This is a genomic window from Pseudoalteromonas denitrificans DSM 6059 (assembly GCF_900112265.1).
In the GTDB taxonomy this organism is placed as follows: Bacteria; Pseudomonadota; Gammaproteobacteria; order Enterobacterales; family Alteromonadaceae; genus Pseudoalteromonas; species Pseudoalteromonas denitrificans.
This window is the reverse complement of record NZ_FOLO01000017.1, coordinates 25,305-82,975: the sequence shown is the minus strand read 5'-3', so window position 1 is coordinate 82,975 and position 57,671 is coordinate 25,305. Positions and strand designations below refer to the sequence as shown.

Annotated in this window: 53 protein-coding genes and 1 pseudogene (1 of these 54 only partly in view); 35 read left to right on the top strand and 19 right to left on the bottom strand. The window is 34.5% G+C overall.

From position 1 onward, the window contains the following. Nucleotides 1-600, bottom strand: partial view of a hybrid sensor histidine kinase/response regulator gene (locus BM088_RS12325; RefSeq protein ID WP_091984200.1) — the beginning only. It extends 2,046 nt beyond the left edge of the window; 600 of the gene's 2,646 nt are visible here — the first part of the coding sequence; the start codon lies at nucleotides 598-600; its stop codon lies off the left edge, out of view. A gap of 174 nt (nucleotides 601-774) precedes the next feature. On the opposite strand from BM088_RS12325, the gene BM088_RS12320 reads away from it, so the two are divergent. Beyond that, on the top strand, nucleotides 775-1,275 hold the full coding sequence (locus BM088_RS12320; protein WP_177208032.1) for a YfiR family protein: 501 nt from the start codon (nucleotides 775-777) through the stop codon (nucleotides 1,273-1,275). A gap of 17 nt (nucleotides 1,276-1,292) precedes the next feature. Here BM088_RS12320 and BM088_RS12315 read toward each other — a convergent pair whose 3' ends face one another. Next, nucleotides 1,293-3,578: a TonB-dependent receptor plug domain-containing protein gene (locus BM088_RS12315; RefSeq protein ID WP_091984194.1), complete on the bottom strand. Its 2,286-nt coding sequence runs from the start codon at nucleotides 3,576-3,578 to the stop codon at nucleotides 1,293-1,295. Between the two features lie 189 nt (nucleotides 3,579-3,767). On the opposite strand from BM088_RS12315, the gene prfC reads away from it, so the two are divergent. From prfC to BM088_RS12290, 5 genes are all read left to right on the top strand, one after another. Continuing rightward, nucleotides 3,768-5,351 carry a peptide chain release factor 3 gene (gene prfC, locus BM088_RS12310; RefSeq protein ID WP_091984192.1) on the top strand — a complete coding sequence of 528 codons (1,584 nt, stop codon included), beginning with the start codon at nucleotides 3,768-3,770 and terminating at the stop codon, nucleotides 5,349-5,351. 327 nt (nucleotides 5,352-5,678) lie between these two features. Continuing rightward, nucleotides 5,679-7,421, top strand: coding sequence for an arginine--tRNA ligase (gene argS, locus BM088_RS12305; RefSeq protein WP_091984190.1), 1,743 nt, complete (start codon nucleotides 5,679-5,681; stop codon nucleotides 7,419-7,421). 455 nt (nucleotides 7,422-7,876) lie between these two features. After that, nucleotides 7,877-8,293 (top strand): ExbD/TolR family protein, encoded by a 417-nt coding sequence (locus BM088_RS12300; RefSeq protein ID WP_091984187.1) that lies wholly within the window; start codon nucleotides 7,877-7,879, stop codon nucleotides 8,291-8,293. 134 nt (nucleotides 8,294-8,427) lie between these two features. Further along, nucleotides 8,428-9,066: a pyridoxamine 5'-phosphate oxidase gene (gene pdxH, locus BM088_RS12295; protein ID WP_091984184.1), complete on the top strand. Its 639-nt coding sequence runs from the start codon at nucleotides 8,428-8,430 to the stop codon at nucleotides 9,064-9,066. A gap of 12 nt (nucleotides 9,067-9,078) precedes the next feature. After that, nucleotides 9,079-9,858, top strand: a complete 780-nt coding sequence (locus BM088_RS12290) for a TatD family hydrolase (protein WP_091984182.1) — start codon at nucleotides 9,079-9,081, stop codon at nucleotides 9,856-9,858. A 31-nt stretch (nucleotides 9,859-9,889) separates the two neighbouring features. Here BM088_RS12290 and BM088_RS12285 read toward each other — a convergent pair whose 3' ends face one another. Then, on the bottom strand, nucleotides 9,890-10,510 hold the full coding sequence (locus BM088_RS12285; RefSeq protein WP_091984180.1) for an AhpA/YtjB family protein: 621 nt from the start codon (nucleotides 10,508-10,510) through the stop codon (nucleotides 9,890-9,892). Between the two features lie 92 nt (nucleotides 10,511-10,602). Here BM088_RS12285 and serB point away from each other — a divergent pair, with 92 nt between their 5' ends. Next, complete coding sequence (gene serB / locus BM088_RS12280; RefSeq protein WP_091984178.1) at nucleotides 10,603-11,616, top strand: phosphoserine phosphatase SerB; 1,014 nt, start codon at nucleotides 10,603-10,605, stop codon at nucleotides 11,614-11,616. 42 nt (nucleotides 11,617-11,658) lie between these two features. Here serB and BM088_RS12275 read toward each other — a convergent pair whose 3' ends face one another. The 11 genes from BM088_RS12275 to BM088_RS12225 form a co-directional block, all read right to left on the bottom strand. Next, nucleotides 11,659-14,169, bottom strand: a complete 2,511-nt coding sequence (locus tag BM088_RS12275; protein ID WP_091984176.1) for a PilZ domain-containing protein — start codon at nucleotides 14,167-14,169, stop codon at nucleotides 11,659-11,661. A gap of 460 nt (nucleotides 14,170-14,629) precedes the next feature. Then, nucleotides 14,630-14,995, bottom strand: coding sequence for a hypothetical protein (locus BM088_RS12270; RefSeq protein ID WP_091984173.1), 366 nt, complete (start codon nucleotides 14,993-14,995; stop codon nucleotides 14,630-14,632). A gap of 100 nt (nucleotides 14,996-15,095) precedes the next feature. Further along, nucleotides 15,096-16,325 (bottom strand): phosphoglycerate dehydrogenase, encoded by a 1,230-nt coding sequence (serA, locus tag BM088_RS12265; RefSeq protein ID WP_091984171.1) that lies wholly within the window; start codon nucleotides 16,323-16,325, stop codon nucleotides 15,096-15,098. Between the two features lie 21 nt (nucleotides 16,326-16,346). Further along, nucleotides 16,347-17,003, bottom strand: coding sequence for a ribose-5-phosphate isomerase RpiA (gene rpiA / locus BM088_RS12260; RefSeq protein WP_091984169.1), 657 nt, complete (start codon nucleotides 17,001-17,003; stop codon nucleotides 16,347-16,349). Between the two features lie 90 nt (nucleotides 17,004-17,093). Beyond that, nucleotides 17,094-17,675: a 5-formyltetrahydrofolate cyclo-ligase gene (locus tag BM088_RS12255; protein WP_091984166.1), complete on the bottom strand. Its 582-nt coding sequence runs from the start codon at nucleotides 17,673-17,675 to the stop codon at nucleotides 17,094-17,096. 22 nt (nucleotides 17,676-17,697) lie between these two features. Beyond that, nucleotides 17,698-18,261, bottom strand: a complete 564-nt coding sequence (locus BM088_RS12250; RefSeq protein WP_091984163.1) for a hypothetical protein — start codon at nucleotides 18,259-18,261, stop codon at nucleotides 17,698-17,700. A 134-nt stretch (nucleotides 18,262-18,395) separates the two neighbouring features. Next, complete coding sequence (locus tag BM088_RS12245; protein ID WP_091984160.1) at nucleotides 18,396-19,925, bottom strand: S10 family peptidase; 1,530 nt, start codon at nucleotides 19,923-19,925, stop codon at nucleotides 18,396-18,398. A 260-nt stretch (nucleotides 19,926-20,185) separates the two neighbouring features. Further along, entirely contained in the window at nucleotides 20,186-20,911 is a 726-nt protein-coding gene (locus BM088_RS12240) for a LytR/AlgR family response regulator transcription factor (RefSeq protein ID WP_091984158.1), read from the bottom strand. Between the two features lie 7 nt (nucleotides 20,912-20,918). Continuing rightward, nucleotides 20,919-21,470 (bottom strand): histidine kinase, encoded by a 552-nt coding sequence (locus BM088_RS12235; RefSeq protein ID WP_091984155.1) that lies wholly within the window; start codon nucleotides 21,468-21,470, stop codon nucleotides 20,919-20,921. A 133-nt stretch (nucleotides 21,471-21,603) separates the two neighbouring features. After that, nucleotides 21,604-22,665, bottom strand: coding sequence for a histidine kinase (locus BM088_RS12230; RefSeq protein WP_091984153.1), 1,062 nt, complete (start codon nucleotides 22,663-22,665; stop codon nucleotides 21,604-21,606). Between the two features lie 4 nt (nucleotides 22,666-22,669). Beyond that, complete coding sequence (locus tag BM088_RS12225) at nucleotides 22,670-23,749, bottom strand: sensor histidine kinase (protein ID WP_091984152.1); 1,080 nt, start codon at nucleotides 23,747-23,749, stop codon at nucleotides 22,670-22,672. A 358-nt stretch (nucleotides 23,750-24,107) separates the two neighbouring features. On the opposite strand from BM088_RS12225, the gene BM088_RS12220 reads away from it, so the two are divergent. From BM088_RS12220 to BM088_RS12200, 5 genes are all read left to right on the top strand, one after another. Continuing rightward, nucleotides 24,108-24,446 (top strand): P-II family nitrogen regulator, encoded by a 339-nt coding sequence (locus tag BM088_RS12220; RefSeq protein WP_091984149.1) that lies wholly within the window; start codon nucleotides 24,108-24,110, stop codon nucleotides 24,444-24,446. Nucleotides 24,447-24,457: 11 nt separating this feature from the next. After that, nucleotides 24,458-25,699 (top strand): ammonium transporter, encoded by a 1,242-nt coding sequence (locus BM088_RS12215; RefSeq protein WP_091984147.1) that lies wholly within the window; start codon nucleotides 24,458-24,460, stop codon nucleotides 25,697-25,699. A gap of 274 nt (nucleotides 25,700-25,973) precedes the next feature. Beyond that, nucleotides 25,974-27,503 (top strand): caspase family protein, encoded by a 1,530-nt coding sequence (locus BM088_RS12210; RefSeq protein WP_218156514.1) that lies wholly within the window; start codon nucleotides 25,974-25,976, stop codon nucleotides 27,501-27,503. A gap of 27 nt (nucleotides 27,504-27,530) precedes the next feature. Next, the gene (locus tag BM088_RS12205) at nucleotides 27,531-28,793 is read left to right on the top strand and encodes an autotransporter outer membrane beta-barrel domain-containing protein (RefSeq protein WP_091984142.1); all 1,263 of its coding nucleotides are present in this window, start codon (nucleotides 27,531-27,533) and stop codon (nucleotides 28,791-28,793) included. A 73-nt stretch (nucleotides 28,794-28,866) separates the two neighbouring features. Further along, entirely contained in the window at nucleotides 28,867-29,700 is an 834-nt protein-coding gene (locus tag BM088_RS12200; RefSeq protein WP_177208031.1) for a DUF4384 domain-containing protein, read from the top strand. Between the two features lie 27 nt (nucleotides 29,701-29,727). On the opposite strand, the gene BM088_RS12195 is transcribed toward BM088_RS12200, so the two are convergent. After that, on the bottom strand, nucleotides 29,728-30,042 hold the full coding sequence (locus tag BM088_RS12195) for an antibiotic biosynthesis monooxygenase family protein (RefSeq protein WP_091984136.1): 315 nt from the start codon (nucleotides 30,040-30,042) through the stop codon (nucleotides 29,728-29,730). A gap of 102 nt (nucleotides 30,043-30,144) precedes the next feature. Here BM088_RS12195 and BM088_RS12190 point away from each other — a divergent pair, with 102 nt between their 5' ends. From BM088_RS12190 to arsJ, 3 genes are all read left to right on the top strand, one after another. Next, a complete protein-coding gene (locus BM088_RS12190) occupies nucleotides 30,145-30,477 on the top strand; it encodes an ArsR/SmtB family transcription factor (RefSeq protein ID WP_091984133.1) in 333 nt (110 codons plus the stop codon). A gap of 9 nt (nucleotides 30,478-30,486) precedes the next feature. Then, the gene (locus BM088_RS12185) at nucleotides 30,487-31,491 is read left to right on the top strand and encodes an ArsJ-associated glyceraldehyde-3-phosphate dehydrogenase (RefSeq protein WP_091984131.1); all 1,005 of its coding nucleotides are present in this window, start codon (nucleotides 30,487-30,489) and stop codon (nucleotides 31,489-31,491) included. Nucleotides 31,492-31,700: 209 nt separating this feature from the next. Continuing rightward, on the top strand, nucleotides 31,701-32,888 hold the full coding sequence (gene arsJ, locus BM088_RS12180; protein ID WP_091984128.1) for an organoarsenical effux MFS transporter ArsJ: 1,188 nt from the start codon (nucleotides 31,701-31,703) through the stop codon (nucleotides 32,886-32,888). A 4-nt stretch (nucleotides 32,889-32,892) separates the two neighbouring features. Here the strand turns inward: arsJ and BM088_RS12175 are convergent, their stop codons facing one another. Continuing rightward, complete coding sequence (locus tag BM088_RS12175) at nucleotides 32,893-33,435, bottom strand: TetR/AcrR family transcriptional regulator (RefSeq protein WP_091984125.1); 543 nt, start codon at nucleotides 33,433-33,435, stop codon at nucleotides 32,893-32,895. Nucleotides 33,436-33,550: 115 nt separating this feature from the next. On the opposite strand from BM088_RS12175, the gene BM088_RS12170 reads away from it, so the two are divergent. Then, complete coding sequence (locus BM088_RS12170) at nucleotides 33,551-34,219, top strand: glutathione S-transferase family protein (protein WP_245763815.1); 669 nt, start codon at nucleotides 33,551-33,553, stop codon at nucleotides 34,217-34,219. Between the two features lie 128 nt (nucleotides 34,220-34,347). Here the strand turns inward: BM088_RS12170 and lepB are convergent, their stop codons facing one another. Continuing rightward, nucleotides 34,348-35,007: a signal peptidase I gene (gene lepB, locus BM088_RS12165; protein WP_091984122.1), complete on the bottom strand. Its 660-nt coding sequence runs from the start codon at nucleotides 35,005-35,007 to the stop codon at nucleotides 34,348-34,350. 187 nt (nucleotides 35,008-35,194) lie between these two features. Between lepB and hrpB the strand changes: the two genes are divergently transcribed. Next, complete coding sequence (gene hrpB, locus BM088_RS12160) at nucleotides 35,195-37,633, top strand: ATP-dependent helicase HrpB (RefSeq protein WP_091984119.1); 2,439 nt, start codon at nucleotides 35,195-35,197, stop codon at nucleotides 37,631-37,633. A gap of 1 nt (nucleotide 37,634) precedes the next feature. On the opposite strand, the gene BM088_RS12155 is transcribed toward hrpB, so the two are convergent. Next, on the bottom strand, nucleotides 37,635-38,465 hold the full coding sequence (locus BM088_RS12155) for a class I SAM-dependent methyltransferase (RefSeq protein WP_091984257.1): 831 nt from the start codon (nucleotides 38,463-38,465) through the stop codon (nucleotides 37,635-37,637). 268 nt (nucleotides 38,466-38,733) lie between these two features. Between BM088_RS12155 and BM088_RS12150 the strand changes: the two genes are divergently transcribed. Genes BM088_RS12150 through BM088_RS12065 form a run of 18 tightly spaced genes read left to right on the top strand, consistent with a single transcriptional unit; the run spans nucleotide 38,734 to nucleotide 53,746 of the window. Beyond that, entirely contained in the window at nucleotides 38,734-38,922 is a 189-nt protein-coding gene (locus BM088_RS12150; RefSeq protein WP_091984116.1) for a Flp family type IVb pilin, read from the top strand. 39 nt (nucleotides 38,923-38,961) lie between these two features. Next, nucleotides 38,962-39,435: an A24 family peptidase gene (locus BM088_RS12145; RefSeq protein WP_177208030.1), complete on the top strand. Its 474-nt coding sequence runs from the start codon at nucleotides 38,962-38,964 to the stop codon at nucleotides 39,433-39,435. 15 nt (nucleotides 39,436-39,450) lie between these two features. Further along, a complete protein-coding gene (gene cpaB, locus BM088_RS12140) occupies nucleotides 39,451-40,335 on the top strand; it encodes a Flp pilus assembly protein CpaB (RefSeq protein WP_091984111.1) in 885 nt (294 codons plus the stop codon). A gap of 1 nt (nucleotide 40,336) precedes the next feature. After that, nucleotides 40,337-41,713 carry a type II and III secretion system protein family protein gene (locus tag BM088_RS12135; RefSeq protein WP_091984108.1) on the top strand — a complete coding sequence of 459 codons (1,377 nt, stop codon included), beginning with the start codon at nucleotides 40,337-40,339 and terminating at the stop codon, nucleotides 41,711-41,713. A gap of 10 nt (nucleotides 41,714-41,723) precedes the next feature. Next, nucleotides 41,724-42,335, top strand: a complete 612-nt coding sequence (locus BM088_RS12130; RefSeq protein WP_177208028.1) for a CpaD family pilus assembly lipoprotein — start codon at nucleotides 41,724-41,726, stop codon at nucleotides 42,333-42,335. Beyond that, the gene (locus tag BM088_RS12125; RefSeq protein WP_091984103.1) at nucleotides 42,332-43,576 is read left to right on the top strand and encodes a CpaE/TadZ family protein; all 1,245 of its coding nucleotides are present in this window, start codon (nucleotides 42,332-42,334) and stop codon (nucleotides 43,574-43,576) included. Before BM088_RS12130 ends, BM088_RS12125 begins: the two co-directional genes overlap by 4 nt. Continuing rightward, entirely contained in the window at nucleotides 43,576-44,916 is a 1,341-nt protein-coding gene (locus tag BM088_RS12120) for a TadA family conjugal transfer-associated ATPase (protein WP_091984101.1), read from the top strand. The genes BM088_RS12125 and BM088_RS12120 overlap by 1 nt, the downstream gene beginning before the upstream one ends. Further along, nucleotides 44,913-45,845, top strand: a complete 933-nt coding sequence (locus BM088_RS12115) for a type II secretion system F family protein (RefSeq protein WP_091984098.1) — start codon at nucleotides 44,913-44,915, stop codon at nucleotides 45,843-45,845. Before BM088_RS12120 ends, BM088_RS12115 begins: the two co-directional genes overlap by 4 nt. A 13-nt stretch (nucleotides 45,846-45,858) precedes the next feature. After that, nucleotides 45,859-46,791, top strand: coding sequence for a type II secretion system F family protein (locus BM088_RS12110; protein ID WP_143085070.1), 933 nt, complete (start codon nucleotides 45,859-45,861; stop codon nucleotides 46,789-46,791). 2 nt (nucleotides 46,792-46,793) lie between these two features. Next, entirely contained in the window at nucleotides 46,794-47,618 is an 825-nt protein-coding gene (locus BM088_RS12105) for a tetratricopeptide repeat protein (RefSeq protein ID WP_091984094.1), read from the top strand. Continuing rightward, nucleotides 47,618-48,055, top strand: a complete 438-nt coding sequence (locus tag BM088_RS12100) for a TadE/TadG family type IV pilus assembly protein (RefSeq protein ID WP_091984091.1) — start codon at nucleotides 47,618-47,620, stop codon at nucleotides 48,053-48,055. Before BM088_RS12105 ends, BM088_RS12100 begins: the two co-directional genes overlap by 1 nt. Continuing rightward, nucleotides 48,045-48,608: a tight adherence pilus pseudopilin TadF gene (gene tadF, locus BM088_RS12095; RefSeq protein ID WP_091984088.1), complete on the top strand. Its 564-nt coding sequence runs from the start codon at nucleotides 48,045-48,047 to the stop codon at nucleotides 48,606-48,608. The genes BM088_RS12100 and tadF overlap by 11 nt, the downstream gene beginning before the upstream one ends. Nucleotides 48,609-48,611: 3 nt before the next feature. Further along, a complete protein-coding gene (locus tag BM088_RS12090; RefSeq protein WP_091984085.1) occupies nucleotides 48,612-49,841 on the top strand; it encodes a TadE/TadG family type IV pilus assembly protein in 1,230 nt (409 codons plus the stop codon). Nucleotides 49,842-49,852: 11 nt separating this feature from the next. Next, a complete protein-coding gene (locus BM088_RS12085) occupies nucleotides 49,853-50,329 on the top strand; it encodes a TlpA family protein disulfide reductase (RefSeq protein WP_091984082.1) in 477 nt (158 codons plus the stop codon). Further along, nucleotides 50,329-50,877, top strand: a complete 549-nt coding sequence (locus tag BM088_RS12080) for a DUF4266 domain-containing protein (RefSeq protein WP_091984080.1) — start codon at nucleotides 50,329-50,331, stop codon at nucleotides 50,875-50,877. The genes BM088_RS12085 and BM088_RS12080 overlap by 1 nt, the downstream gene beginning before the upstream one ends. Before the next feature lie 12 nt (nucleotides 50,878-50,889). Beyond that, the gene (locus tag BM088_RS12075) at nucleotides 50,890-52,098 is read left to right on the top strand and encodes a DUF3570 domain-containing protein (RefSeq protein WP_091984077.1); all 1,209 of its coding nucleotides are present in this window, start codon (nucleotides 50,890-50,892) and stop codon (nucleotides 52,096-52,098) included. Between the two features lie 49 nt (nucleotides 52,099-52,147). Continuing rightward, nucleotides 52,148-53,002 (top strand): FAD:protein FMN transferase, encoded by an 855-nt coding sequence (locus BM088_RS12070; RefSeq protein WP_091984075.1) that lies wholly within the window; start codon nucleotides 52,148-52,150, stop codon nucleotides 53,000-53,002. A 30-nt stretch (nucleotides 53,003-53,032) separates the two neighbouring features. Beyond that, nucleotides 53,033-53,746, top strand: a complete 714-nt coding sequence (locus tag BM088_RS12065; protein WP_091984073.1) for a hypothetical protein — start codon at nucleotides 53,033-53,035, stop codon at nucleotides 53,744-53,746. Nucleotides 53,747-53,879: 133 nt separating this feature from the next. Here the strand turns inward: BM088_RS12065 and BM088_RS12060 are convergent. Continuing rightward, nucleotides 53,880-57,671 (bottom strand): annotated as a pseudogene (locus BM088_RS12060) (DUF1566 domain-containing protein); the annotation flags it as partial.

Here is a 57,671-nt window from a genome sequence, read left to right as displayed (position 1 = left end):
AATGCTGGCATTTATCACTGAAGGATCTAGGTGCAATATTAAATATGCAAGTAATTTGGGACTTTCTAAATGAAATTGAGATTTAAAAATGGGTTTCACAAAATAAATAGAAGTAATCCCATTTTTAGATTGCTGCATAAATTGCATTCTACTGAAATTATTTTTTTTAAATGTTTTCGTAAAAGCATATTGTTTGGACTCAGCAAACAAATCACTGGAATAAAAAGCCAAACTTTTTTCTTGTGGTGTGATTAAATCTATACTTAGTATATCAGGGTAAGCGTCTGTATAACTTGCAAAGACATCTAAGAGCGCACCTATTTGTGTTGGTTCAATTGAAGTTGTTTCTGAGCTAGATTCGATAAACTGACTGAGTACTGGAGAGTTTGATAAAAGTTCCGTGGCAGAATGGAATACTTCAGTATAATTAAAAATATTTTGTTGTTGTTGCTGTACAAACCGACTTACAATAATATCAGCTTGTTTCTCAGTGGATTGAGTAACATTAGATAATGTAAACCCACCTAAAAAAAGTAAAGGAATAATAACAAGTGGCGTTACATACCAGAGTAACTTAATGCTCAACTTGCTTTTAATCATTATTTGGGGTTCCTTTCCTTATTTAGCTAAATAGATGTTCTTTTTTATTTATAACATCTGGTGCTTCATAATTAAATAGATTAATCTATTTAGATAATAGTTGTTTTTAATTAAGGATATATTTTAGATAATAGCATGACCAAACTGTGGAGAAACAAGGAGAAAGCAAAAAGGATGAATAAGTGGCTATTAAGCACTTATTTTTTAGTGCTTGCTATTATTTCATGTTCATTACGTGCAACAGAGTTACCAGCCAGTCTTCAAGTCGTTTTAATTTCTAAAATATTAACTTTTGAACATTCTACTAGCCATAAAAAAGAAGTGTCTATTTTTGTTTTAGGTGCGCCTAAGATTTATCAGGCTTTTAATAAATTAAAAATGAAAGGCTATGGCGATATTAGTATAAACCAACTAGAAATAGGTGCGAAGCTGCCTGAAAAAAGCTTTAATATTATTTATGTTGGTGACGGTGATTTAATTGATGATGCTGTACGTTATGCTGCAAAAAATAGTACATTATTAGTCGCACCTAATACTAATTGGGTCAAAAAAGGTATTACAGTAGCGATAGGCACTAAAGATGGTCGACCTCATTTTTATCTTAATTTGGCAACGAGTACTGCTTCAGGTTTGAAATGGGATGATAAAATTCTCAAAGTTGCAGAGTTATACTAGTGCTTTATCAATAAACCTTAAAATTTAACTCTTATTTTGGCTTCTATCACACGCCCTGATTGTGGATGGTAAGGAGGTATAAATCCGCTAGGATCGATTTGTGAGTTAGGATCAAATTGTGATATTTGACTACTACCATCTTGTCTGCCAACGCCTAAATAATCTTTATCAAATAAATTTTTAATCTCAATTGAAGGCGTGATTGTTATTCTATTCATGTGCCAACCTTGATAACTTAATAGTAAATTTGCGACATGAAAACTTGGTGCTTTACCATTAAAGTAGTGATTACTGAGCGGTGTTTGGCGGCTGATAACATGATTAAACCTTAAGTTAATATTAAGTTTTTCATTTAAAGTTAAATAGTTGAGGCCCCAATTTATTTTATTTTTTGCTATATGCTCTAGAGGATCACTTTGTCGATTATTTCTTCCATCTGTATATTGATAATTCAAATAAAGTGATACAGCAGAACTTGGGCGCCATTGGCTATCTAAAGATAAACCATAAATATCAGTATGATCTCTATTTATATAGCTGCTTCCACCAATAGAGTTGTCTGCTTTTAAAGTGATAATATCGTTTTGTTCATTATAAAAAATAGATGTTTTTAAGCTCGCATCAAAATTTTTATTGTTTGATGAGAGTAAACTTACAACTTCAAAAGTTTTAATTGTCTCCGGTTGAAGATGTTTATTGCCTCTGAATTCATCGTTGAGTTCAAAAATAGAAGGCTCTCTAAATGCTTCACCATATAAAAATTTTAATCGCCAATCTGCCTGATTAATAAAGTTATCTGCATTATATGTTAATGCAACTCTTGGGTTTGTGGTTGAATTGTATTCATCACTTCGGTCATGTCTTAAACCAAATGTGTAGTCTATATTGTCGGTTAGGCTATTTTGATATTGAATATAAAGCGCTTTTTCATCAACATCATTAATTATAGCTTTTTCATATTGATTTAAGCCATTCCCCATAACAGCTTGATCCCAAGATGAATTGGTTCCTTTTATATCAATATCTTGATATTGACCTAATGAAACTATTTGTTCCATCTTATTTGAACGTTGTAGCCTATAACCTATCAGTAAGCTTTGTTTTGGGTTTAGTTGCCATTCTAGTTGTTGCTCAAAGCCTTTTTGCTTACTAATGCTATGATAACTTTTAACTAAATTGACAAAGCGGTAACTATATTGAAATCCTGTATCGGGGTGTTGTTTATTTTCCCTATACCAGAGCTTATTGGTGACTGATATTTGTTTATTAAATTTGAAATCACCATCAAAGTAAAAGTATTGTGCACTATGGTGTTTTTTAAAATTAGCTGAGCGAGTTTGATATTCAAAACCTGTTACATAACTGCCGAGTCCTTGCTCTTGCTCCCAAGCTGACATGCCCAAAGCGAATCGTGTAAACCCATTTTTTACTTGTTTATTGGGTTTCCAAATTCCTTTGCCACGAAAAGCCCAATCTTTACTTTGGTTATTAAAACCGGACTGTTGGCTTTGGTTGGCATATGGGTTTGGGCCGTCTTTAATAAATTGGCCTTGCTTGTTATAACTTGTTGAGGATTTATTTGGCCAAGGGTGTGCTGAAAAATAACCTTGGGGGTCTGGTCGACCCATTCCAGAATCACCATCTGTTTCGTATAAACGTCCTGAAGCCTGTAAGTAAAGCTCACTAAATTTATGATCAATAATAAAGCTATTTGAGCGCGTATTGTTTTCACCTAAGGTTGAGAAAAACTGGTCGCTAATCTCATTATCTGACTGTGCGGTGATGAAATGAATAATGCCTGAATAGGCATTTGCACCATAAGTGGCAGACCCTGGACCTTGTATTATTTCAATGCGCTTTAAATCAATAAATATTTGTTGATTATCCCAAGGTTGAGACCAATTAAAAGCGATGTGATTTTGCACTATACCATCTACTAAAATTAATAGCTGAACATTGCCTGGAGAGCCTCCAACACCTCGATTAATACTGTGGGTTGTGTATTCACCAGCATTAGACCCACCCGTAAAAAAATCAAAACCAGGTACATCTTTTAAAACTTCAACAAGGTTTTCATATCCTCGTTGCGCAATGATGTCTGCAGTAATGACAGTTATATTAGCTGGAGCATCAGATATTTTTTGATTTTTTCGACTAGCACTCACAACTTCTAGGTTTAGTAATTCGTTTAAGGTGAGTGATTGAAGTTTATCTATATTATAAATATCTTCTTCAACTTCAGTAGCTTGAAGTTGACTTGATATGCTTAGAAGAATTAATAAAGATAAATATGAATATTTCATCAACAAATTAAGTTACTTAGTAGATAAAACTAACTTAGCACAAAAATAATAATAAGTTTATTTATCAGATAAAATTATTATTATTTTGTCCATTTTAATAATAATTTTTTATTCAATGCAATAACGGGATTGTTTTTGTTATAATTCAAGCCATTTTAATTCTATTCATTTTTTAGTTTGGCGGTTTAAATGTCCAGTGTTTCAACTGAGGTGTCAAAAAGACGCACCTTTGCAATAATTTCTCACCCAGATGCGGGTAAAACAACCATTACTGAAAAAGTACTTTTGTTTGGAAATGCTTTACAAAAAGCAGGTACCGTTAAGGGCCGTGGCTCAAATCAGCATGCAAAATCAGATTGGATGGAAATGGAAAAGGAACGTGGTATTTCAGTTACAACGTCAGTCATGCAGTTTCCGTACAATGACTGTTTGGTTAATTTGTTAGATACTCCTGGACATGAAGACTTCTCTGAAGATACATATCGTACATTAACAGCTGTTGATTCATGTTTGATGGTCATTGATGCAGCCAAAGGTGTAGAAGACCGTACTCGTAAATTAATGGAAGTTACTCGCTTACGTACTACGCCAATTGTTACTTTCATGAATAAGTGTGATCGTGAAACTCGAGATCCAATGGAAGTCTTGGATGAAGTTGAGCATGAACTAAAAATTGCTTGTGCGCCTATCACTTGGCCTATTGGTTGTGGTAAAGAGTTTAAAGGTGTTTATCATATTCACCGTGAAGAAACTATTTTATACCAAACAGGGCAAGGTCACACAATACAAGACATTCGTATTATTAAAGGTTTAGACAACCCTGAATTAGATACTGCAATTGGCGAAGATCTTGCGGCTAATTTACGAGATGAGCTTGAGTTGGTTATTGGCGCATCTCACGAGTTTGATTTAGATTTATTTTTAAGTGGTGATTTATCTCCGGTGTTTTTTGGTACTGCACTGGGGAATTTTGGTGTAGATCATATGTTAGATGGTTTAACTAAATGGGCACCAGAGCCATTATCTCGCCAAACGGTTGACCGTGAAGTAATTGCTAAAGAAGACAGTTTTTCAGGATTTGTTTTTAAAATACAAGCAAATATGGACCCTAAACACAGAGACCGTATTGCTTTTATGCGTATTGTTTCTGGTAAGTATAGCCAAGGCATGAAAATGGACCATGTCAGAATCGGTAAAAAAGTAAGTATTTCCGACGCAGTTACTTTCATGGCTGGTGATAGAACCAGAGCTGAAGAAGCGTATGCGGGAGATATAATTGGTTTGCATAACCATGGCACAATTCAGATTGGCGATACGTTTACTCAAGGTGAAAAGCTAAAGTTCAGCGGTATTCCTAATTTTGCACCTGAACTATTTCGTCGTATTCGCTTAAAAGATCCTCTCAAACAAAAGCAGTTACTCAAAGGTTTAATTCAATTATCTGAAGAGGGGGCTGTTCAGGTATTTAGGCCACTAATTAGTAATGATTTAATTGTTGGTGCTGTGGGGATATTACAGTTTGATGTGGTTGTTGCACGTTTAAAAGCTGAATATAAAGTTGAAGCTATTTACGAAAGTGTCAATGTTGCTACTGCACGTTGGATTACTTGCGAAGATGATAGAAAATTAGAAGAGTTTAAGCGTAAATGTGAAGTAAACCTATCACTTGATGGCGGTGGCAATCTGTCATATGTTGCACCTAGTATGGTTAATTTGAATTTATCGATGGAGCGTTACCCTGATGTTAAGTTCCATCAGACTCGTGAACACTAAAATAACTTAAGGATTAAATTTTCGTCGGCATTGTCGGCGTTCCTCGCCCAAATCGCTTAGTGTACTAAGCTCAATGGGTCTCGGAACTTGACGGCTTTGCCAAAAAATAAATCCTGTTGTTATTTATATAATTGATTAGCATAGAATAATTTTTGATTTAAGTTTATAAACTGAACTCCCATCGAAAACCATTCTGCGGCTTTGCCCTAATCAATTATGAATTGAAAAACATATATAAGGGTTGGTTTTGCGACTTTACCCAAACCTAACCCTATTGTTGTTTCAAAAAAGCGAAATAACATTAAAAAGAATTTAAAGAGATTAAAAATGAATATACGTCAATTACTGGTAGAAAGAGCATTGGTGGCCATGGCTTCGGCTGGTTTGCCTGAAGGGTCAAATCCTGCTGTAACACAAAGTACACGTGCGCAATTTGGTGATTACCAAATAAATGGAGCCATGGGGGCAGCTAAAAAACTAAAAACAAATCCACGAGAATTAGCACAAAAAATTATTGACAGTTTAGAACTGACAGATGTTGCAGCTAAAATTGAAATTGCAGGACCAGGTTTTATTAATATTCATTTAAAACCTGAATTTTTGGCTGAAAAATTAGTGGCTGCTAATTCTGATAAAAAGTTGGGTGTAAGTGCACATCAAAATGTACAAAAAGTTGTGGTTGATTATTCTTCACCAAATTTAGCAAAAGAAATGCATGTTGGTCATTTGCGTTCAACCATTATTGGTGATGCTGTTGTACGCGCGCTTGAATTCAGAGGTGATAACGTCATTCGTCAAAACCATATGGGTGATTGGGGTACACAATTTGGTATGCTGATTGCGCATCTTGAAGACTTATTAAATCAAGGTATAGATCTAGAGTCTGTTGCTTTGGCTGACTTAGAAAGCTTTTATCGCGATTCTAAAAAACGTTTTGATGATGAAGAAGGTTTTGCTGACAGAGCTCGTGAATATGTGGTGAAATTACAAAGTGGCGATGCTCATTGTAATAAATTATGGAAATTATTTATTGATACTTCAGTAAAGCACTCGACTGAAGTATATCAAAAATTAAATGTGACACTGAAACCTGAAAATATCATGGCTGAAAGTGCATATAATAACGAATTAGCAAATGTTATAACGCTTTTAAAAGATAAAAATATAGCCCAAGAATCTCAAGGTGCACAAGTTGTATTTTTGGATGAGTTAGCAAATAAAGATGGAGAACCTTCAGTATTTATAGTGCAAAAATCGGGTGGTGGCTTTTTATACGCTACAACAGATTTAGCTGCATGTGATTATCGTTCGAATAAACTTGATGCTGATCGTATTCTAATTTTTGTAGATGCACGTCAAAGCTTGCACTTTAATCAAGTTGAATTAGTTGCGCGTAAAGCGGACTTATTAAGAGAAGAAACCAGTTACGAATTTTGTCCGTTTGGTACTATGATGGGCAATGATGGCAAGCCGTTTAAAACACGTACAGGAGGTACTGTAAAGCTGGCGGACTTACTTGAAGAAGCGATTTCGAGAGCGAGCACAAAGTTGGCTGAACGAGAATCAGATATGTCTGATGATGAGCGTAGTGAAGTCGCACGTAAAGTCGGTATTGGTGCCGTTAAATATGCAGATTTATCTAAAAACCGTACTAGTGATTATATCTTTAACTGGGATTCTATGCTGAGCTTTGAAGGTGCAACGGCTCCATATTTACAATATGCATATACACGTGTGCGCAGTATTTTCCGTAAAGCAAATATTGACATTAGTACATTTAGCGCTGATATATTGATTAATGAACCACAAGAAAAAACACTTGCATTAAAGCTTCTTCAGTTAGAAGAAGTATTAGATCAAATGGTTAATGATGCGACGCCACATGTACTGTGTGCTTATTTGTATGAACTTGCCAGTTTATACATGACTTTTTATGAAGCTTGTCCAGTGCTTAAAGAGGGTGTTGATGTTGATGTTAAAAATAGTCGATTAATATTGTGTAATTTAGTAGCAAATACTTTAGCTAAGGGGTTAGATCTATTAGGTATCGAAGTAATGGAACAAATGTAATTTTTCTTCCTATTTAGCGTTAATACTGCGTTATTTAAATATCTTACCCTAATCACATACAAACCGTATGCTCATAGGGATAAGATATTTCAATGCCTTGTCTAAACTCAAATAGTTTGAAAAATACCAAATATATGGTTTCGGATTGAAAGCTAAATTTGCCTTGTTAATTCCTCATATAATTGTAGGAAAGCAAGATATCAGATTTATTTATGCGAATGGGGCTAAATCAGAAAAATGCCTAGCACTGCTAAAATAGTTTGAAAATCGGAGTATTATTATTTTAAAGGCTTTCAACGATACTGTTGGGAGCTTTTTTATTTCTGTTAAAAAATAAAGCTTAGATCTTGCGCTCAATAGGTTTTTTTAGTCATCAGGTTTGTTCTCTTAAAATTGCTCCCTATGGTTTTATCAACTAACTTTAAAAGATGATGTGACGCTAGTAGGACATCATAATGAGTCGTAAAAAACTAATTGATAGAGAAACAGATGCAGATGTCGATATGACGCCTATGCTAGATATAGTCTTTATTTTGTTGATATTCTTTATAGTGACAACTTCATTTGTAAAAGAGTTAGCAATAGAGGCTAACAAGAGTCAAAAAAATGAAGGGAAAGTAAGTTCAAGTAACTCTATTTACATTGAGATCACTGCACAAGAACAAATATGGTTAAGTTATGCGAATAAGCCCAAAAGATTAGTAGATTTAGAGCGTGTAGAGGCTAATATTGAACGTGCCTTAGCTGAGCAAGAAACACAAAATGTGATTATTAAAGCCGATTATCAAGTAAGGCACGAAGTGGTTTTTACGGTTATGGATCATATTAAAGCGACTTCAGATTTACAGATTAACATTATGACCGTTGATTAAGTGAACTTTGTTAATTTACTCGCATCAATTTAGTTTTTCATTTCGCAATTAAAAAATATTCGAAAACTCAAAATTCACCTTTTGAAATAAGGTATTATTAGAATATCAAATTTGATGTAGGGCTTTAAACTTTAATGAAATTAGAAGATATTAGACGTGAATATTTAAAGGATGGTTTATGTCGAGAGCTATTGGCTGATGATCCTATTTCACAATTCGAAATATGGTTAAAACAAGCTGTAGATGCTCAACTTGCTGATCCGACTGCTATGGTTGTTGCAACTGTAGATGAAGTTGGACAGCCATCACAGCGAATCGTATTACTTAAACAGTTAGATGAAAAAGGTTTTGTTTTTTTTACGAATACAGAATCACGAAAAGCCCAAGAATTAGCGCAAAATAACCAGGTTTGTTTACATTTTCCGTGGCATAACCTAGAGCGTCAGGTCATTGTTTATGGAAAAGCAAAATTGCTATCAAAGATAGATGTCACTAAATACTTTTTATCCAGACCTAAAGAAAGCCAAATAGCGGCATGGGCATCTGCACAAAGTCGACCAGTGTCATCAAGAAGTGTTTTAATGGAAAAGTTTGCCCAAGTCAAAAACAAGTTTTCACAAGGGGAGGTTCCTTTACCATCTTTTTGGGGAGGTTATTGTATTGAGCCACATAAAGTTGAATTTTGGCAAGGTGGGGCAAGTCGTTTACATGACCGCTTTATATACCAAAAACAAGATGATGGATCATGGAAAATTGAACGATTAAATCCATAAATAATAACCATTATGCATAAATGCCTATTTTTTGATTCTCATTGCCATATCGATTTTTCTGAGTTTGATGAGAGTCGTTCCTTGTTATTAGAACAAGCAATTAACTTTGGAATAAATAAAATGATTGTGCCAGGAATTACTTTGGCGCAATCAAAAAGCTTAATAATGCGTCCACAGTTTTACGCCCATGTAAAAAATTATATTGCATTGGGTTTACACCCTTATTTTTTAAATCAGCACAAAGCTCAGCATATGGACGAATTAATTCAGTTAGCAATATTACATAAAGATAAAATAGTTGCGATAGGGGAGTGTGGTATTGATAGCAGTATAGGTGATATGGATAAACAAAAATCCCTTTTTATTGCGCATATCCAATTAGCCAATCAATTACAACTACCACTAATCGTTCACCATAGACAAAGTCATCATATAATCGCACAGGCGTTTAAACAGCAGAAACCTTTATATGGTGGTGTCATCCATGCTTTTTCTGGGAGTTTGCAGCAAGCAAAGGCTTATATCAAACAAGGATTCAAAATTGGTGTTGGGGGTGTGATAACATATGAAAGAGCTCATAAAACACATCATACTATTAGTCAACTCCCCGTGGAGTCTTTACTACTAGAGACTGATGCTCCCTCTATGCCGATATCAGGTAAACAAGGACAAGTTAATACCCCTACTGCTCTTATTTCAATTTTTGAATCTTTGCTTCATTTACGCAGTGAATCAAAAGAAATACTAGCCAACCAACTTTATAAAAACACCTTAGAAGTTTTTAATCTTTAATCTTTAATCTTTAATCTTTAATCTTTAATCTTTAATCTTTATTTAGTTTTAATATTTTTTTTGTATAACGATTAACTTGCCAACGCTTGATTGTACGTGCTGTTAACCAAGTTAAAATACAACTTAAAATGAGCATTAAACCTATTTGTCTGCCTAGTTGATGAAAATAATTATGGCCTTTACTCATTGCTGCACGTGATAGGTAAGTAATTCTGACGAAGCCGAGTCGTTTTTTTCCATTAAAAATGGGTTGTATAATAGGTGAAGATAACTTTGAAATACCGGGCATAGCATTTGGCTGTTTCATATAGTCTTGATATAAAAAACTATTATTGCTTTGTATGATTAATACGCCATATTTATCAAAAATAGAAGATGAAACAATATAAGGATCTTTAGTCATATTATTAACAATTAACTTTAGTTGTTTTGGGTTATTGTTAACAATGGCATCGCTCGCTGCATAAGACATTTGTTGAGCTAAGCTACGTGCTGTATGTTGTGTTTGTTGGGCCAAAATTTCATGACTATGAAAACTAGAATTAAAGCCCAAGTTGAGTAATAAAAATAAACAGATAAGCGTAAGCGCCAAGCGAGAAACTCGTTGGTAAATCGTTGCAATAAGTGGATTGTTAAGTTGTTTTTTTTTCATATTACTCACTATGTTGCTGACAGTTTGTCTATTTCTTGGTAAAAAAGCAAATACAAAAATATTTCATGAAAAATGCACATTTGGAGTTTTTAATGCCATCAATTAATTTGTCTCAAATTCAAGACAAAAAGCTATCAGAAATTTTAACCCTTGGGCAATGGTCTATGTTATCGGTAACAAATTTAGTTATCACTGAAAGCTCCAAAATTAAACATTCTGAAGAAAATTATTTACTCGCTTTTGGCTGTGAGTTAACGACGAATCATTTAAAGCAACTCGGCTTTTTTTTACAAGAAGAGAAAATTGAAAGTGTCAGTATTTGTTATTATCAACCTCATGAGAAATTAAAGCCAGCGCTGGTTATTTCTTGTCGTTGTAATATTAAAAGCATTAAAGCGAAGTTGAATGATTTATCAGAAAAGCTGGCCTGCCAACTCTCTATTTTTTCAAACCCACCAAAATTAAACCAGCCCGGTTTATTAGTTATGGATATGGACTCAACAGCCATTACCATTGAGTGTATCGATGAAATTGCTCGTTTAGCAAATGTGTATGATGAAGTGGCATCTGTTACAGCTCAAGCTATGAGTGGTACTTTGGAATTTAGTGAAAGCTTGAAGTTACGGGTTGCCAAACTTGCAGGTATTGATTTATCTCTTATTGAACAGCTAAAACAAGATTTACCTTTGATGCCCGGTGTTTCATCATTATGTGAATTGTTAAAGGAGAAAGGGTGGAAGTTAGCGATTGCTTCAGGTGGTTTTATCCCTTTTGCTCAACGTGTTCAAGCCTTACTTAATTTAGATCTCATTCATGCTAACGCGTTAGAAGTTTCAGATAATACATTAACGGGTAATGTAGTTGGTGTAATTGTTGATGCGCAAGAAAAAGCAAATTTCCTAAATAAAACTGCAAAAGCTTTTGATATAGATATCGAACAAACTTTGGCTATGGGAGATGGTGCAAATGATTTGAAAATGATGGGCAATGCTGGTTTAGGCATAGCTGTGCATGGTAAGCCAAAAGTTGCAAAAACAGCTGATGTGGCTATTAATTACGGTTCATTATTACAGGTGGCATATTTTATTGATATTCCAAAGTTTTAACTCTTAAATGCTAATTGTAAGCTAGAGCTAAAGGTTCTAGCTTCATAAATTTGAAATTAATCTTTGCATCCATAGTGTTTTACGTTTATCCATCTCGACTAATATACTGGGATCAATACCAAATCTTTGCATTAACTCATCTGTAATATCGAGAATTTCTCCAACACCAACAACAGACCAAAGTTCTTCTTCTAATACTTTGGCTTTATGTATCGCATATTGCGTAATATAGCTAAGTTCTTTAGATAAATATTCAGTATCAGGGCGACCTGTACGTGATAAATATACTCTAAAACCAAAAAACAGCTCTCGTTTTATACTCGCTTTAACAAAGCTCTGCTTATTAATCTCTGTTGCTGTCAAAGGGATATAATCACATATTAGTGCTGTCTTAATGTCTTTAGCAGCAGGATTAAAACGTAGATAGAGTTCTAATTGAAAAGGTTTATCTTGGCGCTTCATATCTTTTAATTTTGGGATGAATAATTCGTGCAATATGTCGTTTGAAAAAAGTGACTCAATATCAAAATATTCATCTAATAAGCCATACTGACTTAATATCAAATGTAAAGGACTAGGGTATAAGCCATGGCCAATTGCACCAACAACATGCGTTGCACCTTGTTTGTGAATATAAAAAGGAAATTGGCAAACTGACTTTGTGAGCATGTTTCTTAGTGCTGTTGATAATCCTGGTATCTTTGGTGATTCGGCTGATGCTTTTAGCTTACTTTTGTTATTATCAATAAGTTGAGTGAAAAATGTAGCGCCAGCATGCTCACTATTTTCTGTTGGTCTGTAGCTGCGAAGGTTAATGATTGTTTTTGTTTTACTCACAGCCATAACTTCATAAGGTAGATTATTTAGGTTATGTTTTTTAGTTATTTTTTGTAGGTCGGGCAAGGTCATTAATAATAAATCACCGTTCTCATACTTCATAGGTTGGGGCAATTCAATTTGCAATCCGTTTTCTGAAAAATCACGGGTGAAACCAGTTACTTTTCCTCTTTCCTCTTGTTCTAACTGAACCTCTGTTTTATACAAGTATCGCGTTTCAGATCTTAAATTTATATATTCAAGAGGCACTACATCTATATCAGGATAGTGAGCTTGTTTTGCATGGCCATATTGTTTTAATGCATTCACTTGTGCTTTATTATATTTATTTTTTTTGTACTCAATTTGTGCTTGTTTAGTTGTAATATCGGTTAACAAAACAAGATATTTAGCACCTTGAATGACACCTTGAACTCGTGGTGAAGGTGGTTTGTTTAACTTTGCAACATCTTCACTTGCTGTTTCTGGTAACGATAAAGGGATAAAAGCGTCATCGATATGACTTGGCATTAATTGAACTTTAAAGCTTCTCCAACTGTTTTTACTACTACCAAAACCTAAAAATAGACTTTTTAAAGCGGGAGTCTGATTTAATTCATAATCAGTTGCAGAATAATAAAAAATTTTCCCTGCACTAATATGTGTAAAACAATAAAATAAACCTTCCTTAACGTGACCCTGCTGGGCTAACAAATGAGACAAACGAGGCTTATTAAGAATATTCGTTAAAATAAAATTTTTGTTTTCATCGTTAAAGTAGCGAATAATATCTATATTATTTTCATTGCTCAATACTAAAGTTGGTGTAAGAATATCGTCTTGTTCAGCTAAAAAAATAGATAAAGAGGTAACTCTTGGGAGATAGTATTGTTCATATCCTTTGATGATCACAGCATCTAAGGTATTGTCTAAATTAACTTTGTATCGACGCTTATTGCCATGAATAAAGCTACGTAAAAAATCATCAAAGCTAGCATTGCATTCAATAAAAGTGCGTTTCATTCTAATGTGATTAATATCATTATTAATACTATCAATTGCAACAACTTCGTATTCAATGCCTTTTTTTAAACCTAATTCAAAATCTTGCTCTAACCCAACTAAGCGCATTTTTAATTTTTGTTCACGCTTTAATTTATAACGTACAGGGAGTTTTACCTTACAACCACTGACGGAAATATCAGAAGTACTGGCTTCCATCATGTCAGAAGGGGATATTTGAATTTGAACTTTAATTGCATAATTCATACGTTCTTCTATTCGAGTTTCGTATGATGCAAATTTAACCATGTGACACTCTAACTTTTTAACTTGTCTGTCTGGCTCATTAGGTTTGGTTAAAGCTTGTTTTTTTGCATTTTTTTGTAATATTTTATGATTATTTTCAGTATTCATTACGGCTTCATATACAGCGAGAGTATAATCACCATGTTGTTTTATTGCTTTTTCAAATACTTCAATAGCTAAATTATCCATAAAATGTTGTTTGCCATTAAATTCATAAGATCTCACCTCTCCGGTAACTTGCCCTCTTAAATCGATGAAACGTGCAACAGGTTGCGAAAGCCGGGTCATTTCCATTTTAATCAGAAATTGATCTGGTTTTGATAAGGATTCAGTTTTTTTTCTGAAGATATTGTCAAATTTAGCTGTGCCTAAATCAGATTTAAGTTCATTTATTAAATCTTGATGTTTAAGCAGTACATCATCAACCATATATGGTGTCCATCATCTTATAATATTTAGCGTGAAGTTATTTTTTTAGTACAATCATAATAGTGATAATTATCTGTCTATTAAAGAAATAATGCATTGGTAAATAACAATAATTGTTTTTCACTTAAAAATAAAGCAAGTTATATGCCTTTAATAACAAATTATTTAGCTGAATTTCGGTTATATTGACAGTAACAGTAAATGATTAATTACAGTGAAGTGTTACTTTGGCACAAAATGAAAAAATATTTATGAGTTTAACTTTTATTGTTTTTCTAGCATTCGTTTTATTTATGTTAAATGTATTATTACATCAAATATAAGAAGCTGAGGCTCGATTAATATACTCGGTAAAAAAACATATGACTTTTTAGCTAAGTGATGAGTTTTAAAGCCATTTCTAAGAGTTTAAAAAATCATTGTTGCATGTAATTAGATATAAAATTAAAGGAGGGTTGTCTTAATTTATTTCAGCCTCAGCTATGATTATGCGTTCTTGGTTTGAAAGCCTTATGGTAATACCTTCTAAAGTTATAATTTTATTAGCTGAAATATCTTTTCTTTTGACATGGTAAGTAATTTTTTTATTCGAAACAGGGGAGATCACCGTTACGTTTATAACTTTGTTATCTTCTTGATATTGCCAAAATAAATAAACCGCACTGAATAATAATGAAAGACTTAACAATAACATCGATAGATATCTAAATTTTGAAGGAACAGCATCCTGACTCCTGACATTATTAAAACTTTTTTGTTTTGTGTTTTTTAAATAAAACATAGCTAAAACAATAATTAATGTTGTTATAAGTACTTTTGTTAACACGGATTGTTCCTATGTTTATGTAAGATGAATATTTGGTAATGTTAAAACAAAAAAGCCATGCAAGGGCATGGCTAAGTCAAGTTTTAGCAACTTATAGAAATTAATGCAAGATCCTCGCTTTTATCGTGCCTTCTATAGCGCGCAGCTCTTTTAATGCAACTTCTGAGTATTCAGTATTTACATCAATTACAACATAACCAATATTTTCATCTGTTTGTAGGTATTGTGCTGCGATATTAATACCATGTTGGGCAAAGGCTTGGTTAATTTGTGTTAATACTCCTGGGTGGTTATGGTGAATGTGCAATAAGCGGCTTCGCCCTTGTAGTTCAGGTAAAGACACTTCAGGAAAATTAACCGCAGAAACAGTTGAGCCATTATCTGAATATTTAGCAATTTTTCCTGCGACTTCAATGCCAATGTTCTCTTGTGCTTCTTGCGTAGAGCCACCTACATGAGGCGTTAAAATGACATTGTCAAACTCTCTAAGAGGTGAAATAAATTCTTCATCATTTGATTTTGGCTCAACAGGAAATACATCTATCGCAGCGCCTGCTAGTTTATCTTCAGAAAGTGTTTGTGATAAAGCATCTATATCAACAACAGTGCCGCGAGAAGCATTAATTAAAATTGATCCGTGCTTCATTACTTCAAGCTCAGCTGCACCAATTAGGTTTTTAGTTTGAGGTGTTTCAGGTACGTGTAAACTGATAACATCTGAAGTTTGTAATAATACCGTTAAACTATGAATTTGCTTGGTATTACCTAAAGTGAGTTTGTCTTCAATATCATAAAACTGTACGTTCATACCGATATGTTCAGCCATAATACCTAATTGAGTACCGATATGGCCATAACCAATGATACCTAATGTTTTTCCTCTGGCTTCATAAGAACCTACGGCAGATTTGAACCATTGCCCTCTGTGTGCCATCGCATTTCTTTTAGGAATACCACGAAGTAACATGATCATTTGGCCTAATACCAGCTCGGCAACTGAACGAGTATTTGAAAAAGGGGCATTAAAGACTGCAATACCACGTTTTTGAGCACTGGCTAAGTCAACTTGATTTGTGCCGATACAAAAACAACCAATAGCAATCAATCGTTCAGCAGCACCTAAAACATCAGATGTTAAATGTGTACGTGAACGAATGCCAATAAAGTGCACATCTTTTACTTTTTCAATTAACTCAGCTTCAGGCAAGGATGTTTTGACATACTCAATGTTGGTATAACCATTGCGTTTTAGTGTTTCTACAGCACTTTGATGTAGTCCCTCTAATAATAAAATTTTAATTTTTTCTTTTGCCAAAGATATTTTGTTCATTGCCTGAGCCTACTTTAAAAGTTATTTGATTGTCTGCGGACCATCAGGAGTACCAATAATGACAATATCTGCACCACGTTGTGCAAATAAACCATTGGTTACAACCCCAACAATCTGGTTAATTTGTTCTTCTAATACTTTTGCATCTGTAATTTCTAAATTGTATACATCTAAAATGACATTCCCATTATCTGTCACTACACCTTCGCGGTAACTCGGGTCTCCACCTAGTTTCACTAATTCGCGTGCAACATAGCTGCGAGCCATAGGAATAACTTCTACTGGAAGTGGAAAGTTACCCATAGTTTCAACTTGTTTTGTACTATCAACGATACAAACGAATTTTTTAGCAACTGCAGCAACTATTTTTTCGCGAGTCAGTGCCGCACCACCACCTTTAATCATGTCATTATGATGATTAATCTCATCAGCACCATCGATATAAATACTTAAGTTATCTACATGATTTAAGTCAAAAATCTCAATACCAAGGGCTTTTAATTTTTGAGTTGAAGCTTCAGAGCTAGATACGGCACCAACAATTGAATCTTTTATTGTTCCTAAAGCATCTATAAAATGATTTACAGTAGAACCCGTACCTACACCAACTATGGTGTCTTTTTCAACGTACTCTAGTGCAGCCCATGCAGCGGCTTTTTTCATTTCATCTTGTGTCATGTATCTCTCCGGTTTTGGGTTTAAAAATAAACCTCAGAGGTTAAAAGTGGTGTGGCGGATTTTCCGCGCATTAATTATAAATTTTTTACGCTACCAGCGGTAGAGTTTTTCAGGAGTAATTATGGTTTTAAGGGGAACATCCCAACTTTCAATCGGGAGTTTATCTACCTTTTGACAATTGTGTGCTATGCCTATTAATTGGGGTTTTTGCCAATTTTCACGATAAAACTTGGCTAGAGTTCTATCATAGAAACCACCTCCCATACCTAATCTGTTACCTGAATCGTCAAATGCAACTAAGGGCGTAAATATTATATCAAGTTCACTAACTGGACATACATGACTGCAATTTAATTCGGGTTCAAAGATACCATAGCGATTAGCTTTCATGGGTGAGTTTTTTTCATACTTCTGAAATAGTAAGTTACCACTTTTGAAAGGGTGTAATACAGGTAAGTAGATTTCGTGATTATCTTTTTGTATTAACTCAATTAATTTGGCTGTATTTAGCTCACCATCATTGCTTAAATAAAGGGCTATTTTTGCATTTTTGTACCCGTTAACTACTTGAGATAAATTCAACTTTATGGTTTCTGCTGCTAATTTTTGTTCTTTTTGGGTTAATGCGTTGCGCTTTTTTCGAACTAAATCTCTAATTTCAGATCTTTTCAAGGGTCACCTGTATCATAAGGATTTATGGCTTTAGTAATTCTGGATAAGTTAAACTGATGCCAAGGGCAATCAGTAATATCACTAAAATAGAAGATACAATTACTAAAAATAAACGACTTTGTCTTTTTTTGATTGGCAAGCCAAAGTCTTCATCAAAGTCTAAAGGTTCTGGTTGCTCTGATAATTCATTTTCGTCATCTAATGAAGGGAGTTGTTCTGATGTATTTTGAGATAATTCATCAACTTTTTCTTCTAACCGAATCAAACTCGTTGTGATGTAGTCAAGTGCACTAATTATTTTAGCATCCTTTTCGGCTTGACTAATTAAATTGGTTGGATTTTTTTCTTGAGGGGAATTGTTAGCTGAAATGTCAGTTATTTTGACTTTAATGCCCATTGAAGCAAATATTTTTTGTTGTTTGAGTGCTTTTTCTTGGCTTATAGGGTTAAAAACTTCGCCACCTTGTAAAAATTTTTGAGCAACATTAGCATTTAATTTTAATTTTGTTTGTAGAATATCTATTGCTTGGATTTCAGTTAGCTCATTTGACAATGATGCAAAGGTGATTCTAAAGCTTAAACTCATGTGTATTCTCTCTGAGAATAAATATTAATGTTATAGAAATTATATAGTGTTTCAGTCAGTTATCAATTTTAAAAACGAAAGCTGACAAATTATCAGCTTTAGCTTGGTTTAAATTGAAATCCGGTTATCTATTTTTATTGGTATTTAGCAGAGGCTCCATTTTTAGGTAAAGATGACTCTATAAACTCTCTTAGATCTTGATTTGAGCTTTTTAAATCGGCGCGGCGTAAATACATCATATGTCCACTTCTATAACCTTTAAAGCTAAGTCTGTCTTTCATTTTTCCGCTAGGGTCTAGCTGCCATAAAGTATATTTAGCATCAAAATAATTTGTTGCACCATCGTAATACCCTGATTGAATCATGACATTTAAATATGGATTCTGTGCCATAGCTTGGCGTAGGTTTTCACCTGTCTTATTTCGAGTGCGATCCCATGGATGTACAGAACCAAACATATTGTATTTAAGATCAGTTTTGTAATTTAACTCTTCTCGTAAGTAATAATTAATGGCTGGTGTAAATGAATGTAACCAAGATGTCAGCTCTGCTGAATAGTCAGGGCTTTCCCCCGAATCTCGTTTATCTATCCCAAGATATCGGGAATCTAATCTGCCTATCGTTATGCCTTTATCTCGTAGTAGTTCTTTCCAGAAAAATGAAGCTGGGATATCTAAGTTATTTTGGGCTACAAATTTTTCTGAAAGCCCTGAGTAATATGCCATTTTAGAAATCACTTTTTCTTTTTCATCAGCAGAAATAAAACCACCTTTAGCAATCGCGGGGATCAGTTTATTAATTGTAAACGCTTCAACTTCAGGTAAAAGTTTTTCTAAATCTTTATTTTGTAAATCATTTGAAAGTGCTTTGTGATACCACGCAGCAGCCGTAAAATAAGGCAGTCGATTAGCGGCTTTAACTGGTCCGTCGCGTTTTATGCCTATATCAGTAGGGGAAACTAATATGACACCATTAAGATACATCCATTGATTGTTCTGTAATTCGAGTGCTAAACCGGAAACGCGTGTTGTACCATAGCTTTCACCTATTAAAAACTTTGGTGATAACCAAAGATCATGACGACTCACAAAGGTATTGATCCATTGTGCTAAGTATTTCACATCGGCGTTTATACCAAAAAATAATTCTTTTTGTTTTTCTTTTGAAGGTAATTCACCTTTTTCATTTTCTAAAACACGTGAAAACCCCGTGTTGACTGGATTGACATATAAAATATCTGCAATATCTAATACAGAAAAAGGGTTGTCTTGTACGCCATATGGTTGCACAGGATACCCTTCATTATCGATGTTTAAAACGCGAGGGCCTGTATAAGCCAAATGCATCCAAACAGAAGCTGAACCTGGACCTCCATTAAATGAAATTAAAAGGGGGCGCTTAGCTTTATCTTTAACTCCTTTTTTTTGGTAATAGCTATAATGTAAACTTGCAATTGCTTTGCCTTTATCATCCCAAACGGGTTGTGTTCCTGTTGTGGTTTTATAAGTTATTTTTTTGTCTAAAATTTTAACTTTATGTTCGGTCACAATTGAGTTGTCGACTTCAATATATCTGTTGTTATTTTCTTTATCATTTTCAGTCGCTGCATAAGCTGAATTTATTATGCATAAAACTAAAAAACTGATGCCTGTAACCAGTTTCATGGTATTTCCTAATTGATTTTAATATTTCATAGCATGCTAGATTTGGCTCATAACCGCAAAACCCTTGAGACCGACAACCAATAAATACGTTAAACTTAGAGTTCAACTTATTGTTTAATAAATTGTGTTACAACAAAATAGAGTTAACTTATGGTGATTGTTTTTTTTTTGATTTTTTATTTTGAAATGGCTTGAGTGTAATACAGAAAAAATATGATTTTCTCTGTATTACACATTTAAAACTTTTTGCGGGCCTAAGATTAAAGCTGAGTAAACTCTAAAAGTTGTTTTAGTTTTGTTGCTTGGCGACGAGAAATTTCAATAGTTTGGCCATTGGTAAGTTTTGCTTCTAAGCCATAACTAATAGCTTGCTCCATGCTTTCAATGGCATCTAAACGAATTATATCTGATCTGCTGGCTCTAAAGTAATGATTTGTATCTAACTTAGCTTCGATCTTATTTAAAGAGCTGTGTAAAAAAGCCTTGCCGTGAGGTGTGTAAATAGCAGCATGATTACCTATAGACTCAAAACGAATAATATCGCTTAATGGAATAATGCGCATTGTTTCCCCATATTTAACCATTAATTTATGATCATCTGGTAAGCCTGTTTGCTTTTTAGCTTGCTCAAGGCGGGTCTCTAATTTAATTAAGCTTTCAGCTAACCTTTGTGGGTTTACGGGTTTTACTAAATAATCCATGGCATTTAATGAAAATGCATCCACTGCAAACTGATCATAAGCCGTACAAAATATGATGTTAACGTCATCACCAAGAGATTCGGCTAATTCTAACCCTGTGGAGCCTGGCATATGAATATCTAAAAAAATAGCATCAGGGGTGTGCTCTTTTATTTTAATTGCGGCTTCGTCAGCATTTTTAGCTTCATCAATAATTTCGATATTTGTGTGTTTTGATAATAGGCGTTTTAGTTCATTTCGGGCTAAACGTTCATCATCTACAATGATTACTTTTATTGTGGTCATGTTTTATTTAAAGCTTATCTAGCTTTAACTCCATCTTGTAGCTGTTAGGGGTTAATTCTTGGTTTAATTGGTATTTAACAATGCCATCTAATGGAGTCAGTTCATTGCTAAAATTAATGTTACCTTGTTTTAATTTTGGTGATTGTTCTAAGCATAACGAAAATAATAAACCTGAATCTATTTTAGTACAGACTAAACTTAGTGTATTTTCAAAGACTGAGTACACATCTTTTTCATGCAATAATTTTTCAACTATTGGTAATAAGATAGAGCAGGGAAGTTTAAAGTCATTTCCAATTTCAGTGCCTTTCAGTGTGATATTTATTCTTTCTTCTAATCTGAGTTTTTCAAGGCTTAAATATTGTGTGATATGACTTAGTTCTTCTGCGATAGATGTGGCTATTTTCCCATCAGATAATTTGTATCGTAATAGATGCGCGAGTTCACTAAGTAGTTCACTGGCTTTTTCTTGATCTTCAAAAATAGTATAGCGAATAGCATTCATACTATTAAATATGAAATGTGGATTAAGTGCAGAGTCAGGTTGTTTATTGAACATAAATAGCTTTATCCATATTTTCTCAAAATTGTACTGCGAATGCGTTTTTTATTTAAAACTCAGTCTAAATTTAAAATTGCTAATTTCCAAATGTTAAATGATAAATGGCTAATATCGGTGTTTAATGGTTTTGTCATATTAAAGGTAATAACAAAATGAGTTTATGGCTTTGCCTATCTTTTTTCACTAATAATGTTGCTTTGTTTTGGTACATTTGCTTTAACCTAAGACGTAAGTTCTTTAAATAACTGATATCTGTTTGATATTTTTTTGCTGATGTATGTAACATTTCAATTTGATAATGTTTATCTATGATACCCCCTTGAATGGTTAATGCATGTGTTTGGCTTTTTGCATTGTTTAAAATATGAGATAACATAAAAATCATGCTCATAGCCGGTAAATTAGGAATATCTTCTTGGTTATTGAGTGAAATATGTATGTCATTGGGTGAGCGTTTTTGTTCTTTTAATAAATTTAAGTAGTTATTCAAGCTATTTAATTCTTGCTCAATATTGGCATGATTTGCCTTACTTGATATTAAGTTATATCTAAATAGCTCAGATGCCTGAGTGACTATATTTGCTGCTAGTTCTGTATCTTTATCGATCGCTATTTTAATTGCGTCCATCGTTGCATATAAAAACTCTGGATTGATTTGATTGAGTAACAGTTTTAATTCTTGGCTATCGTTTTGTTCCTTTAGTTTTTTGTAGAATCGGCTGGAAGAGATAAAACTATAAATTATAAGCCAAGTAGAAAATGCAACCCAGTAGGAAATCCAGACATTTAATAACTTTATTGATAATGACATACCCTGTGTATGTTTAAAAAAAACGAGTTCAAAAATGTCATTAAAGCTATAAGGTGTTGGGCCAAAAAGGAAGTATCCTGCATCAATTAATAAATAAACCGCAGTTGAAGCGAATGAGTTTATTATTAACCACAAAATATTTTTGAAAAGATTATTATTTTTCTGTTCTGCGTATTTGTAAATACCTCTAGCAATAAAATGACAGCTAAAAAACAAACCAAAAACACTGATGCCAGTGTAAGAAATAATATATGCATGATCTGCTATGGGCGATAGCATTTTTAAATTAGAAAAGGTTTGGCTAATAGCATAAAACAATATGAATAAGCCTTGGTATTTCCAGTAGTTTTTACCAACACTTGTGATATAAGTGAACTTCATGCAGTTAGCCTTTTAATGGCAAAGTAAGTATTGCAGAGAAAGAGTCAGGTGTTTTATTGATATCTATACTGGCATTTTCACCATACATAAGATTTAACCTTTGTTTTAAATTTGTCAGGCCAGTTCCTGTTCCAGGTGCTTTATAACTACCGTGGTAAAGCGGATTTGTTACAGCTAAATGCCAATATGTATCGGTTTGATATGTTTTTATCGTGAGTAAGCTTTGCTCTACCCTAGGCGCTATGCCATGTTTTATGGCATTTTCTAATAATGTAAGCAATCCCATGGTAGGCACTTGTAAAGTTAAAGTATCAGGTTCAATAAATATTTCGATTAAAAGGCGTTCTTCTAATCTGGTTTGTTCTATATCTAGATAGAACTCACAAACTCGCAGCTCGTCTTCTAATGATTCTGTGATCTTTTGATTTGAGCTTAAATTATATCTAAATAGCTCTGTAAGTTTATCAACAAGTTCTTTTGCTAACTGTTTATCTTCAAAAATCATTCCACGAATACTATTCATTGAATTAAATAAAAAATGTGGATTTAGTTGGCTCATAAGTAAAGCAAGCTGGCCAGATTTCACCTTTTCTTTTATTTGTATTCGGCTTCTCATGCTTGTTAAGAAGAAATAAAATGTGCTCCAGCTGCCATATAAAAAGGTAACACCTAATAAAGATGCGAGTATTTGTGTAAATCTCCATCTAGGTGTATCAGCGCCTAACTCATTTAAATAGTATTTATATTCTGTTCCTAAGCGTAGTGCTTTAGTTGTTTCATCTAGTGCAGGAGTAAGCCAAGCTTGTAAATTGACTGTTAAAGCAACGTCTATTAAACATGACAGTAAAATACAGATAACAACAGTCGCAAATAGCTTTTTTCCTGCTATCGCTGCGTGTTGTTGATATTTTACCGCTGCTCGGATCACAAAATGTGTTAAACATATGAATATGGCTGCATTTATAATAAAAAGTGTGAATACAGCCCACTCAGGATAAAGAGAAAATTTGTAATGTCTTGCTGGCGTAAATTGAACTGCAAATAACAAACATGCTGCTATTGCCTGAATGATCCAGTAACTCATTAAAAATTAGAATCCTTTTATTTTTATTATCAGGTGTATTTGAAACCCAAATGCTATTCATTGCTAATGAAATGTTTTGCTAAATAATGCCATATCCCACCTTGTTTGTATCTGAATTCCTAATTTCATTATCAATTTATTGCACCAATGGTGTTTTTTTATGCATCTAATTGGTGCAACTTAAAGTTTTTAAGTATTCAACTACATCTTAACCGGTTGAAAATATACTGCTTTTAGTTGTGGCATAAAGGTTGGATTAGTTAAATCAATAATACAGTTAGTTACAAAATAATTAAAAGTTAATAACTAAAACTCAAGTGCAGGTAAGTGATGCTCATTGAGAATAAGGGGATTTATCATGAAAATGATCAGTGCAATTATTAAGCCTTTCAAACTTGATGATGTTAGAGAGGCGCTTTCAGATTTAGGTATAGAGGGCATGACAGTTGTTGATGTTAAGGGATTTGGGCGTCAACGTGGTCATACTGAACTTTACCGTGGAGCAGAATATCAAGTTGATTTTATTCCAAAAATAAAACTAGAAATAGCAACTCGCAGTGAAAATGTTGAACGTGTTATTGAGGTTATAACGAGTGTTGCTTCAACTGGAAAAATTGGTGATGGCAAAATATTTGTTTATGACTTAGAGCAAATTGTACGTATTCGCACTGGTGAATTAGATGATGAAGCGATTTAGGGGATAAGATAATGGAAAACACAGTATTAGAACTCAAATTTGCCTTAGATACTTTTTACTTTTTAATATCAGGGATCTTAGTGATGTGGATGGCAGCAGGTTTTGCCATGTTAGAGGCGGGTTTAGTTCGCTCTAAAAACACCACTGAAATATTAACAAAAAATATTGTTTTATATGCGATAGCCTGCACTATGTTTTTATTGGTGGGTTATAACATTATGTATGTTGATAATATGAGTGGCGGTATTATTCCTAGTTTTGGTGGTTTGATGGGAACACAAGCTAAGGATGCAACACACTCTCTCGAATCTGACTTTTTCTTTCAAGTTGTTTTTGTAGCAACAGCTATGTCAATTGTCTCGGGTGCTGTGGCTGAGCGTATGAAATTGTGGTCATTCTTGGTTTTTACTGTTGTATTAACGGGTTTTATATATCCGCTAGAAGGTTACTGGACTTGGGGGGGCGGTTTTTTATCAACATTAAGTTCTGAGTCAGGCACTGGTTTTGTTGATTTTGCAGGTTCTGGCATAGTACATATGGCAGGTGCAGCTGCTGCATTATCGGGGGTTATTTTATTAGGCGCTCGTAGAGGTAAATACGGTAAAAATGGTGCTATCTATCCGATCCCAGGTTCTAATTTGCCGCTTGCTACTTTAGGCACATTTATTTTGTGGATGGGTTGGTTTGGTTTTAATGGTGGTTCACAATTACTTTTATCTGATATGGAAAATGCATCTGCAATTGGTAAAATTATGGTTAATACCAATGCAGCAGCTGCTGCAGGCGCAATTGCAGCATTACTTGTATGTAAATTACAGTGGGGTAAAGCTGATTTAACTATGGTACTTAATGGTGCATTAGCAGGTTTAGTTGTTATTACAGCCGATCCAGCATCCCCTTCACCTGTTTTATCACTATTATTAGGTGCTTTAGGGGGATCTCTCGTTGTATTGAGTATTGTAATGTTAGACAAAATCAAAATTGATGACCCTGTTGGTGCAATTTCAGTTCACGGTGTATGTGGTATTTTAGGTTTATTATTAGTGCCCGTGTCAAATGCGGATGCCACGCTAGTAAATCAGTTAATTGGCATTGTATGTATATTTAGTTTTGTATTTGTGACTTCATTTATTACTTGGATGATTATTAAAAAAACGATGGGAATACGTGTTGGTGAAGAGGAAGAGCTTAATGGTATGGATCAACATGATTGTGGTATTGATGCCTATCCCGAATTTGTAACTATGCGATAAAAAGTTTCACGTTTAAAAAATCCCTGCAATGTATTGTAGGGATTTTTTTATACTTGTATTTTGAAAGACTCTGAAGATATAACTAAAAAATAAAATAACGACTAAACTGAATGTGGTGCTCTCGTCACATGTATTGGTCAAAGGCAAAATGAATTTTAAATGTTACTTTTCTTCTTTTCCTACCATTAGCTTTATTTTGCTAACGTATTTTTTGTATTTTATATCCTTCTCACTGCATGCTCAATCTAATGAAAAGCAACAAATAGCTTCATTTATGGTAGTTGATTGTTTATTACCTAGCCAAGTGAGACGCTTAGGATCAATGACCTATGCTGCTGCTCGTAAAGCAATTAAAACCAGTGCCAGTGAATGTGAAATAAGAGGTGGTGAATATGTTGCTTTTGATAGAGCCAATAATGCAAGTACATTAAAAGTTTGGTTACCGTTAGCTAAAGAAGGAGATGCCAAAGCACAAACTTATTTAGGAGAAATGTATGAGAAAGGCTTAGGCATAGAACCTGATTTTATCAGTGCTGCTCACTGGTATTTAAAAGCTGCAGAGCAAGGTTTTTCACGTGCGCAGATTAACCTAGGTCATTTATTTGAGCAAGGCCTTGGCTTAATGCAAGATAAAAAAATGGCACTATTTTGGTATCAGCAAGCATCAAATATTAAAGGCGTATCACCGCAATTAAAATCTAAAATAAAACCTCATAATGCAAATGCGACAATATTAATTATAGAGCCTGAATTAGATCAAAGAGGTATTAGAATTGTTACTTCAAAACCAAATGAACCAGCAAAAGAAACTTTAATTATAGGGCAAGTGCAGTCTCCTCATGCTATTAAGCAAGTTTTGATCAATCAAAAGCCAGTAAAGTTAATGGGTTCAATGTTTAAAGGGTACGTTTTATCAAATTTAGTTGATATAAAAATTACAGCGATTGATGAATTTAACAATAAAAGCATGCTGACATTTCCTTTAAACCAGTCTAGTCAAAATATAGCGTTACAAGAGTACAAAGAATTGGGCATGATATTTAATCAAAAAAACTATAACCAAAAAAAATATCATGCTTTGATCATAGGCAATAATAATTATAAAAGTTTACCTATTTTAAATACTGCGACTAAAGATGCCAAAGCTATCAATCAGGTATTAAAAAGCTTATATGGTTTCTCTACAACCATGATGATAGATGTTGACAGGTACCAAATAGTGTCGGCATTAAATGATCTTAAACAGAACTTTTCAGATGATACACATTTATTAATTTATTATGCGGGACACGGACAGTTAGACAATATTAATAGAAGGGGCTATTGGTTACCCATAGACGCAGAGCTAAACAGCCCTGCTAATTGGATTTCAAACATTATGGTGACGGATATGTTAAATATCATGCCTGCTAAACAACTATTGATCATTGCTGACTCGTGTTATTCCGGCATGATGTCGCGTTCAGCTCTTGGTGTGATTGATAATGCAACTAAAATAAATAATAAACTTGAGCTGCTTAATTCTTTATCGGATGCCAAAAGTCGTATTGCTTTTACTTCGGGTGGTATTGCGCCTGTACTAGATAGTATAAATGGTGAAAATTCTGTTTTTGCTGCTGAACTTATTCAAGCCCTAAAAAATAATAAAGGTGTTTTGACTGGCTATGCGCTTTTTCAAGCTATTTTACCTCATGTAAAGTCGAATGTGAGCAAAGTTGGTTTTGAGCAAGTACCTGAATATGCACCTTTAAAATTTGCAGGCCATGAAACAGGTGATTTTGTATTTTATAAGTTAATAAATTGATGCATCAAAAATTTTAGGAGAATTATTATGATTGTTAAAAAACAAGATGTAATGGCTTTTATGTTTATTGGTTTTTCGAGTATGTATTTCATACCAGTACAAGCTGCATCGCCTGAATTTCAAGATTTTTTATTTGTAGCTTGTAACACAGCGCAAACGGGATCAGATCTTGATAAACGTTGTAATGTAGATTCTCAAAATGGTGATTTGTCAGGAGATAGTGAAGACTCTTTAAATCCAACTCAGTCTTTAAGTAACATGGCAAATGCACTGGCTCAAACACGCTCCAGAATAAAAGCTTTGCAAGAAAAGATGAAACAGCAAAGAGATAAAAATAAAACAAGTATGAAACAGGCGCAACACTCTCAAAGTACAATGGATAGATTTCAATTAGCTGGTATCAGTTTATTATTCGGTGGTGGAAACTCAGATTTAGAGCATGAATTAACGGAGTTAGAGAGAGGTTACAATACCGACTCTATTAAGTTTCAAGCAGGTGTTGATTATCGTTTAGCTGATGATTGGATTGTCGGTTCTATGCTCAGTTTTGAAAATGATGATACAAAATTTGACGCCGATTTAGCGGGACGTAATTTTGATCCTGGTAATACCGAGGGAGAAAGTTCGGCAGATACCATCAGCTTAAATTTGTTCACTACAAAAAATATAAATGAATCTTTTTATTTTGATGCGCTGATCTCTTATTCGTGGAGTGATTATAATTTTTCAAGAGTGGCATTATTTCAAGAAAGTACTAGAACAATTCCGACCTTAGATGTTGTCACTGACGCAGACTCCTCAGGTAAGCAGCTCGCTTTAGGGTTAGGTATTGGGTGGGACTATTCAATAAGTGGGCATAACTATCAAGCATATAGCAGAATTAATTACCAAAAGTCTAAAATAGATGCTTATTCAGAGACTGGCGGTTCAGGATTTGCGATGCAAGTAGCAGGTAAAAAAGAAAATGAAACACTCTTAACTTTAGGTTTAAAGTATTCTTACGCTATCAATACAAGTAGTGCTGTTATTGTACCTCAAATTTTTGCTGAATATGAAAACCTGCTTGAGTCTAAAAAGCAATCAACTCAATCTCGTTTTATTTCTGATACCAGTGGCGCTGAATTTACTGTTTTGGGTGATGAAATAGATAAACAATATGGTAGGGCTGGAATTGGGCTTGTCGCCGTTTTACCTAATGGTTGGACTATTTTTGCCAGTATTGATGAGGAGTTTAATAAAAACTTAATAGAGCAAATGCAATTTAATGCGGGTTTAAGATTGGAGTTTTAATAAAATGCGACCACAAATATTTATTTTAAAAAAGGAGCTTAACTTTTTTTTAATCAGACTTAACTGCTTGTGTATGCTTGTTTTATTTTTTCTATCTGTTGAAGTTATGTCCGCACAGTCATCTATCACAAAAGCACAAGGTGAGGCTTGTAAAACAGCAAAACACACTAAATTGCAGATAGAATCACAAGCCTTGTTAAATGCGAAAAGACAAGCTGTTGAATTTGCAAAAACATATGTAAAAGTTCAAACCCAAGTTACTAACTTTGAACTAGAAAAAGATATCATTAAATCATTTTCTGAGGCGGAGGTGAAAGTTTTATCTGTAAATAATAAAACTTGGGATGATAAACAAAGGTGTTATTCAATTTCAATTATGGCTGAAATTTTTCCTGTTTTATTATCTCAAGGTCAAGGTGACTTGTTAATGACCAATCCAACGGCACCTCTTACGGTGAAGGTTTGGACCGACCAGGCACAATACCACTTAGGCCAATATATGAAGATATATATAAAGGGAAATAAACCTTTTTACGGACGCTTAACCTATAAAGATGCCAGTGGTAATTTACTGCAAATACTCCCTAATGTAAATCGCAGTTCACATCACTTTAATGGCTCTGTTACATATCAAGTACCCGATATAAAAGATAACTTCGAGTTGCTAGTTGAGCCGCCTTTAGGTTTGGAGAAGTTGACGCTTTACGCAAGTACTGCGCCATTGGGGAAAATAGAAAAACAAGATATTGGTGGTATATATAAAATATCTCAAAGCCCTGAACAAGTCGGGTTTAAAACCCGAGGCATACGACTTATCACATCAAATAACAATAATAAAACTGGAAAGGCCAATATCGTTGCTGAATTTGATGAGGCATGGGTGAAAACTGAAATCATCAAAAATTAGTGTTTATGTCTTTTATCAAAATAAATATTATTCGTAGTCACGTTCAACTTTAGAGATTCTTGTTTTATAACTAGCGTACCATTTTTCGTAACCTAATTTTTGCGCTTTTAAATGTTCTATATTATTCTTCCAATTTTTTATTGATTCTAAATCTTGCCAATATGACACCGTAATGCCTAATGCTTCCCTTGCAGACTCTACTCCTAAAAAACCAGGTTGCTGTAGAGCAAGTTCCATCATTTTGTCGGCCATATCTGCATAACCTTCATGTGTTTTGGTGAGCGTTGAGCTAAAAATTACAGCGTAATAAGGCGGCTTTGGCGTCGTTGCAATTAATGTCATATTAAAAACTTAAGATTTTAATTAAATATATTTAAAAATAGTAATTGCAGTAATAAATATTTTCAATAGAATAACTGTATATTTGCTTATCCGTATATACAGATGTTGGAAAAAATATCACAATTTTATAAAACGTGCAGTGAGCCCGTTCGGCTTAGAATTTTAAATATATTGTTAAATAATCAAAAAGTATGTGTATGTGACCTAGTTTCTAGTTTGGCATTACAGCAAAGCATGATCAGTCGGCATTTAACGTATTTAAAAAATGCAGAAGTGGTGACTGTAAGCCGTTCAGGTACCTGGCGTTATTATGAAATAAACAATCAGTTGCCAGCTGATAAACTTGCAGTTCTCGATATATTGAAAAAACAACTAGTAAATGATGAGCTATGTTGTGCTGATATTAATCAATTTAAAATAAGTTGTTGTGAATAAGGATTTAAAATGAAAGTTGCTATTAATGGTTTTGGTCGTATGGGGAAGTTACTTGCGCGTTTATTAATATCACAAGGCGCACATGAAATTGTATATATTAATGATCCTGCTTGTGATGCTAAAACAGTTGCGCATTTATTAGCTTTTGATTCAGTGCAAGGGCGCTTTAAAGACAATGAAGTTACAGCGTCTGACTCTGAGGTGTTAATAAAAGATCAGAGTATTAAAATCATGACCTTATCCGAATTAAGTGATTTACCAGTCGATAATATAGACTTATTAATTGAGTGTTCTGGTAAATATCGAAAATCTGCATTATTTCAAAACTTATTAAATAAAGGCTTAAAAAAAGTATTGGTTTCATGCCCAGTTAAAGATGATGGGGCAATTAATTTAGTTTATGGCGTAAATCATCAAGATTATGATACTCACTTACATAATGTGATCACTGCGGCTTCTTGTACTACCAATTGTTTGGCTCCTGTGATTAAAGTATTAAAAGAATCTGTAGGTATAAAGCATGGTTCTATGACAACGATTCACGATATTACTAATACTCAAACAATTGTTGATAAAGCACACAAAGATTTACGCAGAGCCCGTGCATGCGGGGAGTCGTTAATTCCAACTAGTTCAGGATCAACAACTGCAATTATGACAATATTTCCAGAGCTTCAAGGTAAACTTGATGGGTTAGCTGTACGTGTGCCTTTACTCAGTGGTTCGTTAGTTGATTTAGTAATAGAAACTGAAAAAGAAACTTCAATTGAACAAATTAATCAATTATTTGATGATGCAAAAAAAGGCGAGTTAAAAGGTATTTTAGATATTGAATATCGTCCACTTGTTTCTGTTGATTTTGTTGGCGATCAGCATAGTGCGATTGTTGATGGTTTATCTACTCAAGTAATTAATAAAACGATGGTTAAAGTTTTAGCATGGTACGACAATGAAATGAACTATGTGAGTCGTATGCAAGATATTGTTGATTTAATTGAGCAACAAACTCATTAGTTAAAGAGTCGGTATGAAACAAAGTATTAAAGATTATATGTGGATCACATCAGCTGTATCTTGAAAGGTTTATTTTAGTAAAGTTCCGTTGTTTAATTTTAAAGAGTCGGTACGAAACAAAGCATTAAAGATTATATATGAGTCATGTCTGTTGTATTTGTAAAAGTTTATTTTATTAAAGTTCCGTTGTTTAATTTTAAAGAGTCGGTATGAAACAAAGTATTAAAGATTATATGTGGATCACAACAGCGTACTGGGGATTCACACTAACGGATGGTGCACTTCGCATGCTGGTGGTTTTGTATTTTCATCAGCTAGGTTATAGCCCTTTAGAAGTTGCCTCGTTATTTTTATTTTATGAATTTTTTGGCATCATCACCAATTTATTTGGCGGCTGGTTAGGTGCTCGTTTTGGTTTAAAGAGCACTTTATTTAGTGGTTTAGCACTACAAATTTTGGCCCTTAGTTTATTAGCACAAACACAATGGCTGAGTGTTGCTTTTGTTATGATTATGCAAGCAATATCGGGTATTGCTAAAGACTTAAATAAAATGAGTGCTAAAACAGCGATTAAGCAATTAGTGCCTGAAGAAGATGGTTCAACTTTATTTAAATGGGTGAGTTTATTAACTGGCTCTAAAAATGCGTTAAAGGGAGTTGGTTTCTTTTTAGGCGGGTTATTATTAAGTGTATTTGGTTATCAAAACTCACTTTATTTAATGGTTTTAGGATTATCCTTAGTCACGCTACTGTGTGTTTTAAATTTAAAATCTAGCTTAAAAGCTAAAAAGTATAAGGCTAAATTCAATGAACTTTTTTCTAAAAGTAGTTCAATAAATCTACTGTCAGCTGCAAGGTTTTTTTTATTTAGTGCACGAGATGTATGGTTTGTTGTCGCTTTACCGGTATTTTTAATTTCAGAGCTTAAATGGCAGCATGGCTCAGTGGGTATTTTAATGGCAGCCTGGGTCATTTTATATGGCATAGTGCAATCACTTTCACCAAAACTGCTTGGATTTAAAATCCAGCACCCGAATGCTAAAACAGCGGTTAAAAGTGCCACTGCCTTATTGGTTGCGCCCCTGAGCATGATAGTTGCGAGTTACTTGGGGTTGTCGGCACAAAATGTTGTTGTCATAGGTCTACTGTTTTTTGCAATTGTTTTTGCGATTAACTCAGCGGTACATTCTTTTTTGATAGTACATTATGCAAATAATGAGAATGCCTCATTAGATGTCGGTTTTTATTATATGGCAAATGCAGGTGGTAGATTATTTGGCACTATTTTGTCTGGATTATTGTATCAAAAGTTTGGTTTTCAAAGCACGATTTGGACAAGTTTATTGCTCATTGCCATGTGTGTATCGATCAGCTTTAAATTAGCCCGTAAAAAATAAATATCTAAAATTCAGTGATGGCTTTTTGGCAAGCGAGTAAAAGGTCATCACTTAATGTTTTGTCACTTAATGCCCTTGAAATGGCTAAACCTCCAACCATTAATACCGCACTTTGCAATGCTTTTTGTTGATCTTTTGTATGAATATTGGCTTGTTTAACAAAGCCCTTAAATAGTTGGGTATAAGTATCTTGGATTGTTTTGTCTTGTTGTGAAATATCAGATACTAAAGAAGCCAATGGACAAGGTTGTTTATCTTGCTCATCCCTGTGAGATTGACTTAAATAATATTGTGCGATATGAGTTAAATTAATATTGCTATTAAGTGGTTTTCTAATTTGTGCCGCATCAGCACCTTTAATAATTGACTGAGAATATAAGTCACTTTTTGATTTGAAATGACTATAAAAAGCGCCGCGCGTTAATTGCGCTTCTTTCATTATTTGGTCTATTGAAACTCTATCAAAGCTATTGTTAGCAAATAGCTTTGCAGCGCTGAGCAGAATTTTTTCTTTTGTTTTTTGCTTATGTTGCTTGCTCCAAGCCATGATTTTTACTCTGAATTTTAATATAAGAAAAGTATGTCATATTTTTAAAATATGTTCTTGAACATATTCTGTTTCAGTTTAAATTAATGGTAATTAATAACACAGGAAAGAGAAAATGAACGCAAATATTAATAAACAAACTGTGCATATTTTTGGTTTAGAAAGATCTAATTTTGTACGTACGGTAATGTTGATTTGTGAAGAAAAAAATATCCCATATACCTTTGGTTTTGAATATAAAAATAAGTCAGTAGCGTTTAAAAGTGATCAACATTTTAAATTACACCCCTATGGCAAAATTCCTGTTTTATTGCATAATGACTTTGAATTATCTGAAACCGCTTCTATATGTCGTTATTTAGATAACAACTTTGAAGGGAATTCAGTTCAATTTGATGAAGCGAAAAAATCAGCTTATCACGATGCATTTTGTGCCATTGCTTCTATTGATATAGATAAAGCAATCTTAAGACACTTTCTAATTGAATTTGCTTTCCCTAAAGGTGAAAATGGTGAAGTTCGACTTGATGTTGCAAAAGCAGCATTACCCGAAGTTCGAAATGCGCTAAATGTGATATCTAATGAGCTGGCAAGTCACAATGGTATTTTGAATAATGAGCAATTATCTATTGCAGATGCATTAGTTGCACCTATGATCCATTATTTAACGACACTTCCTGAAGGATTTAACTTAGTGCCTGAATTCCCAAGGATCACAGCTTATTTAGCTGACTTATTTAAACATGAATCTTGTCAAAAGATTTTGATAAAAAAGGCTAAATAGATATAAAAAATTTTTATTGATGTTCTTTCTAATGTAAAAATAAGACGTTTTAACTCCATCATTGGAGGCGTTAAACTAGCCATTAATGATGGAAAACTCATTTTTACATTTTTAAGTTTTAAATATTTTTACTCTGAGTATAAATCAGTTAAAAATCTGTCTTCACGTGGAATATAATAGTCATCATAATCCAGGGAGAATGCAATTGTGGTCGCCTTACCTTTAAGTTCATGCCTTGGAACAAAGCCATAAACACGAGAATCAGCACTATTTCTTCTGTTATCACCCATTACTAAATAGTGATCTTCAGGCACTATTATTTCAGAAAAGTTACTTAGACGATCACTGGCATTTTTTTCGATACGAATTTTATGTGTGAGGCCACTGATGGTTTCATTTGCAAATATTTCTTGGTTGTTTTGTATTGTGACTGTGTAACTGAGTTTATTGCCATTGATAAATAACGCTTCATTTTGCAGGCTTATTTTATCTCCAGGTAAACCGATAATACGTTTGATTAATCTGTTTTGTGCCGCTTTTGATTCAAATACGATTATTTCTCCTCGATGGGGCTCTCCAGTTTTGATTAAAGATGTTTGGCTAAAAGGCACTCTTAAGTCATAAGCCATTTTATTTACAACAATACGGTCACCTTCTTTAATAGTTGGTTGCATTGATCCCGTTGGCACTGTGTACCAATCGGCAACAGCACTTCTAAATACTGACATTAAAATAATAAAAACAACAAACTGCCTGTTATTCTTCCAAAATACTTTTATTTTATTCATAGAATTAATACTCCACTTTTTATTTGTTTTCCTAACACCTTAACCTTAGTAGGCCATATAACTGTTAAAAAGTTCAGGCTTGAAGTGTTTCAAAATATGTATATTGATGATTTGGTCAAATTCATAATGAACTCACTTATCTATCTGGTTACAATAGTTAAATACTCTTATATCATGTTGAAGAACCTTGTTACCTGTTGAAGAAATTTATCCCTCATTAGTTGAAACACTAAGCAATAATTCTATGGCGCTTTTACAGGCACCTCCTGGAGCCGGTAAATCAACTTGGTTACCACTGCAACTTATAAGAGATAATCACTTTAAACATATCATAATGTTAGAGCCAAGGCGTTTAGCAGCGCGTAACATTGCGAGTTATTTAGCTCAATGTCAAAATGAGAATGTGGGGCAAAGTATCGGCCTCAGAATACGTCAGGAAAAACAGGTAAGCCCCCAGACTAAATTAGAAATTGTCACAGAAGGCATGCTAACACGCATGTTGCAAAATGATCCCGAGCTAACAGGCATAGATTTAATTATATTTGACGAGTTTCATGAGCGATCAATTGCAGCTGATATGGCACTTGCCTTTGCACTTGAAACACAATCAGCACTACGTGAAGACTTAAAAATACTTATAATGTCTGCGACCTTAGATGCAACACATATCACAGAAAAGCTATTATCTTTTGATCATATCTGCCCTGTACTTACCAGTGAGGGACGAAGCTTTCCAATTAATGAAGTTTATATCCCATTAAAGGATGAAACACGTTGGTTAGCGCAAATTCCTCGTATTATTAAACAGGCACTCGCAGAGCAAACTGGTAGTCTTTTGGTATTTTTACCTGGGCAAAAAGAAATTAACTTTGTCGCACGTAACCTTACTGATTTAGATGAAACAGTATCGGTATTTAGCTTGTTTGGTGAGCAAAATAAACACATCCAGCAGCAGGCAATAAAACCAGCAGAAATCGGTAAACGAAAAGTTGTATTAACAACTAATGTGGCAGAAACCAGTTTAACGATTTCAGGTATTCGCATTGTGATTGATAGTGGTAAAAAGCGTGCCGCAAAATTTAATTTAAAAACAGGTGTTACTGAGCTAATTACAAGTAATATTTCGCAATCATCTGCGGTGCAAAGAGCAGGACGAGCAGGGAGAATTGAAGCAGGTATCGTATATAGGTTAGGCTCAAGGCAAACGTTTGAGCGTCGAAATACTCATGATATACCTGAAGTTTTAAGTTCTGATATCAGTAATTTTGTATTAGAAGCAAAACAATGGGGGGCTAATATAAATGAGTTGTGCTTGCTTGATATGCCAAGCTCAGGGCAAGTAGTACAAGCTGAAAAATTATTGCTGATGCTTGAAGCAACAGACATAAAATGTAAGTTAACCAACACAGGTCAAAAAATACTTAACTTTGGCACTGATATTCGATTAGCGCATATGTTAATAAAAGCAGAGGTATTAGAGTCAAGCCACCCTGGCATTAGCTTGTTAGCGGTGTATTTAATTTCTTTAATTGAAAGTAGAGTAAAAACCAGTGATGAGTTGTCAGTGGCACTTAATAGCCAAATGACAAACCCGCACCCTGTATTTAAAAAGCAATTAACTTATTGGTTATCAAGGTTAAAACTAAAACCAGTACATGAATTAGCGTTATCACATTTAAATATATTATTAGCTTTGGCTTATCCTGACAGAGTTGCAAAAAAACGTGGCCAAGGATATTTACTTGCAAATGGTGCCGGAGCTGATTTATCTGATAATTATTGGCATGATGATGAATTTATTGCTATTGCACAAATGGGTGGCGCAAAAGGTAGTCGAATTTTTAGCGCAACTCCCTGTGACATGATTTCACTTGAATTAGCTTTACCCCATTTATTTAATGAAAAAGAAGTATGTGAATTTGATGAAAAAGCAGGGCGATTTATTCATGAAAACCGTATTATGCTTGGTGCAATCACTGTTGAAGCAAAACAAAATCATGCAGGCATAGATCAAAGATTGAGAACATCAGCCTGGTTAGATTTAATTGAAAAACGAGGATTAGATTTATTTGTAGAAAATAAAGAGGCTGAACAGTTATTTATACGAATGTTTTTGGCCGCTAAATTTTATCCTGATCAGTATTGTGAGATCAATAAAGACTGTTTATTAGCGAGTTTAGATATTTGGCTTGCGCCATATTTAACGGATATTAAAAAGTTAGAGCAGTTAAAAAAATTCAATTATTATGAGGCATTAAAAAATATTTTTGATTGGCAAATGCAAAGTGCATTAGATATTTTATTGCCTTTTAGAATTAAAGTACCCAGTGGTTCTAATGTTCGAATTAACTATCAACTAGATGGTCCTGCAAAGTTAGCCGTTCGCATGCAGGAGGTATTTGGTTTAGCAAACACTCCTATGTTAGCACAAGGAAAGCTACCTTTATTGATGGAACTGTTATCCCCCGCAAAACGTCCTTTGCAACTTACACAAGATTTATCCACCTTTTGGCAAGGAAGCTATAAAGAAATTCAAAAAGAAATGAAGGGGAGATATCCAAAGCATTTTTGGCCTGATGACCCTTCAACGGCTCAAGCAACAAATCGTGTTAAGAGTAAAATGTAACTTAAACTAAATTTAAACTTTGTAGCCATTGTTGTTCGTATTCGGACATTTTTTTATGACGTTTAGAATGCGAATGTTCTACTTTATCTTGATCCGAAAAAAACGGCCCTACACGGCAATAAGTACAATATTTGTCTGATAAATCAGGGTTTATATAATCAGGAATTGTTAGCTTTTCATTTAAAGTTTCATAGTTTTTGTTACTCCAGACATAGGTATTCCCCTGTGTATCTTTAACATGTTTATCTCTGTCTACGTTGCGAATACGGTAACCTGGAAAATTATTGATATCAAACTTCATTTGTCCCAAATAATTAATCGGCATATCACTTGGCTTAAGCCCAATTAATAACGCGTTTTCAATATCCCACTCTCTATAAGGTTTCACATCTTTAGAGGTGATATAACATAAGTTTTCACCTTTTGGGTCTAAAAAATAGCGAAAAGAATAAACTAAAAAATGACGTAATAAATGTCTATTTAAAGTATTAACAGAAATATGATGGTTAACATCTTTACATTGCTTTTGAAAATCTTCTTTAGATGAAAAAGCAGGAATTAATGGAAACTGAAATATAACTAAATCATAATTTTGAGGTTTTAAATGTGACCAAGTATTTTTATTTGTCACATCAAAATTGGTCAGTACATCACAACCTTGCTTTTGCAAAACTTGAAAAAACTCATCGCCATATTTTTGATTTAACACTTTATGAGAATCAAAAATAGTCGCCGTCAATTTTTTAGGTTTGTAATAATTTAATAAAGAAGCTGAAAATGATAAATCACCATCACCTACGGTTAAAATTCTCCAGTTAGGATTGATGTACATTGTTAATCGTTTTAAATGTGAATATTGTGCGAGATTATATCTGAACGCTATTAAATCGAGCAACTTAATATCAACTACTTTTTCAATCACCTCTTAATATCTTAAAGTTATTTATTTAAAAAGATCATAAAAAATGGCAGGGATCATAGATCGCCTAAATTCATAAATAATTATGTTTGCAATCTTTTATTAAATAAGTAGAATGCGCTCGAAACAATAATCGATCTCATTCGCAATTGCGTTAATGTTAATTTAATGGAAACGAAAAATGTCATATTTAAAATCATTTATTAAAGATCAACGTGGTGTATCTTCTATAGAGTATGCTGTTTTAGCTGCAATAATTGTTGGTTTGTTAGTTGCCTCTTTTGGTGGCGCTGATGGTTTAAGTGCCATTATTGAGCAAACTTTTGAATCTATCAAAACTAAAATCACAGCATTAACTTCAGGTAATTAAAGTTATTTCATTTAAATAATGCGCTACAGAAGATAAATCTTGATTGAATTAATTGCGAGCATAACTTATTGGTCATTGCTCCTTCTTTTGTGTTTGTGCTGCTATAGCGATATTCGTTATAGAAAATTACCTAACTGTTTCTGTTTATTGATATTAGCACTAGGTTTTTTGAATTTAATTATCCAACCAATGGAGTATAAACCGGAAATTGTATTATTACGTATATTTTATGTATTTCTGGTTTTTATTCTGGGTTGCTTTATTTATAGGTTGGGTTGTTTAGGTGGTGGAGATATTAAATTAATCGCTTCTCTATCTATATGGTTTACACCAAATAATTTAGTTACTTTTTTAATCTTAATGACCATGTTTGGTGGTTTTTTAGCTGGGTTAAGTATTTTGTATAACCAAATTGTTGTTTTATTTACTTCTAAGCTTTTAGCGCATAAAAAAATAACGACCTTGCCTTATGGAATTGCCATAACTGCAAGCGCCACAATTTTATTGATATAGGAATATTGTTTCTAGATGTTATCAACAAAACACATAATATATTTGACCTTTTGTTTAACTTTGACCGGGTTAGTCGGGATTTATTGGCAGATGACAAATGTAAATTCCCCTAAGGTTGAAGAGAAAATAATTGAGCCTCAAGTTTCTGTGCTAACAATAAACAGTGATATTGAAATTGGCCAAGCATTAAAAAGTAATCAAGTTAGCTGGAAGTTAATATCGCAATCTCATGCTAATAGTCTCGTTGGCGTAATAATAAAAAAAGATTTTAAACTTAACAGTTTTGAGACCAGCATAACGCGCCATGCATTAAAAAGCGGTAACTATTTACATTTCGACGATATGGTTTCACCTAATGACAGTGATTTTTTAACCAGTGTTTTAGATCATGATAAACGTGCAATCGCTATTAAAGTTGATGCAAAAGCGGCGATCGCAGGCTTAATTCGACCAGGGGATCGTGTTGATGTGATGTTTTATCATCATCTTAAAAAACGCGCTGATCAGGATAACTGGTTGATTGCCTCAAGTGGTTCTGCCAGACAATTAGTGAGTAATGTTAGGTTACTGGCTGTTGACCGTAAAATTGAACGCCAAGATCAAATCAAAGAAGGTAAACATCAGGCTGAAAAATTTAATGAGCAAAGTACAGTAACGCTTGAAGTGAGCACCCTTGAAGCTGAGCAATTAGCGTTAGCCCAGGAATTAGGACAACTCAGTTTGTTACTGCGAAGTGTGAATAAAAAAAACCTATTAAGAGAACAACAAATAAAACCAAAAGCAACTACTTTTTCAGATGTATTAACTCAATTCAATAGCCGAACAGATCGTGCAAATATGGTTTTAATGAAAGGTAAATATCAGTTAGTGACAAATTATAAATATAAGGAAGAGAACTAAAATGGCGAAGTATTTTCAGGCGTTCTTGTTCTTGTTTACTGGTATAAGTTATTGCGTAAGCGCGTTAGATATAACTGTAAGTGAAGGGTATTTAATTCAGTTACCGAGTAATGCAAAAACCATTTTTGTTGCAAATCCTGATATAGCAAATTATCAGGTTCCCGCCAGTGATAAAATTTTTGTTTTTGGACTAAAACCAGGTAGTACTAATTTATATGCGCTTGATGCTGCGGGTAGCGTCATTTTTGAAGATAAAATAAAAGTTCAGCACGATACTATAGAGCTGAATGAACAAATTACTACGCTTTACCCCGAAGCAAGAGTTAAAGCAGTATCAAATAATGGGCAGCTATTATTACAAGGAACTGCGCCTACAGCGTTAGTTGCTGCAAACATTGTTGCATTATCTCGAAGTTACATGATGTTTTCATCAGAGGAAGGTGAGCCGCCAGAACCTATTAACCAATTGGCGGTAACTTTACCTAATCAAGTTAATATTAGAGTAAGAATTGCCGAAGTATCACGTAGTGTTACAACAAAACTTGGACTGCATCCTGGCGATGATATGCTAGGTTTAAAAAATGTAGGTTGGGTTAATCATACAAGTAATACTTCTGAATTAGACCTTAATCAGATGATGGATAAAGTGGTCGGTGTTGATATTGCGGGTAGCTTGAATAAAATATTTGGTCTTAAACTTAACTCACACTCAATAATGCTCGATGCTTTGGCTAAAGAAGGTGCAGCCAAACTATTAGCTGAACCAAACTTAACATCCTTATCTGGTGAAACGGCATCATTCTTAGCCGGTGGGGAATATCCGCTTCCTGTCAGTCAAAACCAAAATGGTCAAATATTAGTTCAATATAAAAAATATGGTGTTTTATTAAATATCACTCCCACAGTACTCAGTGATCAACGTATTAGCCTTAAAATTCAACCAGAGGTGAGTAGTTTAGATGTTAACACGGGTTTAGCTGTTGGCGGTTTAGCAGTCCCTGGAATTAAGGTTAATCGTGCAGATACCACAGTGGAGCTGGCCAGTGGCGAAAGTTTTATGTTGGCTGGTTTATTAATGCATGACGAAAACAATACAGTGAGTAAGTTTCCATTTTTAGGTGATATTCCTGTGTTGGGGGCATTGTTTCGCTCTACAGGTTTTGAACGTAAAGAAACTGAATTAGTGATTATCGCAGAAGCTTATGTGGTGCAGCCATCCAGAGATAAAAATCTAACTTTACCTACTGATAACTATAAGCCTTATAGTGATTTAGAGCGTTTATTTAATATGACATGGCAGCAAGAAACAGTAATGCCTGCATTACAAATAGATGAAGACCAGCCTCGCTTACTTGGTGACAACGGCTTTTATTATTAAGGAGAGTGTTATGAAAATTAAACTTTTAACATTACTTGTTGCCGCCATGATATCACTATCCGGTTGTACCAATATTGAGAGTTATACTAATTCACCGTCTAATACAGGTTTGAAAGCTATTGGATTAGAGTTACTCAATAGCCAAATATCATTCACTGATGTTAAATATTCAGGTTTAGATGATAAGCAAAAACAAGCCCTCAATTTATTTATATTTAATCAGGGAACAAGCTATAAACAGCGTATTTTAGTTACTGCGACGCAATCTACTTTGACTTTGCATCAGGCTCAGCTAAGTAAATTATTACTTGGTTTTGGTATCGCATCAGATAAGTTGGTTTTTAAGATTTCAAATGATGCTAAACCAGAAGTTGTTGAAATTATTAGTGAATATTTCAGAGCAGTAGCGCCAAGTTGTAAGTCTGATCCGCGTGCTGATTTAGGGTGCGCAACCACTCGAAATTTAGCCATGATGATTTCAGATCCAGCTCAATTAATTCGTGGCGCTGCACTGGCACCTGCCGATGGTGTTAAAAATGTCAATGATGTTGTGAAGTACCGTGAAGGCACAGAACAAAATAATAAGATTTCACTTACTGATGTTACGCAGGGAATCGAATGAGTTATCAAACAACACAGAGCAATATAGGTCTATCTGAATCAAGTGAACAGTCAGGTTTAACAGCTTTTGTAAGTGATAAGGCCAGTGAGTTATTGGTTGATAAAGTATTTACGCATTTTCCTGCAACAGAGTTGCAAAAAATTATAATCGGTGGGGTACAAAAAGCGATAGAGCATTTACGCAACCATGTATCTCCACACGTTTTAATTGTTGATATTCAAACAGAAGATGAGCCTTTAGCTGCGATCACTACGTTAGCAACTGTATGTGAACCTGGAACCCGAGTCATAGTGATTGGCAATGATGTGTCGGTTGATTTATATCGTGAACTTAAAGAAATGGGCGTGGATGATTATTTATGTAAACCGCTAAATCAGGAGCAGTTAGTTCATGCAATAGGGCGTGCTAGCGGTCAAATTAAACATCAAAATACACGTAATGCTAAACAAATTGCAATTACAGGCTGTAGTGGTGGCGTTGGCGTATCAACCCTTATTGCAAATATTGGTCGAGCGCTCGCGCTACATGGTGCACAAACATTGATCACAGATCTTGATTGTTATGGCGGTGATTTAGATTTATTACTTGATTCTAACGCTGGCTTTGGCTTGATGAACTTGCTCAGTGAGCAAAATAGCATAGATAAAATATTTATAGAAAGAGCATGCCAGCAAATTTCAGAACGATTATTTTTATTAAAATCTATGGGTCAGAGGCAAGACTTTGATGCGGCCAGTTATCAAAAATTACGTCATGTACTGAGTGAAGAATATAACTATTTATTATGGGATTTACCTTCGCACTTATTAAACCAGCAAGGAATATCAGATACTTTAATTGGCGCTGATATTCAAATTTTAGTCTGTGCTCCTACTATGGCAGGGCTTAGGCAATGTAAGGCGTTATTGTCACAACTAGGTGAACGACAGTATGGTCAACGAACATTATTGGTCTTAAATCAAATTTATGCGCCTCGTGATGTGATGTTAGATCAAATGCAAATGGAACAAAGCTTAGGTAGAAAGTTTGATCATGTATTGCCTTATGCACCTAAAGTTGCACTAAAAGCTGCTGAGTTAGGTCAGTCATTATTAAGTGACCGCCATGCAATTGGCCGTAGCTTAAACTTACTCAGTGAAGATATTTTAGGAATAAGCAAACCTAAAAAAAATGGTTTATTTAAATATTTATCGATATTGACTAAAAAAACGTCATCTAAATCACTTAGTCGAGGTTATTAATGTTTGGCCGTAAAGTAGCAGAACATGAAACTGTGGTAAAAAATACCCGTCTTAATAATGCGATTGTGAGCGACCTTGATATAGATGAGCAAGCCTATGATATTGTTCGTGAACAAATATTTAATAGTATAGATCCTGGAGTTGCTACTAAGTTAAGTCAGGATGAATTGGCACAGCGTATTTTAGAGGCTGTTACAGCAATTGCGAATCAACAGCGATTGCCACTCACTTACCAGGCTCAACAGCAAGTTGCCGAATTGCTACTTGCAGATATGTTGGGTTTAGGGCCATTGCAAACCTTACTTGATGATCCCACAATTAATGATATTTTAATTAATGGTTATCAAAAAATATATGTGGAACGAGATGGAAAGCTAAGTCTAAGCAGCTTTAAGTTTCGTGATGAAAATCACTTGTTACATGTTGCAAGACGTATCGCTTCGGCAATAGGACGTCGTATTGATGAAACAAATCCTATGGTTGACGCACGTTTAAGTGATGGTAGCCGAGTAAATATTGTTATCCCCCCATTGAGCTTATCAGGTACCAGCATTTCAATCCGTAAATTTTCAAAAGTAAGTTTGCAGCTGGCGCATTTAGCGCAACGCGGGGCTATGTCAGATGACATGATGACATTTTTAAAAATAGCCAGTCATTGTCGTTTAAATATTCTTGTTTCAGGGGGGACTGGTGCTGGTAAAACAACCTTACTCAATGCTTTATCACACCAAATAGATTCACAAGAGCGTATTGTAACGATAGAAGATGCCGCAGAGCTTAAATTACAACAAGGGCATGTGGTGACATTAGAAAGTCGCCCTAAAAGTATCGAAGGCAATAGTGAAGTGACCTTACGAGACTTGTTGAAAAATGCACTTAGAATGCGACCTGACCGCATTATCGTTGGTGAGGTCCGAGGTGAAGAAGCATTTGAAATGATGCAGGCTATGAATACAGGTCATGACGGCTCTATGTCAACCTTACATGCTAATTCATCACGAGATGCTTTGACTCGATTAGAGAACATGTTACTGATGGGACAAGTCAATATGCCATCTCTTGCCCTTAAGCGACAAATGAACTCGGCGATAGATATTATAGTGCACGTTAGCAGAATGCGTGATGGTAAACGTCGTATTACGAGTATTAGTGAACTTGTTGGTCTAGAAGGGGAAACATTATTAGTACAAGACTTATTTAGTTATCAATATCAGGGCGAAAATAATAAAGGAAAACTAACAGGCTCTTTTATTAATCATAAAATTCAACCTCATTGTTTAGATAAAATACGTTATTACGGTTTAGAGCAATCGATTTTGCAGCTACTGGAGGCTGCATGATCTTTTTATTTATAGCATTAGTTTTGATTTTAGTTTTTACGACTTTTGCAATGAAAAATTTGTCTCGTCAAAAAGGATTATTGGAGTCACGATTAAATCGCTACCTGACTTTAACACCCTCATCTGACAGTGAAACGGATCAAACTCAACTATTTAATGTTAATAAATATCAAAAAGGGTGGCAACTTTGGTTGTATTTAAGTCAGCAAAAGTTGGCTTCAGTTATAAGTACTCAGTTTGCAATAAAACTAATAGCCATTGCATTAGTGAGTATTTTCCCTGCTGTATATTTGACAAGCTCATTTGCTCTGGGCTGGCAAATAGTCATCATTATATTAAGTTATTTGTTTTTTAGTTTTTTAATTTTTAATTCTTTGCTAAAACGCCAACGCGCTGTATTTGAAGAAGACTTTCCAGTTGCAATTGCAACTATCAGCCGTGCAATTAGTGCTGGTGTAACAGTATCTGCTGCTATGGCACATGTAACTAAGGATATGCAAGGACCTGTTCCAGATGTTTTTAAACGCATTACAGACTTGTTAGCCATAGGCATAACCTTAGAAGATGCATTAACAGATGCATCATTACGAGTAGATTTACCCAGTTTTAAATTTTTCACTGTGACATTACTGTTGAATCAAAACTCAGGCGGGCAATTAACTTTTGTCTTGCATCAATTAATGGCAAACCTACATGAACGAAAAGCAATGCAACAAAAGCTTATGTCTATGACAGCTGAGCCTAGAGTATCAGCAAAAATTATCGCCTTGCTGCCTCCTTTATTTTTATTACTCTTTTGGTTTCAGGCACCGCATATTTTTGATTATTTATTTTATCAAGAAGCCGGACAACTGGTATCGGCCTATGCTGCTATCAGTATCACTATTGGCCTGTTGTTGATAAACAAAATGACCAAAATTGATTATTAGCGGAGTTAATAAAATGGAAATGGGTAATGCAATGAGTCATATCTGGAGTGATCCATGGTGGTGGTTTAGTTTAGCGCTTTTTATAGGCGGTTCTATTTCGGCGATATTTTTATCTCGTAAAGGATTACAGCAACAGCGACAGCAAGAAAGAATTACTCGGTACTTAAATGAAGATATACACAATAAAAATAAAAAACAAAATCAGTTATTTGATAAAGAAAATGAAAATAAATGGTTTGCGAAAGAAATTGAAAAAATACGTAATAACTTACAAGCCGCTGGTTTTTATCACACCAAGGCCATACGTTATTTTTTATTAATCAAATTCAGTATTGCAGCAGTCGCTTTTATTAGCGCAGGTATCTTTTTTTTAATGAACAATAACTTTGATATGAAGTCATTTTGGATGTGCGCAGGCATTGCTTTTGTAATTAATATCATGCCCGATAACTTTCTTATTTATCGAAAGAAAAAACAAACTACAGGGATTATTAAAGCACTTCCAGATAGCTTGGAATTATTGGTCATTTGTTTAGAGTCAGGCGCTACTTTGGAGCGTTCTTTAGATATGGTTAGTGAACAATTAGATGATATTTATCCCCAACTGTGTCGTCAATGGCAACTAACAGTAGATCATATGAAAGTAAATCCAGATCGCCAAGCGGCACTGCATGCTTTAGCGAACCGCACCCAAATTACAGAAATGACTGCACTTGTTACGGTATTACAACAAGCCGAAAAATTTGGTTCTCCATTAGCGCAAACACTTCGTAATTTCTCAAGTGAAATGAGAGAGCTAAGAAAGTTTTCAATTGAAGAGCGTATTGGAAAACTATCTTCAAAAATTACCTTACCTATGTTGGTTTTGGTATTTATGCCATTACTGGTGATTATACTTGCGCCGCAAATATCTATGTTAACTATGGCATTAAAGGGAATGCAATAAATATGTTTATGAGTGTTTTTAAAGCAATGATGCAGTTCTTATTATCAAGAGTGGGGGCATTTAAATGGGCATTGATATGTGTTTTTTTGAGTGCTTGCCAAACACCCCCAGATAAAATTAAGCATAAGTTATCTGACAATACGTTAGCGGATATTGCACTGCAAAGTGGTGATATGCGCAGTGCAATTGGTCTTTATCAGAATTTGTTAGCTAATTATGATAAAAATCAACCTGATAACTTAACGGATAAGGTTTCGTTATTAGTACCATTAGCACAGGCTTATAGGGCTTTGGGTCAATCTGAGTTAGCAATTCATTATCTTAAACAAGCAAATATGATATCACCTGATAGCTTGTTAAGCTGGCGTGAGCTGGGTTTTAATTATATGGACCAACAACAATATGATGCGGCAAAAGACGCTTTTGGTTTTGCCATTAATATAAATAATATGGATATTTCCAGTCTAAATGGCATGGGTATTGTTTGTAGTTGGTTAAAAGATTATCACAGTGCACACAAATACCTAATTCAAGCTCTGGCATTAAAGCCGGGCAATATTGAATATAAAAATAATCTTGCGCTTAATTATATTTTGCAACATGAATATCGTAGCGCAATTAGTCTGTTATTACCTTTATATCAGCAGCAACGTAGTACAGCTAAAATGCGTAATAATTTAGCATTGGCATTAACTTTAAATGGTAATGAAGATTATGCTAGACAAGTACTGGCAAAAGACTTTAATCAACAGCAAATAGAACAAAATATTAATTACTATCAATTCAGTCACAAAGAGCAAGTATTACCCGCTAAGGTAGACTCTTAATGGCATCAATAAAAAAACAACGAGGCAGCATGGTTATTGAAACTGCTTTTGTTCTTCCAATATTAATTTTTATTGTATTTAGTGGATTAGAGTTAGCTCGAGGATTAATGATCCGAGCGAGTTTAAATCAGGTTGTGGCTGAAGCCGCAAGAGAAATAAAGTTAACTGCTACAGCAAGTGGCAGTTATCAGGCTCAAATAATTGAAATTATAGGGCGTAATAAAGCTTCACTATTGAATAAGAATAAAATTAAAGTAATACAAGTGAGCTATTTCAAAAATCCTGAACAATTAGCGTTAAATAATGCCAGTTCAGATCGTGCGGGCTTGACTGCACCAATAGCAAAATATCAGGTGGAATATTCACTTTCAACTTTTAGCCCCTGGTTAAAAAGCTTAAATTTTAATACTGAAATATTGGTCAAATATGAAGCTTAATTTGAATCACCAACGCCCAATAATATTGCAGCAAGGTGTGATTGCCCTTGAGTTTGCTTTTGTATTACCCATATTAATTTTAGTGATTTTACTGAGCTTTGATTTAAGTCGCTATTTTCAACAGCAAGGACAATTAGACCGTTTGAGCTACAGTTTAGCGACGATTATAAGTCATAGGCAGCAGTATTATTTAGATATAAAAAGTAATCAGCCTAAACCCTTAAACCAACAACAAGTAACAGAGTTGGCCCTCATTGCTAGATCACAATTAAAAGACTCAGGTATCGCTATTAATGTGCATTCATTAATTCGAAATGTCGAACCATTAAAGACAGCGCAATTTAGTGATGGTTCAGCAAGTTGTCAGTGGCGTGTTACTGCAGACATTAATCAAGCTTTGCCTCTTGTTTTAAGTTACCAACTAGAAAATGAACCCGGAATATATGTTGTTGAATTATGCCAACCATTAGGTCGTTTTAGTTTATTTGCGCTTTTTAGTGGTGCAAGTAGCTTTTCTAGCCTTTATTCTCGCAGTTTAACTGTTCAAAGGTAATGCATGAAATTAGCTAGACAAACTTACCCTAAAATTAAGCGCCAACAAGGTATTAGCGTGATAGCTGCATTGTTTGTAATACCCGTATTATTACTTATAGGGGGTATCGGCGTAACTTTATCAAATACTTTAGCGGCGCAAACACACCTTGGTAATGCAAGTGAAGCCGCAGCGATGTATATAGCAAAACGTAACTTAGATAATAATACGGAAAACCTAAGTGCTGCAACTGCTTTTATTAATCAATATAGTGGGTTAGCAGATGTAAATGATGTCAGCATATCAAAAGAAGTTAATGGTTATCGTGTAAAGTCTAGGTTTGATACTGCTTATATTTTACTACCCGGAAATAATAGCAATGTGATTAAAGTTGCGAATCAGGGAGCAGCAGGAACAGGAAAGCAATTGCAATTCGATATTGCATTAGTGATTGATTTATCAGGGTCACAAAAAAGCTCAATTGAAACTTTAAAAAATACTTTAAGCAATATCATTGAACAATTAGATCAGCGTTTTGAATCTGGCAATATTAGAATAGCTTTAGTGCCTTTCAGCTTTTTAGTTTCAGTAGAAGATGCCAATTGGTTACCTGAGTCTCATAATCGGCTGCAATGTGTAGATGCCATATCTTTCAAATCTAGTATAAACGGAGAGTTAGTCTCTAGTGCTGATAAAACCGCAGAAGATGTATTTACCCATTACCAAGATTTATTGCATATTCGCTATCAACCCCGACCAGAGGATACAACTTGGATAGAAGAAGGTTGTCCGGATATAGCAACTTTACCGTTAAGTGAAGATTTATCTAAGGTGAGTAAGCGGATACAAGAACATATAGAGCCATCTAATGTAGGTATGACTATCTATTACCATAGCATTATTATGGGGGCACGTATGCTCTCTGAACAATGGGCTGGTGAATGGAATAATAATACTCAATACCGTGCTAAAGCTAACAAAGCAATTATAGTTTTTGGTGATGGCAAAGGTGGAGGTTCTTACTCTTATGATTTTAAAGCCATGATTGAACAAGGGATATGTGAAAATATTCGAAATGAAGGCATTGAAATATATGGCATTGAATATGGTGATTTTGCAAATAATTCAAATATAGAAAGCTGTATAGGTTCTGACAAAATGTCACCTCTGAACAATTTAAGCACTCTTATCGACTTGATGTTAGAGCAAGCCGGTATCGATACTAACAATCAAAAATTACAGCTCATACGTTAAGGCAAAGGTATATGAATAAAAAATATTGGTTAATTTCACTGTTACTTATGGTTAATTTTAATACGAATGCATTACAGCGAGGAGATGTTATTTCGTCGCAATTAAGTCAGCAGTTGCAATTAGATCCAAATAAAATCACTTTGGTCGACTTTTTTGCTTCCTGGTGTGTGTCTTGCCGCATTGAATTACCTGAAGTTGATGCACTTTCAAGTCAACTTTCGCAACAACCAAAAGGAAAAGGTGTTGAATTTATTGGTATTCAAGTTGATGAAGATCCAAAAGTTGCGGCAGACTTTCTTAAAGAAATGAATTTGAGCTTTCGAGTCGTTGATGATCAAAGTCAGCAAGTTATCGGCGCTTTTGAACCCATAGGCATGCCTGCACTATATTATATTCGCAATAATAAAATATTAGGTATTCGATATGGCGCGATCCCGCATATCGGAAAGGTTATAAGTAACGATTTAAAGCAGTTGGGATTGAAATAATGAAGCAAAAACTGTTAATGAAGGGGGCTATTTTTTGTTTGTTAATAAACAGTTTGTCTATATACGCAACTGAAAAAGATCAAACAAAGGGTTTGGTTAAGTCAAATGTATCGGTCACAACAACTAAAGTTGTAAAAAAATTTACCACAAAAGGGCGAAGCCAGTCGGTAACTCAATATCATAATAAACGGATATACCCAGAAAAAACACCAACACTACCGGTAGAGACTCAACAAACATTGCTCGTTTCTGATCAAATATTGCCCGCTATATCAGATGGTTTTTCTCAATTGAATAATATTAATAAACCGATAGCAGCAACAGTGAGTCCTTTAGGTGAGTGGTTTAATGAAAGATTTAGCTGGATTGATTCTTTGTTAAACAATAAAACAGTAAAACCTTGGCAAAAAGCGACCTTAGCAGAGCCTGCGATGTCACCTGGTGGCGTAGCGCCTGTACTAGGTAAGTTTGCCAATAAAGTTTTTATTTCTAAAGAAGCAAGTTTAGGTGGCAATGGTGTTGCTGGTGGCGGTTGTGGTTGTAAATAATAGGTATTATCGATGAAAAAAAATATAAATCTAAGTGTAATTGGCTGTTCGGTATTTGCTTCTGGTGTTACCAGTGCAGAACAAACTTTGTCGTTACACCATATGGATTATCGTGAAGATGACAAAAGAATCAATGTTGGTGATACATCACTTGGTTTGAAATTAGATTTAGGTGTTGATTATAGTTTAGATTTATCATTAGGTTATGACAGTGTTTCGGGAGCATCTCCTGCATGGCAAGTTGACCCAGGTGCAAGCTCACCTGGCTTAGACGCTGCTCAGGAATTAACAAGTCAAACGCTTTTAGGTTATGCCTATGATGTGAGTCGGTATAATATTAGACGTGTTGATCTTGTTGATACCAGAAAGTCTTTTACTGGGGCTTTAACGATACGAGACAGATACCGTAATGAGTGGACTTATGGTGTATCTCATTCAAAAGAAAATGATTATAAAAGCAATAGTATTTCAGCTTCATATTTATTATATCTCGATAAATTTAAAAATCGTTCATTAAATATAGGCTTGGCTTATCTTGATGATGAAACTTTAGTATTTGGAAGTGGTTATCAAACTCGTACCGAAGAATCCTTGAATAGCTTTAACTTTGAAACTGGATTTACTCAGGTACTATCGCCCAAATCTACATTTGATATAAAACTGTTTATTAATCGTGATAGTGGCTACTTAAGTAATCATTATTTAACTGTTTTACGACAAATTGATTTAGATAATAGCGAGTCTATAGAAAATAATGAATATTTTCTTGCGGCGGATAGCAGACCAGACTCAAGAAATGCTGCGGGCGCAAAAATGAGTTTAGCCTATCAACCGTGGCATTGGTTGACAGGGCAATCAAGTTATCGTTATTACTCTGATAACTGGGCAATTGATTCTCATACTTTAACTAATTCACTTAATTTTGAAGTGATAAATGGCTTATTTATTAAACCTGAATTTATTTATTACGAACAAAATGGGGCTGATTTTTACCTTAATCCAAATGATGTGGGAACTGATGAACCAGTCGTTAGCTTTGCTGCTACAGGTTATGGCAGTAATGATGTAAGACTTGGAGATTATCATGCAACAACATTCTCTTTGACTATGAGTTATCAACTTACACAACATTGGCAAATAGACATATCAGCAAATAGGTATAAGCAAAGTAATGAATTTGCTGCAACTTGGGCTGTATTAGGCATTAATTATCATTTTTAATCGCCCTAAATCAAATTTGCCATTAACTGTATGCCATGAGTTTTGTGCGATGACAGTTAATTGCCAGTTAATGCTGATTGGTGAAGATCAAAAAGTGCTTATTGATGCAGCAAGCGCGATAGAACTGCAAACTTTAGCGCTTGAAAAAAAATATAATTTTTATGCTAAAAATTCTTGGCTTAATTACCATATTAATAATCGCGGCTTATCGCAAGTTGTATTAGATACACAAAGTGCAGCCGTTTTTTCTTGCGTGAGGGAGCTGTCAGTTGCAACGCAAGGTTTGTTTGATATAACAACCGGTACACTTAAAAGGGCAGCTCAATCTAATAAGTTACAGAGTTTAGATTTATTGTTTGAAAAGTATCAGCATGCGATAGGATTGGATAGTTGGTCAATTAATGGACCCATATTAACCTTTAAAAGCCCTGAAACACAATTTGATTTAGGGGGGGTTATTAAAGAATATGCGGTTGATCAGGCTATGACGTTATGCCGAAAATTAGATATAAATTCCGGGCTTATTAATTTTGGCGGTGATGTGATCTCTTGGGGTTGTAAACCGGATGGCAGTCCCTTTAGGGTTGCGATACAAAACCCACTAGAGCCGAGTAAAGTGTGTGGCAGTATATGTTTGAAAAATCAGGCCATGGCAACTTCTGGTCATTACGAACGACAATTTAAATATGGCTCACAAGCGTATTCTCATATTTTGACAAACAAACAGATCAATCAAAAAGTAATATCGGTTTCAGTGATCAGTAATAGCGTTTTAACCAGTGGTATTTTCAGTACTGCACTTTGTATTAAGCCAAGCCTATCAAATAAAGTTAAGTCTATCATTGCACCATTATTTATTGATGATCAATTAAAATTCCATCGTGATCCAAGCAGTTTAACGTAACATTTTTTAAATATATTAGGAAGCTTATAAATGAATAAGGGAACCAAGGTATTAGCCTTGGCATCATTAATTGTAACAAACACAGCCTGCGCACAATCAATTGAAAATCAGTTAAGATCAACACCTACTTACTCATTATTTGCAGGTATGACAAATGGCGGTGATATCATTGCAAGAGGTGGTAAAAAGGTCTCCGAAGCAACAAGCCCTGAAGCGGAGCCTGATGTGAGTTATAGTGAAAAGCTCAAAGCTGGAGGTTTTTTTGCTGTGGGAGGTGGGGTTAATTTTGCCTTGTCAGATCAGATTAATATTCAACTTAATACTAGCTATCACTGGGATCAAGTAAATGATCCGGATATAAAGTTTAGTCGATTTGAATTTGAAATAATCCCTTATTATCAAGTGAATCATCAAATACGTCTTGGACTCGGTGTGACGCACCACTTTAATATAAAATCAACTGGCAAGGCTCTAGATTTTGCTGAATTTAATAATAAAGTTAGTGATATTATGATTGAAAATACATCGCAAGATATTAAGACTGACTTTAGTAATGCAACAGGCTTAATTGCATCTGTTGGTTATCAATTTGAGGGATTTAATAGCTTAGTAGAATTACGCGCAGTCAAAATAAATTATGACGCTAATATGAATGTGATGAATCAATCTCTATCAGAACCCAGCTCACAAAGGGTAAAAGCGAAAGGCGATCATATAGGTGTTTATTTTCACTGGTTATTTTAACTGACTATAAATTATAAAAAACGCTCATTTTTCAATGAGCGTTTTTTTATGTGTTGAAAACATTTATTTTTAATACTATTTAGACCAATGAGCAGCCCAAAATATTAATTTTGGGCTTATAGTGAATGTAAGATTATTTAACACATATAAATGGTTGTGAAGTTGAGATGTTAATTGATGCGTAATCGGCTCCCCATCCACTACTATCCCGTAGTGAATAACCATAACCCCATGAATCAATTTCTTTTAACCAGTATTTATTTTTACTTTCTAAAGATAAGTAATTTGCTATTTGAGTAAAGTCAACTGTTGCATCTTTAGAAACCATACCAGCACCTTCAGCAAGGCAATGGTTACTGGCATCTGTGTGGTTTTTAGGGGGAGTTGCTAAAGTATAACAATTGCCATTTTCAAAATACCCAGTGCAATTTTTTAAAGATGAGAATTTTTGAGTTGATTTTAGTATTTCACCAGCAGGTAAATACTCTTGTGGTTTTGCCTTTACGCGTACCTGAACATCCCCTATTTCTAAATTTATATCACTTAAGCTTTGAGGATTCGTAGTAACATCTATCCAATTTTTGCCTGTATTAATACTATATTCATAATCTATGGGGGTTATATAGCCTGAAACATAATCCCAGCCAAAGGTATTTATATCTGTTGTATCAACAACAGTACCATTACTTGGTGCATCAGCTACTGCTTTTAGTTTAATGCAAACAAAGGGGTAGGTCTTATTTCGATCCTCGGGGAAGTTATCTACTTTCCACTTGTCATTACTATAATGAAAAGTATAAGCATCTTCATTTCTAGTCTCATTTAGCCAATAGTTTTTACTGTTGTCTAATGATAAACCATTTGTAATTACTGAAAATAAATCAGTGTCTGTTTCTTTTGTAAGTAAACCTGATCCCAATTCAGTACAGTGTGTTAAGGCATCGATATGGCTCTTTTCATCTGCGACTAAGTTATAACAAAACCCATTGTTAAAATAACCACTACATGCTATGGAAGGGGTGAATGCTTTCGTTGACTTTAAGGCTTTTCCTGTAGGTAAAAATATTTCTGCGCGGCCTTTGACACGTACCTGAACATCACCTTCGGCTAAGTCGTTATCATTTATATTTTGCGGGTTATCTGTAACCTCTTTCCATGATAAGCCAGCATTTATACTATATTCGTACTGATTATTTTGGTTAAAACCAGTAGCATAATCCCAGCCAAAGGTATTTAGTTCAATACCATCATTTACAACGCCATTGATTGGTGCGTCAGGTACATCTTTTGTAGGCTCACTTATCATTATGTATAAATATCGATTAATAAGTGCGCCGTTGTATGCTTTTCTATTACAATCAGCAGCATCTCCATTAAGCGCTAAACAGCGATAACTTGAGCTAGACTTAATATCACGGCTCAGATAAAAATTATGATCATTATTTTCAGTGCTGTCAGTATGCCAATATTGGAAATAAGTTTTATTTAGTGGATAAAAGTATAGGTCAGATAACTGTGCCAAAGTCGGTAACTGCCAGTTGGTTTTACCACATAATGGTGCACTTGCTGTATTCATCAAATGTGGAATGTTATCTGTTTCAATGCCACCATTCTCAGCTATTCCTGTTAATTTTGCGATTGTTTGATAACGTGTATTAATTTCACCTGTTTTTGGCAAATGCCATATAGCTCCTGAACTCTCTTTTACACACGTAGCTGTATCCCAATCTGTGGTGACATTACCTGTTGAATCTAGCAATTGTTGTTTCTGTTGCCTATATACTCGTGCAAAAGTGAAATAGTTATCCTCCCCTATATTGGCTAAATCTTGTTCATTAGAGAAACTTGTTTTAACTGGGCTGTTGTATTGATAAGCTCTATGTTGAGTTGAATTAGGTGCCTGAACACTCCAATAATAGTAGCTATCTAAGTTAGTACCTTGATGATTTGGAAATACTGCAGGGTCTATGGATAACTTTTCTTTACTGATATTTGTGGTAGCCAGTGAGCCTAATAAATGAATTGTTGGTATTTGCCAGTCAGTATAATTACAAATGGCATCACTATTATATTGCGCTAATAAACCACCTGCTTCCATTAGGTTTTTATCACTGCCTCCTGAATAAGCGACATTATCTATGCTACCAAGAGTTCCTTTATTTAATAATGCCCATACTCTTTGCCTTTCTTGATATCTTAAATCAGTAAGGCATCGCCAGCCCTGATAAAATGTGGTATCGGCTTCAATGTAATGGCCTGCGATATCGAGCTTGGCAAAGTGAGTTCCGATCACAGCATTATCTATAGTGATTTGATAGCCAGATTGATATGCATCTTCAAATGCTTGTTTTACCGTTTGGTAATCTGTGGTTAAATCATTCAGATTAAAGTGAGTTTTAGCTGTATTTAGGGTATTGCGAACAAGGAGTAATTCAGCAAGTGCATCAGCATGTAAATTTGATGGTAAAGCATCGAGCAAAACTTGATATTGATTAAGTTTATCTATGGCAGTTTGATATTTATCCATTAATTGATGCCATTCATTCAGTAATAACTTTGCTTGTTTATGTTGTTCACTACCAGTTTGCGCAGAATTAAGTGCAGTTAATAGAGCTGGGTAGCTAGTGGCAAAATGCGTTAAGCTAGTTGTTAATGCATTTAGCTCAGTTTGTGCTGTGTGTATTGCTTCAACATTAGCTAAAACTTGTGCCAAACTTTCTATTTGTACAATTAAAGCTGCAAGTTCAGTTATTCTTTCATTTTGTATTGTTACCGCTGTTGTGATAGTGCTTATTGCGTCAGTTGAATTTTGCTTTTGTATTTCATCCGCTAAGGGGTCATGTGTTACAAAGTTTGCTAAAACTTGTGCAAATTCAAAGTCTTTTTCAATAATAAGTTGATGCTGTTTTATTAATTCAAGACTTGTTTCTAGCACTGTTTTGCTGCTAGTTAGGTTATCATTAATCAACAGATAGTTATTAATACTCTTAGCGTTTTGATAATCAGTTAATAAATTATCAGCTGGAGTACGGGCATTTTTGTATTTGGGCTCATCATTTGTGACTTGAGTTTGTATTTTAGTCACAATTGCCGTTATTGTATTTAAGGTTGAAGTCACACCCGGATATTGCCATTGAAGTAATGCTGTGCCATCGGAATAACTTGAAAGTTGAGCTCCATTTTGTACAAAAACAGTTTCTCCAGCATCACTTTTTGTAATGAATTGATTATATGTGTGACTGAAATCGGCTAACTCTGACTTTATTCCAGCTTGTGATTTAGAGATTAATTCATTGAGGGGAATGAGTGACCAGTCAAGAGTGCCACAGGGTTTTTTGGCTAAAAGTGCATTCATTTTTTCATCTAACTTATTGGCAGTGGTCGAATCAATCTTAATCCAAAAACTGGGTATAGCCTGATTATGATCTAACATGCAGCTAGTTTCTGTTTTATCCCAAGAAGCATTGGTGTTTAAAGCTTCTGTTTGATGATTTTTATTTAGCCAGGTGTATGGGTAAAATTCAAATTGGTAGTTTTCATCTTCATGACTTGATGCCCATGCAACGCTACCTGCTGCAATAGCTTCTTCTTTTTCTTGCGCTTTTACTCTGATCCCGACCTCTTCTTTACTGTAAGCTAAATGTCCTATATGTTGTGGATTACTAATCGTTGGGTACCAAGTCAGGCCTTTATCATTGGTGTACTCGTAATGCTTTAGCTCGGTATAATCGGTTAGCATTTTCCATGAAATACCATTATTTTTTCTAAGGTAAGTAATGACAGGTGCAATTGGTCCAGTTGCTAAATTGGTTGTATAAGCAATTTGATTGCTTAAAATAGCGCCTGCTTTATTGTTACCCGGATTTAAGTTTTCAGAGACACGTACTTGTATTTGGCCAATAGCATAAATTTCATTGGTTAGGCT

Excerpts from the sequence above, each read along its gene's own strand:
- BM088_RS12320 (WP_177208032.1), top strand. The coding sequence starts at position 775 with ATGAATAAGTGGCTATTAAGCACTTATTTTTTAGTGCTTGCTATTATT.
- BM088_RS12315 (WP_091984194.1), bottom strand. The coding sequence starts at position 3,578 with ATGAAATATTCATATTTATCTTTATTAATTCTTCTAAGCATATCAAGT.
- prfC (WP_091984192.1), top strand. The coding sequence starts at position 3,768 with ATGTCCAGTGTTTCAACTGAGGTGTCAAAAAGACGCACCTTTGCAATA.
- argS (WP_091984190.1), top strand. The coding sequence starts at position 5,679 with ATGAATATACGTCAATTACTGGTAGAAAGAGCATTGGTGGCCATGGCT.
- BM088_RS12300 (WP_091984187.1), top strand. The coding sequence starts at position 7,877 with ATGAGTCGTAAAAAACTAATTGATAGAGAAACAGATGCAGATGTCGAT.
- pdxH (WP_091984184.1), top strand. The coding sequence starts at position 8,428 with ATGAAATTAGAAGATATTAGACGTGAATATTTAAAGGATGGTTTATGT.
- BM088_RS12290 (WP_091984182.1), top strand. The coding sequence starts at position 9,079 with ATGCATAAATGCCTATTTTTTGATTCTCATTGCCATATCGATTTTTCT.
- BM088_RS12285 (WP_091984180.1), bottom strand. The coding sequence starts at position 10,510 with ATGAAAAAAAAACAACTTAACAATCCACTTATTGCAACGATTTACCAA.
- serB (WP_091984178.1), top strand. The coding sequence starts at position 10,603 with ATGCCATCAATTAATTTGTCTCAAATTCAAGACAAAAAGCTATCAGAA.
- BM088_RS12275 (WP_091984176.1), bottom strand. The coding sequence starts at position 14,169 with ATGGTTGATGATGTACTGCTTAAACATCAAGATTTAATAAATGAACTT.
- serA (WP_091984171.1), bottom strand. The coding sequence starts at position 16,325 with ATGAACAAAATATCTTTGGCAAAAGAAAAAATTAAAATTTTATTATTA.
- rpiA (WP_091984169.1), bottom strand. The coding sequence starts at position 17,003 with ATGACACAAGATGAAATGAAAAAAGCCGCTGCATGGGCTGCACTAGAG.
- BM088_RS12250 (WP_091984163.1), bottom strand. The coding sequence starts at position 18,261 with ATGAGTTTAAGCTTTAGAATCACCTTTGCATCATTGTCAAATGAGCTA.
- BM088_RS12245 (WP_091984160.1), bottom strand. The coding sequence starts at position 19,925 with ATGAAACTGGTTACAGGCATCAGTTTTTTAGTTTTATGCATAATAAAT.
- BM088_RS12240 (WP_091984158.1), bottom strand. The coding sequence starts at position 20,911 with ATGACCACAATAAAAGTAATCATTGTAGATGATGAACGTTTAGCCCGA.
- BM088_RS12235 (WP_091984155.1), bottom strand. The coding sequence starts at position 21,470 with ATGTTCAATAAACAACCTGACTCTGCACTTAATCCACATTTCATATTT.
- BM088_RS12230 (WP_091984153.1), bottom strand. The coding sequence starts at position 22,665 with ATGAAGTTCACTTATATCACAAGTGTTGGTAAAAACTACTGGAAATAC.
- BM088_RS12225 (WP_091984152.1), bottom strand. The coding sequence starts at position 23,749 with ATGAGTTACTGGATCATTCAGGCAATAGCAGCATGTTTGTTATTTGCA.
- BM088_RS12220 (WP_091984149.1), top strand. The coding sequence starts at position 24,108 with ATGAAAATGATCAGTGCAATTATTAAGCCTTTCAAACTTGATGATGTT.
- BM088_RS12215 (WP_091984147.1), top strand. The coding sequence starts at position 24,458 with ATGGAAAACACAGTATTAGAACTCAAATTTGCCTTAGATACTTTTTAC.
- BM088_RS12210 (WP_218156514.1), top strand. The coding sequence starts at position 25,974 with ATGGTAGTTGATTGTTTATTACCTAGCCAAGTGAGACGCTTAGGATCA.
- BM088_RS12205 (WP_091984142.1), top strand. The coding sequence starts at position 27,531 with ATGATTGTTAAAAAACAAGATGTAATGGCTTTTATGTTTATTGGTTTT.
- BM088_RS12200 (WP_177208031.1), top strand. The coding sequence starts at position 28,867 with ATGCTTGTTTTATTTTTTCTATCTGTTGAAGTTATGTCCGCACAGTCA.
- BM088_RS12195 (WP_091984136.1), bottom strand. The coding sequence starts at position 30,042 with ATGACATTAATTGCAACGACGCCAAAGCCGCCTTATTACGCTGTAATT.
- BM088_RS12190 (WP_091984133.1), top strand. The coding sequence starts at position 30,145 with ATGTTGGAAAAAATATCACAATTTTATAAAACGTGCAGTGAGCCCGTT.
- BM088_RS12185 (WP_091984131.1), top strand. The coding sequence starts at position 30,487 with ATGAAAGTTGCTATTAATGGTTTTGGTCGTATGGGGAAGTTACTTGCG.
- arsJ (WP_091984128.1), top strand. The coding sequence starts at position 31,701 with ATGAAACAAAGTATTAAAGATTATATGTGGATCACAACAGCGTACTGG.
- BM088_RS12175 (WP_091984125.1), bottom strand. The coding sequence starts at position 33,435 with ATGGCTTGGAGCAAGCAACATAAGCAAAAAACAAAAGAAAAAATTCTG.
- BM088_RS12170 (WP_245763815.1), top strand. The coding sequence starts at position 33,551 with ATGAACGCAAATATTAATAAACAAACTGTGCATATTTTTGGTTTAGAA.
- lepB (WP_091984122.1), bottom strand. The coding sequence starts at position 35,007 with ATGAATAAAATAAAAGTATTTTGGAAGAATAACAGGCAGTTTGTTGTT.
- BM088_RS12155 (WP_091984257.1), bottom strand. The coding sequence starts at position 38,465 with ATGTACATCAATCCTAACTGGAGAATTTTAACCGTAGGTGATGGTGAT.
- BM088_RS12150 (WP_091984116.1), top strand. The coding sequence starts at position 38,734 with ATGTCATATTTAAAATCATTTATTAAAGATCAACGTGGTGTATCTTCT.
- cpaB (WP_091984111.1), top strand. The coding sequence starts at position 39,451 with ATGTTATCAACAAAACACATAATATATTTGACCTTTTGTTTAACTTTG.
- BM088_RS12135 (WP_091984108.1), top strand. The coding sequence starts at position 40,337 with ATGGCGAAGTATTTTCAGGCGTTCTTGTTCTTGTTTACTGGTATAAGT.
- BM088_RS12130 (WP_177208028.1), top strand. The coding sequence starts at position 41,724 with ATGAAAATTAAACTTTTAACATTACTTGTTGCCGCCATGATATCACTA.
- BM088_RS12125 (WP_091984103.1), top strand. The coding sequence starts at position 42,332 with ATGAGTTATCAAACAACACAGAGCAATATAGGTCTATCTGAATCAAGT.
- BM088_RS12120 (WP_091984101.1), top strand. The coding sequence starts at position 43,576 with ATGTTTGGCCGTAAAGTAGCAGAACATGAAACTGTGGTAAAAAATACC.
- BM088_RS12115 (WP_091984098.1), top strand. The coding sequence starts at position 44,913 with ATGATCTTTTTATTTATAGCATTAGTTTTGATTTTAGTTTTTACGACT.
- BM088_RS12110 (WP_143085070.1), top strand. The coding sequence starts at position 45,859 with ATGGAAATGGGTAATGCAATGAGTCATATCTGGAGTGATCCATGGTGG.
- BM088_RS12105 (WP_091984094.1), top strand. The coding sequence starts at position 46,794 with ATGTTTATGAGTGTTTTTAAAGCAATGATGCAGTTCTTATTATCAAGA.
- BM088_RS12100 (WP_091984091.1), top strand. The coding sequence starts at position 47,618 with ATGGCATCAATAAAAAAACAACGAGGCAGCATGGTTATTGAAACTGCT.
- tadF (WP_091984088.1), top strand. The coding sequence starts at position 48,045 with ATGAAGCTTAATTTGAATCACCAACGCCCAATAATATTGCAGCAAGGT.
- BM088_RS12090 (WP_091984085.1), top strand. The coding sequence starts at position 48,612 with ATGAAATTAGCTAGACAAACTTACCCTAAAATTAAGCGCCAACAAGGT.
- BM088_RS12085 (WP_091984082.1), top strand. The coding sequence starts at position 49,853 with ATGAATAAAAAATATTGGTTAATTTCACTGTTACTTATGGTTAATTTT.
- BM088_RS12080 (WP_091984080.1), top strand. The coding sequence starts at position 50,329 with ATGAAGCAAAAACTGTTAATGAAGGGGGCTATTTTTTGTTTGTTAATA.
- BM088_RS12075 (WP_091984077.1), top strand. The coding sequence starts at position 50,890 with ATGAAAAAAAATATAAATCTAAGTGTAATTGGCTGTTCGGTATTTGCT.
- BM088_RS12070 (WP_091984075.1), top strand. The coding sequence starts at position 52,148 with ATGACAGTTAATTGCCAGTTAATGCTGATTGGTGAAGATCAAAAAGTG.
- BM088_RS12065 (WP_091984073.1), top strand. The coding sequence starts at position 53,033 with ATGAATAAGGGAACCAAGGTATTAGCCTTGGCATCATTAATTGTAACA.